Origin of the sequence: Nocardia sp. NPDC050378, assembly GCF_040655675.1 — a bacterium.
In the GTDB taxonomy this organism is placed as follows: Bacteria; Actinomycetota; Actinomycetes; order Mycobacteriales; family Mycobacteriaceae; genus Nocardia; species Nocardia coubleae.
Genome location: NZ_JBFAKI010000003.1, coordinates 516,902 through 572,833 on the forward strand (window position 1 = coordinate 516,902; position 55,932 = coordinate 572,833).

At 68.6% G+C, this 55,932-nt stretch carries 54 protein-coding genes and 2 tRNA genes (2 of these 56 only partly in view); 31 read left to right on the plus strand and 25 right to left on the minus strand.

The window, feature by feature from the left end:
* The 4 genes in view from AB0I35_RS09915 to AB0I35_RS09930 are tightly spaced (at most 8 nt apart) and all read right to left on the minus strand, a layout consistent with a single transcriptional unit that may run on beyond the window.
* Positions 1 to 760, minus strand: the 5' portion of a protein-coding gene (locus tag AB0I35_RS09915; RefSeq protein ID WP_357395405.1) for an ABC transporter substrate-binding protein. Its footprint begins 254 nt before the window's first position; the window shows 760 of its 1,014 coding nt (coding positions 1-760); its start codon is at positions 758 to 760; the stop codon falls past the left edge of the window.
* A gap of 4 nt (positions 761 to 764) precedes the next feature.
* Positions 765 to 1,577 (minus strand): ABC transporter ATP-binding protein, encoded by an 813-nt coding sequence (locus AB0I35_RS09920; protein ID WP_357395406.1) that lies wholly within the window; start codon positions 1,575 to 1,577, stop codon positions 765 to 767.
* Between the two features lie 8 nt (positions 1,578 to 1,585).
* The gene (locus tag AB0I35_RS09925) at positions 1,586 to 2,641 is read right to left on the minus strand and encodes an iron chelate uptake ABC transporter family permease subunit (RefSeq protein ID WP_357395407.1); all 1,056 of its coding nucleotides are present in this window, start codon (positions 2,639 to 2,641) and stop codon (positions 1,586 to 1,588) included.
* Complete coding sequence (locus AB0I35_RS09930; RefSeq protein WP_357395408.1) at positions 2,638 to 3,636, minus strand: iron chelate uptake ABC transporter family permease subunit; 999 nt, start codon at positions 3,634 to 3,636, stop codon at positions 2,638 to 2,640. Before AB0I35_RS09930 ends, AB0I35_RS09925 begins: the two co-directional genes overlap by 4 nt.
* A gap of 186 nt (positions 3,637 to 3,822) precedes the next feature.
* On the opposite strand from AB0I35_RS09930, the gene AB0I35_RS09935 reads away from it, so the two are divergent.
* Positions 3,823 to 4,452, plus strand: a complete 630-nt coding sequence (locus AB0I35_RS09935) for an MspA family porin (protein ID WP_225282088.1) — start codon at positions 3,823 to 3,825, stop codon at positions 4,450 to 4,452.
* A gap of 34 nt (positions 4,453 to 4,486) precedes the next feature.
* Positions 4,487 to 5,152: an MspA family porin gene (locus AB0I35_RS09940; RefSeq protein WP_357395409.1), complete on the plus strand. Its 666-nt coding sequence runs from the start codon at positions 4,487 to 4,489 to the stop codon at positions 5,150 to 5,152.
* A gap of 47 nt (positions 5,153 to 5,199) precedes the next feature.
* Here AB0I35_RS09940 and AB0I35_RS09945 read toward each other — a convergent pair whose 3' ends face one another.
* Positions 5,200 to 6,765, minus strand: a complete 1,566-nt coding sequence (locus AB0I35_RS09945) for an MFS transporter (protein ID WP_357395410.1) — start codon at positions 6,763 to 6,765, stop codon at positions 5,200 to 5,202.
* Between the two features lie 119 nt (positions 6,766 to 6,884).
* Between AB0I35_RS09945 and AB0I35_RS09950 the strand changes: the two genes are divergently transcribed.
* Positions 6,885 to 8,012, plus strand: coding sequence for a DUF5925 domain-containing protein (locus tag AB0I35_RS09950; RefSeq protein WP_357395411.1), 1,128 nt, complete (start codon positions 6,885 to 6,887; stop codon positions 8,010 to 8,012).
* A gap of 9 nt (positions 8,013 to 8,021) precedes the next feature.
* Here AB0I35_RS09950 and AB0I35_RS09955 read toward each other — a convergent pair whose 3' ends face one another.
* Positions 8,022 to 9,221, minus strand: coding sequence for an MFS transporter (locus AB0I35_RS09955; RefSeq protein WP_357395412.1), 1,200 nt, complete (start codon positions 9,219 to 9,221; stop codon positions 8,022 to 8,024).
* A gap of 119 nt (positions 9,222 to 9,340) precedes the next feature.
* Positions 9,341 to 10,183, minus strand: coding sequence for an NAD(P)H-binding protein (locus tag AB0I35_RS09960; protein ID WP_357395413.1), 843 nt, complete (start codon positions 10,181 to 10,183; stop codon positions 9,341 to 9,343).
* A gap of 81 nt (positions 10,184 to 10,264) precedes the next feature.
* On the opposite strand from AB0I35_RS09960, the gene AB0I35_RS09965 reads away from it, so the two are divergent.
* Positions 10,265 to 11,215: an AraC family transcriptional regulator gene (locus AB0I35_RS09965; RefSeq protein WP_357395414.1), complete on the plus strand. Its 951-nt coding sequence runs from the start codon at positions 10,265 to 10,267 to the stop codon at positions 11,213 to 11,215.
* A gap of 22 nt (positions 11,216 to 11,237) precedes the next feature.
* Positions 11,238 to 11,654 carry a thioesterase family protein gene (locus AB0I35_RS09970; RefSeq protein WP_357395415.1) on the plus strand — a complete coding sequence of 139 codons (417 nt, stop codon included), beginning with the start codon at positions 11,238 to 11,240 and terminating at the stop codon, positions 11,652 to 11,654.
* A 5-nt stretch (positions 11,655 to 11,659) separates the two neighbouring features.
* Here AB0I35_RS09970 and AB0I35_RS09975 read toward each other — a convergent pair whose 3' ends face one another.
* The 4 genes from AB0I35_RS09975 to pdhA all read right to left on the minus strand — a co-directional run bounded on the left by AB0I35_RS09975 (position 11,660) and on the right by pdhA (position 16,190).
* Positions 11,660 to 12,463: an SDR family oxidoreductase gene (locus tag AB0I35_RS09975; protein ID WP_357395416.1), complete on the minus strand. Its 804-nt coding sequence runs from the start codon at positions 12,461 to 12,463 to the stop codon at positions 11,660 to 11,662.
* A gap of 348 nt (positions 12,464 to 12,811) precedes the next feature.
* Entirely contained in the window at positions 12,812 to 14,119 is a 1,308-nt protein-coding gene (locus AB0I35_RS09980) for a dihydrolipoamide acetyltransferase family protein (RefSeq protein WP_357395418.1), read from the minus strand.
* 17 nt (positions 14,120 to 14,136) lie between these two features.
* Complete coding sequence (locus tag AB0I35_RS09985; RefSeq protein WP_357395419.1) at positions 14,137 to 15,111, minus strand: alpha-ketoacid dehydrogenase subunit beta; 975 nt, start codon at positions 15,109 to 15,111, stop codon at positions 14,137 to 14,139.
* Complete coding sequence (gene pdhA, locus AB0I35_RS09990; protein ID WP_357395420.1) at positions 15,108 to 16,190, minus strand: pyruvate dehydrogenase (acetyl-transferring) E1 component subunit alpha; 1,083 nt, start codon at positions 16,188 to 16,190, stop codon at positions 15,108 to 15,110. Before pdhA ends, AB0I35_RS09985 begins: the two co-directional genes overlap by 4 nt.
* Before the next feature lie 171 nt (positions 16,191 to 16,361).
* Here pdhA and AB0I35_RS09995 point away from each other — a divergent pair, with 171 nt between their 5' ends.
* The gene (locus AB0I35_RS09995; RefSeq protein WP_067641500.1) at positions 16,362 to 16,853 is read left to right on the plus strand and encodes an Lrp/AsnC family transcriptional regulator; all 492 of its coding nucleotides are present in this window, start codon (positions 16,362 to 16,364) and stop codon (positions 16,851 to 16,853) included.
* A gap of 25 nt (positions 16,854 to 16,878) precedes the next feature.
* On the opposite strand, the gene AB0I35_RS10000 is transcribed toward AB0I35_RS09995, so the two are convergent.
* Positions 16,879 to 18,084, minus strand: coding sequence for a benzoate/H(+) symporter BenE family transporter (locus AB0I35_RS10000; protein WP_357395422.1), 1,206 nt, complete (start codon positions 18,082 to 18,084; stop codon positions 16,879 to 16,881).
* 263 nt (positions 18,085 to 18,347) lie between these two features.
* On the opposite strand from AB0I35_RS10000, the gene AB0I35_RS10005 reads away from it, so the two are divergent.
* Positions 18,348 to 19,154: a sulfurtransferase gene (locus tag AB0I35_RS10005; RefSeq protein ID WP_357395475.1), complete on the plus strand. Its 807-nt coding sequence runs from the start codon at positions 18,348 to 18,350 to the stop codon at positions 19,152 to 19,154.
* 15 nt (positions 19,155 to 19,169) lie between these two features.
* Here AB0I35_RS10005 and AB0I35_RS10010 read toward each other — a convergent pair whose 3' ends face one another.
* Both AB0I35_RS10010 and AB0I35_RS10015 read right to left on the minus strand, forming a co-directional pair.
* Positions 19,170 to 19,853: an HNH endonuclease family protein gene (locus tag AB0I35_RS10010; RefSeq protein WP_357395423.1), complete on the minus strand. Its 684-nt coding sequence runs from the start codon at positions 19,851 to 19,853 to the stop codon at positions 19,170 to 19,172.
* 51 nt (positions 19,854 to 19,904) lie between these two features.
* Positions 19,905 to 20,267, minus strand: coding sequence for a hypothetical protein (locus tag AB0I35_RS10015; RefSeq protein ID WP_067490527.1), 363 nt, complete (start codon positions 20,265 to 20,267; stop codon positions 19,905 to 19,907).
* A gap of 186 nt (positions 20,268 to 20,453) precedes the next feature.
* Here AB0I35_RS10015 and AB0I35_RS10020 point away from each other — a divergent pair, with 186 nt between their 5' ends.
* Both AB0I35_RS10020 and AB0I35_RS10025 read left to right on the plus strand, forming a co-directional pair.
* Positions 20,454 to 23,258: a DEAD/DEAH box helicase gene (locus AB0I35_RS10020; RefSeq protein WP_357395425.1), complete on the plus strand. Its 2,805-nt coding sequence runs from the start codon at positions 20,454 to 20,456 to the stop codon at positions 23,256 to 23,258.
* Entirely contained in the window at positions 23,258 to 24,007 is a 750-nt protein-coding gene (locus tag AB0I35_RS10025) for an SWIM zinc finger family protein (protein WP_357395426.1), read from the plus strand. Before AB0I35_RS10020 ends, AB0I35_RS10025 begins: the two co-directional genes overlap by 1 nt.
* Positions 24,008 to 24,160: 153 nt before the next feature.
* On the opposite strand, the gene AB0I35_RS10030 is transcribed toward AB0I35_RS10025, so the two are convergent.
* Together AB0I35_RS10030 and icmF are read right to left on the minus strand one after the other, a co-directional pair.
* Positions 24,161 to 25,225 carry an amidohydrolase family protein gene (locus tag AB0I35_RS10030; RefSeq protein ID WP_357395427.1) on the minus strand — a complete coding sequence of 355 codons (1,065 nt, stop codon included), beginning with the start codon at positions 25,223 to 25,225 and terminating at the stop codon, positions 24,161 to 24,163.
* A 77-nt stretch (positions 25,226 to 25,302) separates the two neighbouring features.
* Positions 25,303 to 28,533: a fused isobutyryl-CoA mutase/GTPase IcmF gene (gene icmF / locus AB0I35_RS10035; protein WP_357395428.1), complete on the minus strand. Its 3,231-nt coding sequence runs from the start codon at positions 28,531 to 28,533 to the stop codon at positions 25,303 to 25,305.
* 100 nt (positions 28,534 to 28,633) lie between these two features.
* Here icmF and AB0I35_RS10040 point away from each other — a divergent pair, with 100 nt between their 5' ends.
* On the plus strand, positions 28,634 to 29,593 hold the full coding sequence (locus tag AB0I35_RS10040; protein ID WP_357395429.1) for a DUF2157 domain-containing protein: 960 nt from the start codon (positions 28,634 to 28,636) through the stop codon (positions 29,591 to 29,593).
* Between the two features lie 24 nt (positions 29,594 to 29,617).
* Here AB0I35_RS10040 and AB0I35_RS10045 read toward each other — a convergent pair whose 3' ends face one another.
* Entirely contained in the window at positions 29,618 to 30,406 is a 789-nt protein-coding gene (locus tag AB0I35_RS10045) for an NAD(P)H-dependent oxidoreductase (protein WP_357395430.1), read from the minus strand.
* Between the two features lie 101 nt (positions 30,407 to 30,507).
* Between AB0I35_RS10045 and AB0I35_RS10050 the strand changes: the two genes are divergently transcribed.
* Complete coding sequence (locus tag AB0I35_RS10050; protein ID WP_357395431.1) at positions 30,508 to 31,473, plus strand: helix-turn-helix domain-containing protein; 966 nt, start codon at positions 30,508 to 30,510, stop codon at positions 31,471 to 31,473.
* Here the strand turns inward: AB0I35_RS10050 and AB0I35_RS10055 are convergent, their stop codons facing one another.
* On the minus strand, positions 31,474 to 32,019 hold the full coding sequence (locus AB0I35_RS10055; protein WP_357395432.1) for a hypothetical protein: 546 nt from the start codon (positions 32,017 to 32,019) through the stop codon (positions 31,474 to 31,476).
* A 94-nt stretch (positions 32,020 to 32,113) separates the two neighbouring features.
* Between AB0I35_RS10055 and AB0I35_RS10060 the strand changes: the two genes are divergently transcribed.
* Together AB0I35_RS10060 and AB0I35_RS10065 are read left to right on the plus strand one after the other, a co-directional pair.
* Entirely contained in the window at positions 32,114 to 33,184 is a 1,071-nt protein-coding gene (locus AB0I35_RS10060) for an enoyl-CoA hydratase/isomerase family protein (protein ID WP_357395433.1), read from the plus strand.
* A 36-nt stretch (positions 33,185 to 33,220) separates the two neighbouring features.
* On the plus strand, positions 33,221 to 34,015 hold the full coding sequence (locus AB0I35_RS10065) for an enoyl-CoA hydratase (RefSeq protein WP_357395434.1): 795 nt from the start codon (positions 33,221 to 33,223) through the stop codon (positions 34,013 to 34,015).
* On the opposite strand, the gene AB0I35_RS10070 is transcribed toward AB0I35_RS10065, so the two are convergent.
* The 4 genes from AB0I35_RS10070 to AB0I35_RS10085 all read right to left on the minus strand — a co-directional run bounded on the left by AB0I35_RS10070 (position 34,016) and on the right by AB0I35_RS10085 (position 36,468).
* Positions 34,016 to 35,053, minus strand: coding sequence for a hypothetical protein (locus AB0I35_RS10070; protein WP_357395436.1), 1,038 nt, complete (start codon positions 35,051 to 35,053; stop codon positions 34,016 to 34,018).
* A gap of 68 nt (positions 35,054 to 35,121) precedes the next feature.
* Complete coding sequence (locus tag AB0I35_RS10075) at positions 35,122 to 35,661, minus strand: MarR family transcriptional regulator (RefSeq protein WP_357395437.1); 540 nt, start codon at positions 35,659 to 35,661, stop codon at positions 35,122 to 35,124.
* Between the two features lie 40 nt (positions 35,662 to 35,701).
* Positions 35,702 to 35,773, minus strand: a tRNA-Cys gene (locus tag AB0I35_RS10080).
* Positions 35,774 to 35,838: 65 nt separating this feature from the next.
* Entirely contained in the window at positions 35,839 to 36,468 is a 630-nt protein-coding gene (locus tag AB0I35_RS10085) for a hypothetical protein (protein ID WP_357395438.1), read from the minus strand.
* A 429-nt stretch (positions 36,469 to 36,897) separates the two neighbouring features.
* Between AB0I35_RS10085 and AB0I35_RS10090 the strand changes: the two genes are divergently transcribed.
* Positions 36,898 to 37,068: a dihydrofolate reductase family protein gene (locus tag AB0I35_RS10090; protein WP_357395476.1), complete on the plus strand. Its 171-nt coding sequence runs from the start codon at positions 36,898 to 36,900 to the stop codon at positions 37,066 to 37,068.
* Positions 37,069 to 37,112: 44 nt separating this feature from the next.
* Here AB0I35_RS10090 and AB0I35_RS10095 read toward each other — a convergent pair.
* From AB0I35_RS10095 to AB0I35_RS10105, 3 genes are all read right to left on the minus strand, one after another.
* Positions 37,113 to 37,185, minus strand: a tRNA-Arg gene (locus AB0I35_RS10095).
* A gap of 113 nt (positions 37,186 to 37,298) precedes the next feature.
* Positions 37,299 to 37,985 carry a DUF305 domain-containing protein gene (locus tag AB0I35_RS10100; protein WP_357395439.1) on the minus strand — a complete coding sequence of 229 codons (687 nt, stop codon included), beginning with the start codon at positions 37,983 to 37,985 and terminating at the stop codon, positions 37,299 to 37,301.
* On the minus strand, positions 37,985 to 38,863 hold the full coding sequence (locus tag AB0I35_RS10105) for a DUF3105 domain-containing protein (protein WP_357395440.1): 879 nt from the start codon (positions 38,861 to 38,863) through the stop codon (positions 37,985 to 37,987). Before AB0I35_RS10105 ends, AB0I35_RS10100 begins: the two co-directional genes overlap by 1 nt.
* A gap of 89 nt (positions 38,864 to 38,952) precedes the next feature.
* Here AB0I35_RS10105 and argS point away from each other — a divergent pair, with 89 nt between their 5' ends.
* The 17 genes from argS to atpA all read left to right on the plus strand — a co-directional run.
* A complete protein-coding gene (argS, locus tag AB0I35_RS10110; protein WP_357395441.1) occupies positions 38,953 to 40,614 on the plus strand; it encodes an arginine--tRNA ligase in 1,662 nt (553 codons plus the stop codon).
* 31 nt (positions 40,615 to 40,645) lie between these two features.
* A complete protein-coding gene (gene lysA / locus AB0I35_RS10115; RefSeq protein ID WP_357395442.1) occupies positions 40,646 to 42,067 on the plus strand; it encodes a diaminopimelate decarboxylase in 1,422 nt (473 codons plus the stop codon).
* A complete protein-coding gene (locus tag AB0I35_RS10120) occupies positions 42,064 to 43,398 on the plus strand; it encodes a homoserine dehydrogenase (RefSeq protein WP_067641542.1) in 1,335 nt (444 codons plus the stop codon). Before lysA ends, AB0I35_RS10120 begins: the two co-directional genes overlap by 4 nt.
* A complete protein-coding gene (thrC, locus tag AB0I35_RS10125; protein WP_357395443.1) occupies positions 43,395 to 44,489 on the plus strand; it encodes a threonine synthase in 1,095 nt (364 codons plus the stop codon). The genes AB0I35_RS10120 and thrC overlap by 4 nt, the downstream gene beginning before the upstream one ends.
* 25 nt (positions 44,490 to 44,514) lie before the next feature.
* Positions 44,515 to 45,438 carry a homoserine kinase gene (gene thrB / locus AB0I35_RS10130; protein ID WP_357395477.1) on the plus strand — a complete coding sequence of 308 codons (924 nt, stop codon included), beginning with the start codon at positions 44,515 to 44,517 and terminating at the stop codon, positions 45,436 to 45,438.
* Positions 45,439 to 45,702: 264 nt separating this feature from the next.
* Positions 45,703 to 47,796: a transcription termination factor Rho gene (gene rho, locus AB0I35_RS10135; protein ID WP_357395444.1), complete on the plus strand. Its 2,094-nt coding sequence runs from the start codon at positions 45,703 to 45,705 to the stop codon at positions 47,794 to 47,796.
* Positions 47,797 to 48,005: 209 nt separating this feature from the next.
* Positions 48,006 to 48,239: a 50S ribosomal protein L31 gene (gene rpmE / locus AB0I35_RS10140; RefSeq protein ID WP_067490466.1), complete on the plus strand. Its 234-nt coding sequence runs from the start codon at positions 48,006 to 48,008 to the stop codon at positions 48,237 to 48,239.
* A 95-nt stretch (positions 48,240 to 48,334) separates the two neighbouring features.
* Positions 48,335 to 49,405, plus strand: a complete 1,071-nt coding sequence (gene prfA / locus AB0I35_RS10145; protein WP_067490463.1) for a peptide chain release factor 1 — start codon at positions 48,335 to 48,337, stop codon at positions 49,403 to 49,405.
* A gap of 59 nt (positions 49,406 to 49,464) precedes the next feature.
* Positions 49,465 to 50,367 carry a peptide chain release factor N(5)-glutamine methyltransferase gene (gene prmC / locus AB0I35_RS10150; RefSeq protein ID WP_357395445.1) on the plus strand — a complete coding sequence of 301 codons (903 nt, stop codon included), beginning with the start codon at positions 49,465 to 49,467 and terminating at the stop codon, positions 50,365 to 50,367.
* A gap of 169 nt (positions 50,368 to 50,536) precedes the next feature.
* The gene (locus AB0I35_RS10155) at positions 50,537 to 51,202 is read left to right on the plus strand and encodes an L-threonylcarbamoyladenylate synthase (RefSeq protein ID WP_357146763.1); all 666 of its coding nucleotides are present in this window, start codon (positions 50,537 to 50,539) and stop codon (positions 51,200 to 51,202) included.
* Positions 51,203 to 51,215: 13 nt separating this feature from the next.
* Positions 51,216 to 52,346 (plus strand): MraY family glycosyltransferase, encoded by a 1,131-nt coding sequence (locus AB0I35_RS10160; protein ID WP_067981444.1) that lies wholly within the window; start codon positions 51,216 to 51,218, stop codon positions 52,344 to 52,346.
* Positions 52,347 to 52,365: 19 nt separating this feature from the next.
* Positions 52,366 to 52,833: a hypothetical protein gene (locus AB0I35_RS10165; protein WP_357395446.1), complete on the plus strand. Its 468-nt coding sequence runs from the start codon at positions 52,366 to 52,368 to the stop codon at positions 52,831 to 52,833.
* A gap of 285 nt (positions 52,834 to 53,118) precedes the next feature.
* Positions 53,119 to 53,973, plus strand: coding sequence for a F0F1 ATP synthase subunit A (atpB, locus tag AB0I35_RS10170; protein ID WP_067490454.1), 855 nt, complete (start codon positions 53,119 to 53,121; stop codon positions 53,971 to 53,973).
* An 82-nt stretch (positions 53,974 to 54,055) separates the two neighbouring features.
* Entirely contained in the window at positions 54,056 to 54,304 is a 249-nt protein-coding gene (locus AB0I35_RS10175) for an ATP synthase F0 subunit C (protein ID WP_067490449.1), read from the plus strand.
* 5 nt (positions 54,305 to 54,309) lie between these two features.
* Positions 54,310 to 54,867 (plus strand): F0F1 ATP synthase subunit B, encoded by a 558-nt coding sequence (locus tag AB0I35_RS10180; protein WP_067490448.1) that lies wholly within the window; start codon positions 54,310 to 54,312, stop codon positions 54,865 to 54,867.
* 97 nt (positions 54,868 to 54,964) lie between these two features.
* The gene (locus AB0I35_RS10185) at positions 54,965 to 55,777 is read left to right on the plus strand and encodes a F0F1 ATP synthase subunit delta (protein ID WP_067490446.1); all 813 of its coding nucleotides are present in this window, start codon (positions 54,965 to 54,967) and stop codon (positions 55,775 to 55,777) included.
* 67 nt (positions 55,778 to 55,844) lie between these two features.
* On the plus strand, positions 55,845 to 55,932 hold the beginning of the coding sequence (gene atpA / locus AB0I35_RS10190; protein ID WP_067490443.1) for a F0F1 ATP synthase subunit alpha. 1,553 nt of this gene lie beyond the right edge of the window; 88 of the gene's 1,641 nt are visible here — the first part of the coding sequence; it begins with the start codon at positions 55,845 to 55,847; its stop codon lies beyond the right edge, outside the window.

Here is a 55,932-nt window from a genome sequence, read left to right on the forward strand (position 1 = left end):
GGTTTCCGGCCTTGGCCTCCACCTGGGTGTCCAGCGTGAAACCGACCTCAGCGAGCAGTGCGGGCAGCGCGGCGGTCGGCACGAAGACGGTCGGCTTCTGGCTCTTGATCGACTGGAACACCGTCGTCGCGCCGACGGGCGGCTTGATCTTGCTCTTGGCCTCGGACAGCTTGGCCTGGTAGTTCGCGATCAAGGTGTCGACATTGGCGGGCTTGTTCACGGTCTCGGCGATGAACCGCAGCTGGTCCTGCCAGTTGGTCGTCTCGGTCGGCATCAGCACGGTCGGGGCGATGGCGCTGAGCTGGTCGTAGGCGTTCACCGACTGCTGGCCGGGGTAGCCCTGGCCACCGCCGATGATCAGATCGGGACGCTGGGCGGCGATGAACTCGAGGTTGATGTTGTCACCGGAGGGAACAGCTTGTGTCCCTTGCGCTGCGGCGTCCTCGGCCCAGCCGGTGGGGAACTCGCCCGGCTTGGTCGGCACACCGAGCAGACGCGGGTCGGCCGCGACGACGGGCGCCTCGAGGTCGTAGAGGTAACCGGCCAGGTTGCCGTTGAGCACGACGATGCGCTGCGGATCGGCGGGCACCTTGATGGGGCCCTTCGCGGACGGCACCTCGCGGGGGCCGGAATCGGCGGAGTTCGACGACGAGTCACCGCACCCGGCGAGCACCGCGACCAGCGCGAGAACCGGGACGACGAGGGCGGCACGGAGCCGGCCCGAGGAACGGTTGGTGAACATGGACGGGGTTTTCCTCATTTCTTCAGTGCACCGGTGCGGCGTTCTCGGCCAGCGGAATCACCAGCGGCGTCCCGGTTTCCGGGTCGTCGACGATGCGGCAGCGCAGCGAGAACACTTCGTGGACCAGGTCCGCGGTGACGATGTCGGCGGGGGTGCCGGTGGCGACGATCCGCCCGTCGCGCATGGCGATCAGGTGATCGGCGTAACGGAAGGCGTGGTTGAGGTCGTGCAGTACGGCGACGACCGTGCGCTCCGATTCGCGGTTGAGTGCCCGGCACAGGTCGAGCAGCTGGATCTGGTAGGCGATGTCGAGAAAGGTGGTCGGCTCGTCGAGCAGGACGATGGGCGTCTGCTGGGCGAGCACCATCGAGATCCAGACCCGCTGCCGTTGACCGCCCGACAGTTCGTCGACCGGGCGGGCCGACAGCTCGGTGACACCGGTAGCCGCCATCGCCGCCGCCACCGCCTCCTCGTCGGCCTTCGACCACTGCCGCAGCAGCGTCTGGTGCGGGTAGCGCCCGCGTGCGACGAGGTCGGCCACCCGGATGCCGTCGGGTGCGGTCGAGGTCTGGGGGAGCAGGCCGATCTGGCGAGCCAGTTCCTTGGCCGGATAGTCGGTCACGGGCTTGCCGTCGAGCAGCACCTTGCCGGATTCCGGGGCGAGCAGGCGGGCGAGCGCGCGCAGCAGGGTGGACTTGCCGCAGGCGTTCGGGCCGATGATCACGGTGAACTTGCCGTCCGGGATGTCCACGGACAGTTGGTCGCTGATCGTTCGGCCCTTGTACCCGAGGCGGACCTGGTCGGCGCGCAACCGCGCGGCGTGAGTGTCGTTCATGTCGCTTCCTATTTCCGTCGCGCTTCGGCGACGAGCAGATACGCCAGGTACAGGCCGCCGATCGAACCGGTGACGATGCCGACCGGAATGGTGGTCGGGGCGAAGGCGTGCTGGGCGATCCAGTCGCAGGTGACCAGCAGGGTCGCGCCCATCACCGCTGCCGGGAGCAGGGCGATCGACGGGGTGCGGGTGAGTTTGCGCGCCAGATGCGGTGCCGCCAGGGCGACGAAGGCGATCGGTCCGGCGACAGCCGTTGCCAGCGAGGTGAATCCGACGCTGAGTGCGATCAGCCAGCCGGTGGCCTTGCCCGCGTCGAGCCCGAGGGCGCGGGCGGTGTCGTCGCCGAGTTCGAGGATCCGCAGCCGCGGCGCGGCCGGGATCAGGGCCACCGCCAGCACGGCGAGCACGATCATGGTCGGCGCGACCTGCGGCCACGACAACCCGTTGAGCGAACCCGCACCCCAGGCCGCCGCCGACATCGCCGCGTCGAGATCCGCTCGCATGATCAACCAGGTGTTGACCGAGGCGAGCATCGCACTCACACCGATACCGACGATGATCAGGCGAAACCCGGTCACGTTGTGCCGGAAGGCGAGCAGGTGGATGACCAGCGCCGCACCGAGGCCTCCGACCATCGCGCCCGCCGCTGTCCGGAAGCTGCCGCCCCCGAGCGTCAGGATCACCAGGAGCGCGCCGGTGTAGGCGCCGGTGCTGAATCCGATGATGTCGGGGCTGCCGAGGGGATTGCGGGTGACCGACTGCAGGATCGCGCCACTCACACCGAGCGCCGCACCGAGGGCGAGCGCCAGCAGGATGCGCGGCAGCCGCCAATCGAAAACCACCAGCCGATCGAAGCGTTCGTCACCGATGAACAGGGCGCGCAGCACCCGCGGCGCCGGGATCTCGAAATCGCCGCTACCCAGGGCGAAGACCGCGGTCGCCAGGGCAATGGCCAGCAGGATCGCGCACACCACCACCGTGCGCACACCGATCCTCGCCGTGAGACCCGTGCGCCCGGGACGCACCACCAGCATGGTGCGACCGAAATCGATCTTCGTGCTCATGCGGTTGCCCCCACTCGTGAACGGCGCGCCAGCCAGATCAGCATTGGCGCGCCGAGGAACGCCGTGACCAGCCCGGCAGGCACTTCGTCGGGGCGAATGATGATGCGACCCAGCACATCCGCGGTGAGAACGAGCAGCGGCGCCAGCACCAGTGAGTACGCGAAGATCCAGCGCTGATCGGGTCCGACCAGCCAGCGGGCGATGTGCGGAACCGCGAGACCGACGAAGGCGATCGGACCGACCGCGGCCGTCGCGGTACCGCACAACAGCACCAACGCCAGCGCGGTGAGCAGCCGCGTGCGGTTGACGTGCACGCCGAGCGAGCGGGCCAGATCATCACCGAGGGCAACGGCGTTGAGCGAGCGCGCGCAGACGGCGGCGATCAGCAGCCCGAGCACGATGAACGGCGCGGCGCCGGCGATGATGTCGAATCCGCGTCCTGTGAGCGAACCGGCGTCCCAGCGCCGCATCTCGTCGAAAGCCTTGGGATCGAGCAGGATCAGGCCGCGCGTGAGCCCGCCGAGGACGGCGGTGGCGGCCACTCCGGCCAGCGTGAGCCGAATCGGATCGGTACCGGTGTGCCCCGCGGTGCCGAGCCGGTACACGACCACCGACACCAGCGCCGCTCCGGCGAAGCCGAACCAGACGTAGGATGTGATCTCCTCCACACCGAGCAACCCGACCGCGACCGTGATCGCGAACGCGGCACCGGCATTCACTCCGAGCAGTCCCGGGTCGGCGAGCGGGTTACGGGTGAGTCCCTGCATCAGGCAGCCCGCGACGCCGAGCGCCAGCCCGGCGAGCAGCCCCAGAACCGTTCGCGGCAGCCGGTATTCGGTGACGGTGACGTGGTCGGGCGTGGTCGCGGTACTGGTCAGCGCTTGCCAGACCTCGCCGACCGGAATCGATTTCGTGCCGACCAGCAGGCTCAGGAGACAAGCCGCGGTCAGCAGCGCCACCGTCAGCAACCAGCCGAACCAGCGCGGACTTCTCATCAGGGATCTCTCTCATATGGAACCGTGTCACGAGGAGGGTAACTCATGTTTAGGTGAGCCTAGGCTTATTCAAAGTTAGCTAGGGCAAGGTCTTGATAGGTGAGCCTAACCTGTCTACAGTCCGAGCTGTTCAAGATCGGTGCGAATCGGTCACAACAGTTGATGAGGACATCCACGATGCGAAAAATGCTTGCGGCCACTGCGCTGGCCACGGCCGCGCTGGCCGTTGTCGGCGGAACGGCGAGTGCGGACACCTTCGTTCCGCTGCCCGACGGCGAGAAGGCCGGCCCCGGTGTGTTGATCAAGCGGGTGGCGGAAAGCGCCCTGATCTCGCCGTCCATGGCGGCCAACGGCGCAGGCCGCGTGGCGTGGGTGAGCGGAACCGTGCTGGCCGAGGTGGCCGAGACCCCGAAGGGTGAGCCCCGCCCGTTCGTCGGCGGCAACGGCGCGCCCGGCACCAACAACTCCTCCACGCACGGTTCTTCGCGCGTGAGCACCGGCTACATCGTCGGCTGCCAGGTGAGCATCGCCGACGACGCGATCTCGGCGGGTGTCTCGGGCGGCATCAACACCAGCGGCGTGAACGCGGGCGCCTCCATCGGCGTCAAGCTCGGCCCCGGCGAGGTGAAGTTCATCGGCATCGAGGGCTTCGACATCGTCGAGAAGGGCAACTACCACATCAGCTACAAGGACGTGGAGCTGCAGATCCAGGGCTGCGCCGGCTACGCGCAGGCCCGCGCCTACACCGTCGTGGAGATCATCGGCGACAACTACTCCAAGACCTCCCTCTACGGTGCCCCGTTCAGCATCGGCTGACCTGTCGCCCTTCTCGACGAATAGGAACAACTCCATGACCATCTTCACGAAAGCCGGTGCCCGTCTGGCCGGCGCCGCCGCGGCCGCGACTGTCGCGCTCGGCCTCTTCTCCACCGGCGCCGCCAACGCCGACACCTTCATCCCGCTGCCGGGCGGGGAGATCACCCAGACCCTGCCCGACGGCACCGCGGTGACCATCCGCCTGGTCGGCGAGTCGGTGAACATCAGCCCCTCCATGGGTGCGACTCCCCTGCATCGCAATGTCTGGGCCTCCGGCCGGGCCGAGGTGCAGGTCCACGCCGAGCACAAGGGCGTCAAGATCGCGCCCGGGTACGTCGTCGGCTGCCAGGTCGACATCTCCGGCGGCAACGCCAACGCCGGTGCCAACGGTGCCGTGACTCACGAGGGCAAGGGCAGCGGCGGTGTCACCTCCGGCGGCAACCTGACCCTCGGCCCCGGCCAGGCGTCGACCTTCTGGCTGCTCCAGGTCGAGGGCCCGGATGCCTACGGCGCGGAGAGCTACGTGCCCGCGATCAAGTTCTTCGGCCAGGAAGGTTCGGTCACCTGGGCCGACTCGACCCTCGGCCTCTCGGGCTGCGCCGGTTACGCCCAGGCGCGTGCCTTCGTTTCCGTCGAGGTGACCACCCAGTTCGGTCGCTCGGAGCTGCGCCTGTGGGGCCAGCCGTTCAGCCTCGGCTGATGCCCCGGGCCCCGCGGGGAGCTGCGTGCTCCCGGCGGGGCCCCGGCTCATTTCTGCTCGTCGGCCCGCTCGTTCGGTGCCGGCACGTGGCGAAGCAGGACGACGACCAGTCCGGCCGCGATCGCGGTGAGTCCGATACCGACGATCGAGTTCACTTGCAGCGCATGGGTATACGCCTGTCGTGCGGTCGTGGTGAGCTCGGCGCCGAGGGCTTCGGGCAGCATCGAGGCGACGTGCAGCGCTCCGGCGAGGGTGTCCTCGGCGGTGTGCGCGAGCTCGGTGGGCAGGCCATTCGGTAGCTCACCGGCCATCCGACCGCGATAGACCGCGGTGCCGATGCTGCCGATCACCGCGACCCCGAGCGCGGTCGACAGTTCCTGCCCCGTCTCCGAAATCGCGGAGGCGGCACCGGCTCGTGCCGGATCGACCGCACCGACGATCAGGTCGAGGCCGAGCACGAACATCGGGCTCAGGCCTAGCGCGAACACCACCATGCCGGTGACGATCAAGCCGAGATCGTCACCACCCGCGAGCTGGGTGAAGATCGCGTAGCCGAACATCGCGATCACCAGGCCGCCCGTCATCAGATACGCGGGACGCACCCGAGGCGCGAGTGCGCTCACCGCACCGGCCGCGAACACCATGGCCAGCGCCTGCGGCACCGTCCACAGCCCGGCCTCGAACGCCGAAAGACCCAGCACCAGTTGCAGATACTGGGCGAGCAGCAGGAACAGGCCGCCCATGGCGAGCATGGCTACCATCAGCGCCGCGAGCGAACCGCTGAACCGGACATTGCCGAACAGTCGCAGGTCGATCAGCGGGTCGGTGAGTCGTTGCTGTCGCAGCACGAACACGGTGCCGAGCACCAGCGCACCGACCAGGACGGCCACCGGCTGCACGGCCAGTCCGTCCTTGGCCAGTTCCTTGATGCCGTAGATGACACCCATCACCGACACCAGCGACAGCACGGCGCTGAGAATGTCGGGCTTGCCCGGGTTCGGATCCTTGTACTCGGGCAGCAGGAACGGTCCGCCGGCGAGCAGCAGCACCATCGCGGGAACGGCGACCAGGAACACCGAACCCCACCAGAAGTTCTCCAGCATGGCCCCGCCGACCAGCGGTCCGACCACCATGCCGACCATGAAACTGGTCATCCACACGCTGATCGCGGCGGTCCGCTGGCGGTCGTCGTGGAACATATTGCGGATCAAGGCCAGGGTCGAGGGCATCAGCGTTGCACCCGCGATGCCGAGCAGCGCGCGCGTGCCGATGAGCATGTTCGCGCTGGTCGAGTAGGCCGCGATCACCGAGGCGGCGCCGAAGGCCAGCGCACCGATCATCAACAGTCTGCGCCTGCCGATCCGGTCGCCGAGGGTGCCCATCGTGATGAGGAAGCCCGCGACGAGGAACCCGTAGATGTCCAGGATCCACAACAGCTGTGAACTGCTCGGCCGCAACGCCTCGCTGATCTGGGGGATCGCCAGGTAGAGCACGCTCATGTCCATCGAGATGAGCAGGGTGGGCAGGGCGAGGACCGCCAACCCGATCCACTCCTTGGCCCCTGCGGTCGGAGTGGGTTCGTCGACCGGCCGGAGGCTCTGGGTGGAAGTCACATCGCCGACGTTAGCGACGGATCGAGAACATGTGCCAGCGATTTTCCGGGCTCGGTGACCCAGCGCACAGCCGGGAAGTCGTTGGACATTCCGGGCCCGCGACCACGATCATTGGCGCGGTGTCCACACCTATCGACCAGCTCCGGGAACCGTCGCGGGAGACGGGCGAGCCGTTTCCGTGGTCGGCGGCCATCGATTCGACCTATTCCACCCGCGACGCCATCGACGCGCTCGCGCTGGCTCCGTTCCTGCGCGGCGAGCAGCCCTTCGCCCGTCAGGCCCATCTCGACCGGGTGCATCCCGACGCGCCGCTGCGGCCCGACGGGTCGACGATCCTGCGCTCGGTCTTCGATGACGACAGCAGTGCGATGCTGGCCGCCGGGGCCGGCTGGTCGCTGCGGGCGGTGCGCTGGGCGGGCGGCTCGGCGACGATCGAGGTGACCGCCGCCAGCGATGAGCTGGCCGTCGAGGTGCTCGCGCGCGCCACCGAGGGCGCGGCCCAGGCTCGCGACACCGCGTCGACGGTGGAAATGGGCTTCTGGCACATGGATGTACGGCGGCCCGCGCGCCGGCGCAGGCAGATCGTCGCGCCCGCGTGGCCGGAGATCCGCGGCAACTACACCGCGCCGGTATCGGCCGCGTTCGACCGGCTGATGAGCCTGGGCACCGACGACATCCGCGGCAGGCTCGTGCTGCTGCACGGCGAGCCGGGCACCGGGAAGACCACCGCCCTGCGGGCGCTCGCGCGGGCGTGGGCGCCGTGGTGCCAGGTCGACTGTGTGGTCGACCCGGAGGAACTGTTCAGCAATCCCGGCTATCTGATGGAGGTGGCCGCGGGTGCCGACGGTGACGACGAGGACGGCCGCTGGCGGCTGCTGGTGCTAGAGGACTGCGACGAGCTGATTCGCGGCGAAGCCAAAGAAGCGGCGGGACAGAAGCTTTCGCGGCTGCTCAACCTCACCGACGGCATGCTCGGTTCGGGCCGCAAGGTGCTCTTCGCGATCACGACCAACGAGGACCTGTCCCGCTTGCACCCGGCGGTCGTGCGGCCCGGGCGGTGTCTCGCGCAGCTCGAGGTGGGCAGGCTCTCGCCCGAGGAGGCGACGCGGTGGCTCGTCCGCCAGGACCATGCCTCCGCCGCATTCCCCGACGGCGCCACGCTCGCGGAACTGGTGGCCCACCGTGACGGTGGAATTCAGATCCGCTCGACCGTCGAGCGAACGACCGAGGTCGGTATGTACCTGTAGGACTCGCCCTCAGCGATGGACGACGGAGGCGGCCGCCGCGCAGGCGAGGGTGAGGACGAGGGGGACGATCAGCGCCGCGGTGAGCGGGATGATCGCGGTGAGCCAGCCGATCACCGCCGGGCCCGCGAGCAAGCCGAGGTAGCCGATGGTGAAGACGCGCGACATCTCGGTGGCCGCCTTCGGTCCGCCCAGATTGCCTGCCGCCGTGAAGATCTGGGGCACACCGCCCGCGAGCCCGAGACCGCACATCGCCCAGCCGACCAGCGACAACGGCAGCCAGGGTGAGACGATCACGACCGCGAAACCGGCTGCACACAACAGGCTTCCGTAGCGCAGCAGCGCCACCGGACCGACCGCCCCGCTCACCCGGTCGGCCAGGAAACGGCCGATCGTCATGGTCGCGGAGAACGCGCCGAACGCGAGCGCCGCGTCACCCTCGGACACGTCGAGGTGTTCGCGGACCTGTAGTGCGCTCCAATCGGCGGCAACACCTTCGGCCAGCAGCAACACGAACGCGATCAACCCGAGCCACAACACCTTTCGGCCCGCACTCGATGCACTGTCCTGAGCCTTTCGGCTGAGGGTGGCGTCCTCGTCACGTGGTGTGCCGTAGTCCTCCGGATGGGACGCGGGTTCGCGGTGATGGGCGACGAGGTGGGGAACCAGGGCTGCGGTGGTGGCCAGGCCGAGAAGGCTCGCCGCGGTGAGCGTCACCTCGGGTGGGATGCCTGCGCGCTGGGTGGCGGCGCCGATGAGGGAGCCGACGAAGCCGCCCGCCGAGAACATGGCGTGAAAGGCCGACATGATCGGGCGTCCGTACGCACGTTCGACCAGCACCGCCTGCGCGTTCATCGACACATCGAGCGCACCGTTGCCGAAACCGAAGCAGGCCAACGCGATTGCCAGGGTCACCGGCCCGGTCGCCAGGCCCGGCCCGACGATCGTCACCGAGATCGCCGATGCGGCCAGCGCCACCAGCGTCCGGCTACCGAGCCGGTCGGCGGCGGGCCCGGCCAGCCGCATCCCGATCAGCGCCGTCCCGGCGAGCAACAACACGAACATCCCGAGCGTCGACGCCGACACCTCGGTCCGGTCGGTGATCGCCGGAATATGCACCACCCACATCGCGAGCAGCACCCCGTTCAGCGTGAAAGCGCCGAACACAGCCCCCCTGGCCGACCGCAGCCGACGATCAATCGCTGGCGTCACCCCCTCGACGCTACCGGTCACCCGCCGACCCCTCCCCGAATTCAAGATCACCACGCTCTGGTGGCGGCATTTCGCGAGCAGGTCGCGCCACCAGAGCGTGGTGATCAATCGTGCAGGATTTACTGCGGGGTCCAGACTCCGGTGGCGGCGGCCTCCTTGGCGTATTCGGTGAAGTCGCGGGGTGCGCGGCCGAGGGCGCGCTGGACACCGTCGGTGGTGGCGGAGTTGCGGCCGTCGAGGATGGTGCCGAACAGGTAGTCGAGCAGCGCGACCTCGGGCTCGGGCAGGCCGAGTTCACCGAGGGCGGTGACGAATTCGGGCCGGGTGAGTGGGACGAAGGCGATCTCACGGCCGGTCGCCTCGGCCACCTCGGCGACCCCTTCGGCGAAGGTGAGCGCCCGGGGCCCGGTGAGTTCGTAGACCTCGCCCGCGTGGCGAGCGTCGGTGAGGGCGGCGACGGCGACCTCGGCGATGTCGTCGGCGTGCACGAACGGCTCGGGCACATCGCCGTTGGGCAGTGCGACCACACCGGCGAGGACATCGCCGACGAAGGCGCTCTCACTGAAGTTCTGGGCGAAGAAGCTGCAGCGCACCACGGTCCAGGCCAGCCCGGACTCGCGAACGGCCGCTTCGCATTCCAGGGCTTCGGGCTCGCCGCGGCCGGACAGCAACACCACCGAGCCGACGCCGGCCGCGCGGGCGGCGGCGGTGAACGCGCGGATCGTGTGCGGTGCGCCGGGGACGGCGAGGTCGGGCTGGAAGGCGAGGTAGATCGCGGTGACCCCGGCCAGGGCGGGGCCCCAGGTGTCGCGGTCGGTCCAGTCGAAGGGGATCTCGGCGGTGCGCGAACCCCGTCGCACCGGGTGACCCGCCGCGTCCAGGAGGGCGGCGACGCGGCCGCCGGTCTTGCCGTTGGCGCCGGTGACGAGGAAAAGAGGCTGGTGAGCAGCGGTTTCTGTCATGAGATAAGTACACCGTCAACCGCTGTGCGTCACCATCGTCGGAACGCTCGCCGACATGCGCCGTCGTCTACTGTGAAAGCTGTGGATGCGTTAGCCGGTCTGCTCGAGGGCCCACGTGCACGCGGTGCGTTTCTGATGTGCTCGCTGCTCGACCCGCCGTGGTCGCTGCGGGTCCAGGATCAGGCGCCGTTGACGGTGCTCGCCATGATTCGCGGAAAAGGCTGGGTGAGTACCGAATCCGGTTCGCCGCAGCAGGTCGGCGCCGGTGATGTGGTGATCTTCCGTGGGCCGCAACCGTATACGGTGTCCGACGATCCGGCGACCGAGCCGCAGATCATCGTCCAGCCCGGGCAGGTGACGACTACGCCCGACGGTGAGATTCTGTGCGAGACATTGACTCTCGGGGTCCGGCAGTGGGGTACCGACCCCGGCGGGGAGACACTCATGGTCACCGGGACCTACGAGTCCGCCGGTGCCGTGAGCACCCGGCTGCTGCGCGCCCTGCCGCAGGTCGCTGTCCTGCCGCGTGGCGACCTGGACTCCCGGCTGCTCGACCTGCTCGTCGACGAGGCGACCAGGGACCGCCCCGCCCAGGGCGCCGTCCTCGACCGCCTCCTCGACCTGCTGCTCATCGCCGCCCTGCGTGCCTGGTTCGCCCGCGACGACGCACCCGCCTGGTACCACGCCTACAGCGACCCGCTGGTCGGCAAGGCGCTGCGGCTGCTGCAACACAACCCGGCGCACTCGTGGACCGTGGTCGCGCTGGCCGACGCGGTCGGCATGTCGCGGGCCGCGCTGGCCCGCCGGTTCACCGAACTGGTCGGCGAACCTCCCATGACATTCCTGACCGAATGGCGGTTGTCGCTGGCCGCCGACCTGCTCGCCGAGACCGATTCGACCGTGGAATCCATCGCCCGCCAGGTCGGCTACGGCAGCGCGTTCGCCCTGAGTACCGCCTTCAAACGGCACTTCGGGATGAGTCCGCGTGACCACCGGCAGGGTGGGGGAGCGGCTTTGTCGTCGTCGGCCTGAACCGGGCTGGCATCATGACGGCATGGATTACCCCGTGCTGTGGCCGATGCCGACCCGCTGGGCCGACAACGACCAGTACGGTCACGTCAACAACGTGACCTACTACTCCTACTTCGACACCGCGGTCAATGCCTGGCTCATGCGAGCCACCGGCACCGACATCACGGCGCTGCCTGCGCTCGGTGTGGTCGCCCAGACCTCGTGCCGGTTCCACGGCTCGGTCAGCTTCCCCGACCAGCTGCAGGTGGGGTTGCGCATCTCTCGGCTCGGCAAGTCGAGCATCACCTACGACCTGGCGATCTTCCGGGAAACCGACGGTGGGCTCGAGCTGGCGGCCACCGGCGATTTCGTGCACGTCTACGTCGACACCGAAACACGCAAGCCGGTGCCGATCCCCGAAGTGGTGCGGGCGGCCGCCGCGGAACTCGTGACCGGGTAACAGCCCTACCCGCGCAACGCTTCCTGGAAGCGGCGCATGCCCGCGATCCATCGGTCGTAGTCGGCGCCCTTGTTGCGATACATCTGCAGCACCTCGGGATGCGGCAGGATCAGGAAGTGTTCGGCGGCCATCGCCTCGATGACGGTGTCGGCGACCTCCTCGGCCGACAGCACCGCGCCCGCGGTCTTCACCGCCTTGATCGCGAAGGCCGCCGCGTCGGGATTCTCCGGGATGAGGTCGCCGCTGAGCAGCCGGGTGTCCACGCCCATCGGGCACAGGCAGCTCACGCGAACGCCCTTGTCGCCGTAGGTGATCGACAGCCACTCGGCGAATGCGACCGCCGCGTGCTTGGTCACCGAGTACGGCGCCGAACCCAGCTGGGTGAGCAGACCCGCCGCCGATGCCGTCGAGACGAAGTACCCTTCGCCCCGTTCGACCCAGCCCGGCACGAGCAGCTTCGCGGCCCGCACATGCGCCATCACATTCACATCGATCGCAGCGGCCCACTGGTCCTCGGTGCTGTCGAGGCCGGGGCCACCGCCGATTCCGGCATTAGCGAAATACAAATCCACCGGGCCGAATTCGCGTTCGGCGGTGGCGATGAGCTGCCCGACCACCTGTTCGTCGGCCACGTCACCACCGACTGCTGTCGCCTTGTCGCCGAGTTCGGCGGCCACCTTCGCCGCGCTGTCACCGTCGAGATCGGCGACGACGACCCGTGCGTCACCGGCGACCAGACGGGCGGCGAGTGCGGCGCCGATGCCCGCTCCCGCGCCGGTGACGATCGCGACCTTGCCTGCTGTCTCCATGCTGGCACCCTAACGGCGGTGCCGCCGGTCCCGCATCGGATCGCGGACGGTTCAGGTGGCGGCCACCGGCTCGCGCACCGGTTCGACAGCATGCTCGCGGTCGACTCGGCGAACACCACCGCCATCACGATGCTCATCGCCACCACGGCGGTCACCGGGAACTGCGGTGATCGTTGCCGATGCCGAAAGCCAGTTGCCGACCCAACGGCAACCGGGTGTCGACAGGATGTGCCTCGCTCATACACAGGTTGTAGTCCCCGATTTCTACAGCGGGAGCGCACCGTGTTTCGCCTGCGTTGTGAGAGTCGTATATTCCCCGATCCGGTCAGGAGGGGCGGTCCGGCCAGGTCAGACGCGGCTGAGGAGGGTCAGGGGGTCCTCGAGAAAGGTTGCGGTGGTGGCGAGGAAGCGGGCGCCCAGTTCGCCGTCGATCATGCGGTGGTCGAAGCTGAGGCCGAGGGTGGTTACCCAGCGGACGGCCAGTTCGTCGCGGAATACCCAGGGGCGCTTGCGGATCGAGCCGAGGCAGAGGATGGCGGCTTCGCCGGGGTTGACCAGGGGGACGCCGGTGTCGACGCCGAAGACGCCGACGTTGGTGATGGTGAAGGTGCCGCCGAGGAGGTCGGCGGGGGTGGCGTTGCCCGAGCGGGCGGTGTCGGCGGCCCAGCTGATCTCGCGGCACAGTTCGCGCAGGCTCAGGGTTTGCGCGTCTTTGAGGTTCGGAACCAGCAGCCCACGGTCGGAGGCGACCGCGATGCCCAGGTTCACGTAGTGTTTGGTGACGATCTGCTGGTTCTGCTCGTCCCAGGCGGCATTGATGCCGGGGTGTTCGGCGATGGCGGCCAGTGCGGCGCGCGCGACCAGGGCGAGCGGGGTGAGGGTGAGTCCTTCGAACGACTTCGTGGTGCGCAGGTGGTCGAGCAGCTCCATCGAGGCCGTGCAGTCGACGGTGACGAACGTGCTCGCCTGCGGGATGGTGCGGGCGCTGGCCAGCATCGCGGCGGCGGTGCGCTTGCGGATTCCGGTCACGGGCGTGCGTTCCTCGCGGGCCCTGGACTCGATGAGACCCGCGTCGTGCCCGTTCTGCTGGGTGACAGCGGCGAGCTCGGCCCCGGGCTCGGCGCGCGGCCCGGTGACCGGCACGGCCGAGCGCACGTCCTCCACGGTGACCGCCCCCTCCGGCCCCGAACCCGCGACGTACCACAGGTCTATCCCGAGCTCCTTGGCCAGCTTCCGGGCCGCGGGTGTGGCAGCGGCCCGGTGCGTGCTCGGCGTAGTGGACGCCATCGACGGTGTCGGCTTGCGTCGTCGTGAGGTGGCCTCGGCCTCGGGCCCGTACCCGACCAGCACGTCCCTGCGGTCCTCGGCGGTGGGCGGGTCGGTGACCTCGAGATCGTTGCGCACCCGGATCAGCGGGGCGCCCACCGGCACCGTATCGCCGGGCGAGGCAAGCAATTCGACGACCGTTCCGGAGAACGGCGACGGCAGCGCGACCACCGCCTTGGCGGTCTCCACCTCGGCGATGGTCTGGTTCAGTTCCACCGTGTCGCCCACGTCGACGGCCCATGACACCAGGTCGCCGTCGGCCAGGCCCTCACCCAGGTCGGGGAGACGGAATTCGAGCACGTGTCCGTCGTCGCCAGCTGGTCGCGGCACGGGCGCACCTTTCGTCGTCATGCGGCTAGGCATCGGTCGACCGCGGCGAGGATGCGGTCGGGATCAGGCAGATGGTGCTTTTCGAGCTTAGCCGGGGGATAGGGGATGTCGTAGCCGCCGACGCGCAGCACGGGCGCCTCGAGGTGATAGAAGCAGCGCTCGGTGATCCGCGCCGCGATCTCGGCGCCGAGCCCGGCGAATACCGGCGCCTCGTGCACGATCACCAGTCGTCCGGTCTTGTCGACGGATTCGGCGATGGTGTCGACATCCAGCGGGGACAGGCTGCGCAGATCGATCACCTCGATCGAGTTGCCCTCCTCACCAGCGATTTTCGCGGCCGTGAGCGCGGTGGCGACGGTGCCGCCGTAGGCGAGGACGGTGGCATCGGTGCCCTCGGTGAGCACACGCGCCTTGTGCAGTGGCAGGTCGGGTTCGCTGTGGAAGTCCACGTCAGCCTTGTCCCAGTACCGCCGCTTCGGCTCGAAGAAGACCACCGGGTCGTCGAGCGAAATAGCTTGCCGGATCATGTGATACGCGTCGGCAGGCGTACTGGGCGACACCACACGCAGACCGGCGGTATGCGCGAAGTACACCTCCGGCGACTCCGAATGGTGTTCGACGGCACCGATTCCGCCGCCGAACGGAATACGGATCGTCAACGGCGCCTGCACCTTCCCGCCCGTCCGGTAGTGGATCTTGGCGACCTGGGACACGATCTGGTCGAACGCCGGGTAGACGAATCCGTCGAACTGGATCTCCACCACCGGCCGGTAGCCGCGCAACGCCATTCCGAAAGCCGTTCCCACGATGCCGGATTCGGCCAGGGGCGTATCGATGACGCGATTGTCGCCGAAATCCTTCTGGAGCGTGTCGGTCACCCGGAACACACCACCCAGCTTGCCGATGTCCTCGCCGAGCAACACCACCTTCGGCTCGTCTTCCATGGCGCGGCGCAGACCGGTGTTGAGCGCGGCGGCGAAGGTGGTGATCATGACTGCGCTCCTTCGGCGAGGTAGGCCGAGAACTGGTGTGCCTCTTCGGTGATCAGTGGGTGCTCGGTCGCGTAGACGTGGTCGAACATGCGGAGTGGGTCGGGGTCGGGCATCCGCAGTGTCGCGGTGCGTACCCGGTCGGCGACCTCGTCGGCCGCGCGTGCGACCGAGCGGGCGAACTCGTCGTCGAGCAGGCCCTCGCGTTCGAGCAGCAGCCGCATCCGCTCGATCGGGTCGCGCCGCTCCCAGTACTCGAGGTCGGCGGCGGTGCGGTACCTGCTCGGATCGTCGGCGGTGGTGTGCGGACCCATCCGGTAGGTGATCGCCTCGATGAAGGTGGGGCCACCGCCGCCGCGGGCGCGTTCGACGGCCTGGCGGGTGACGGCGAGCACGGCCAGCACATCGTTGCCGTCCACCTGCACACCGGGAATGCCGTACCCGTCGGCCCGGCGCACCAGCGGCACGTGACTCTGCACGGTGACCGGTTCGCTGATCGCCCACTGGTTGTTCTGGCAGAAGAACACCACCGGTGCGCTCCAGGTGGCGGCGAAGCCGAGCGCCTCGGCGATATCGCCCTGACTGGTCGCGCCGTCGCCGAAGTAGGTGATGGTGGCGATATCGGCGCCGTCGAGGTGGGCGGCGTAGGCGTAACCGGTGGCGTGCAGGCCCTGTGACCCGACGACGATATTGGCGTTGGTCATGTTCACCGCGTCGGGATCCCAGCAGTGATGGGCCACTCCGCGCCACAGCCCCGTCAGCTGCTCGGGCGGCACGCCACGGCAGTACGCCACCGCGGTCTCGCGGTACGAGCAGAAGATGTAGTCGTCGGGATGCAGTGCGTGCACCGAACCGACCTGCGCCGCCTCCTGGCCGAGCATGGGTGGCCACAGGCCGAGCTGACCCTGGCGTTGCAGCGCCGTCGCCTCGAGATCGATCCGGCGGGTCACGACGAGGTCCCGGTAGAGGCCCCGCAATCGTTCGGCATCGATATCGGCGACCAGCGCGCCGTGCTCACGATCGAATACGCGACGTCCGTCCGGCTGGATCAACTGGACCGGGTAGGTCTGTTTCTCCGGCATCGAGATCGCCTCCTCTCCACCGCGCCTTGTGGGCCGATGCGGGTACGACTGATCGCTGAGTGCGATGTGTATCACACAGCATCCACGATACCGCCGCCTGCGCAAGCGAACGACACGTGACTGAACAGAATGCACGTTGTACTCGGGTGACGCGCTGTCATACTGCGTTGTATGACCAGTCGCGAACCCGCCGTGACCCTCGACGCGACCGACGCGCGATTGCTGCGCGAACTGATCGCCAGCCCCCGGGCCACCGGGGTGGAACTGGCCGCCCGTCTCGGGCTGTCACGCAATACGGTGCAGGCGCGACTCGCGCGCTGGGACAGCGGTGGGGTGCTCGGCAGTTTCGAGCGCCGCGTGGAACCGCGTGCTCTCGGCTATCCGCTGGCAGCCTTCGTCGCGGTGGTCGTCGATCAGCACCAGCTGGACGCGGTGGTCGACGAGCTCGCCGACGTTCCCGAGGTCACCGAGGTCTGCGGCATGACCGGCGAAACCGACCTCACCGTCCGCATCGTGGCCCGCGACGCCGACGACCTCTACCGCATCGCGGGCGCCATCCTGAAGATCCCCGGCGTCGAGCGCACCAACATGGCACTCGTCATGCGCGAACTCGTCGGACCACGCACCGCACCGCTGCTCGACCGCCTCGCCGACCCGGACTGAGAACACGGTCCTGGGATCTCGCCTCCTACTTCTGGCCTGGGAGTATGCGGCGGACGAGGAGGCCGGCGAGGAGTGCCCAGAAGGCGCCGCCGATGCCGAGGAGAGTGGTGCCGGAGGCGGCCACCAGGAAGGTGACCAGGGCGGCGAGGCGGTCGCCCGGCTCGGTGAGCGCGGCGGAGAGGGAAGCGGCGAGCGTGGCGAGCAGGGCCAGGCCCGCGACGGTTTCGAGGGTGCCCGCGGGGGCGGCGGCGATGAGGGTGACCAGGGCGGCGGAGGCCAGGCCGAGGACCAGGTAGGAGGCGCCCGCGGTGGCCGCGGCGATCCAGCGGCGCTTCGGGTCCGGGCTCGCGCTCGGTGCGGCGGCGAGCGCTGCGCTGATGGCGGCGAGGTTGATGGCGTGACCGCCGGCGGGCGCGCCGAGGACGGTGCCGATGCCGGTGACGAGCATGGCAGGCCGCCACGGCACCTGGTAGTCGAAGGAGCGCATCACCGCAACACCGGGGATGTTCTGCGAGGCCATCGTCACGATGTAGAGCGGGACGGCGATACCGACGATCGCCTGCCAATGCCAGTGTGGCGCGGTCCATTCCAGTGCCGGAACCATGGCGGACAGGTCGAGGTGCCGGTCGGCGACCACGATGTCGATGCCGGTGCCCACCGCCGCCGTCGCGAAGGCCACGAGCACCGCCCACTTCGGTGCGTACCGTTGCAGGACCAACCACACCACGATCACCGGAACCACCACGGCGGGCGAGGTACGCAATGCCTGCACCGGAGCCAGGCACAGCGGAACGAGGACGCCGGCGAGCATGGCCTGTGCGATCGGCACCGGAATCGCCGCGACCAGCGAACCGAGACGCTGCCACAGGCCGGTGACGACGATCAGCACGCCCGTCACGGCGAACGCCGCGACCGCGCCCGGCCATCCACCGGCCACCAGACCGGTGCTCGCCAGCAGCGCCGCGCCGGGTGTCGACCAGGCCAGGGTGATCGGAATCCGGTACCGGAAACTCAGCAGCAGAATGCCGATCCCCTGCGTGAAACACAGCACGAGCAGCCCCGACGCGGCCTGCGCCGGGCTCGCCCCCACCGCCCGCAACCCGCTCAGCACCACCGCGAAGGAACTGGTGAACCCGACCAGCGCGGTCACCGCGCCCGCACCGAGCGGCTGACCTATCCCGGTCGGGCTCTCGGTGACATCGGGCGACGAACTGGTGGAGACCTGCGACATTCGGCAAATCCTGCCCGACGGGTCTGCGAGCGTCACCTGCCAGTGGCGCGAAACTGGCCTGATCCGGCCCGCGGTGTCGGCCGCTCGATCACCACGCTCTGGTGGCGTGCGGCTCGCGGCCGTTGCCGCCACCGGAGCGTGGTGATCGTCTGTCCAGCCTCCGCCTGGTGTGTGGGGTGCCGTTTCGGGTGTGGGTGGTCGGGGAGTGCGTAGGGTGGCGGCGGGGGACGGACCGGGAGTGAGGAGTTGGCGTGGGTGCGGTGCTGATTTCGGCGGCCGAGCTTCGGGAGGAGCTGGCGGCGAACAAGATTCATCTGCTGGACGTGCGGTGGGCGCTCGGCGATCCGGACGGTCCACAGCACTATCTCGACGGGCACATTCCGGGCGCGGTGTTCGTCGATCTGGAGACCGAACTGGCCGCCGCACCGTCACCGGCCCGTGGCAGACACCCTTTGCCCGACCCCGGAACTTTCGAGAAGTGCGCCCGCAGCTGGGGGCTCGGCGCCGATGAGCCCGTGGTCGTCTACGACGCGACCGGCGGCATGGCGGCGGCCCGCGCGTGGTGGTTGTTGCGCTGGGCCGGTGTCGGGAACGTGCGCATCCTCGACGGTGGGCTGCCCGCCTGGACCGCGTCCGGCGGGGAACTCGCGACCGGCGCCGAACCCGACCCGACCCCCGGTGACCTGGTTGTCCGCCCCGGCGCACTGCCCGTGATCGATGCGGACGCCGCCGCGAAATGGTCGGGTATCTTGCTCGATGCTCGCGCGGGCGAACGTTTCCGAGGCGAGGTGGAACCGGTCGATCCGCAGGCCGGTCATATTCCCGGCGCCGTCAGCGCACCGACTGCTGAAAACCTCTACCCCACAGGACATTTTCGCACCGCCGAGGAATTGCGCGAGCGTTTCGCCGAGTTCGGTGACGGACCGGTCGCGGTCTACTGCGGCTCCGGCGTCACCGCTGCGCACGAAATCGCGGCCCTGGCCATCGCCGGGATCGACGCAGCCCTCTACCCGGGGTCCTGGTCGCAGTGGTCCAACGACCCGAAGCGTCCGGTGGCGACGGGCGCCTGACAGCGGCGGCGCCCGTCAAGGACACGTGCGGGCGATGTCGTGGAGGGCGGCGTTGTCGGCGGCGGTGATCGGTAAGTCGTAGGCGACGGCGACGGTGAGGTACTTGGCGGCGTAGAAGCAGTGGTTGGGCCGGGCGGGTGGCAACCATTCGCCGGGCGTGTCGTCGCCCTTGGACTGATTGGTCGCCTTGCCGGTGGCCAGCAGGTTGACGGAGAGGTCGTTGGCGAAGCGCAGACGGCGTTCCGGCGGCCACGCGTGTGCGCCCATATCCCAGGCGGCGGCGAGCGGATAGACGTGGTCGATCTGGATATCGCCGCCGTCGGATTTGCGGAAAGCGATATCGGTGCCGGTATAGGGGTCGGTGAGTACGCCCTCCACCACCACACAGCGACCCCGGCGAACCGCATCGCGCAGCTGGGCCGCCAGCACGTTGTTGCGGGTGTCGCAACCGTCGTGACCGCCGGGCGCATCGGTGTCGTCGGACCAGGCCGGGCCGAACACGCAACCCTGCCCCGCCTTGCAGCCGCGTTCGTACCCGCCGGGGTGTGGTCGCGCATCGATCACGCGCACCTGATCGAGCAGCGCGCTCACCTCTGCCCGCGTCGGACTACCCGGCGCGGGCGCGACCGGTTCGGGCGCGAGCACCCCGCAACCCGCGCACGCGAGCATCAGCACGACCAGCCACGCGAGTCTCCCCATGCACAGGTTGTAGCCGACCCCACCGACAACTTCGCCGACTCACCCGTGCCGCTACAACCAGGCGCGCGCCAGGATGTCGTCGGCCGCGAGCTCAGCGGCATGTGGTGGGAACCGGGTGGCCGCGATCGAGGAGATGTGGGTGCCGTCGTGGCCGATCAACCACGAACCGCCCCGGTCCTCGCACTCGGCGATCTTGGCGAACACGGTGAGCAGGAAGGTGATGGAATCGCGCGGGTCGGCCGTGTGGGCCAGCCGCTGGGATTCACCGGGCCGGGACAGATCGATCCACACGCCGGACTGACCGTCCAGGCGCATGCCGACGATCTTCCCGGCATCGACGAACGTGAACTTGCGCCGCTCCCACGGGGTGGTTGGGGTGTAGCTCTGCTCGAGAACCTGGAGCAGAATCGTCATCGCTGCCCTCCGCACGCATTCAGGGGTTCATCGGCCGAGCCGGTTCGTGGCCGGTTCGCCTGGGTGAGTATGCAGTTGTCGCCGGTGATCTTCCGGCCGTGACCAGGGAATATCCAAGTATGTTCCGTGGGAGCCGAGAAATCCAGAGCGATGGCCGAGCGCGGGGTGTCGGTGGCTCCTGCTTGGATGGCAACCATGCTGCACGGTCTGTGGTCCCCCGGTTCGGGCCTGCTGCTGTGGCACGACGGGCAACCCGTCGCGGTGGGTTCGGTGCTCGGCGACATTCTCGAGCGCGCGCGGTTCCGGCACCGCGCCGAGGTGCTCGTCGTCGACGAGGCGGGCGCACCGGGTCGAGCCGGGGTCCGCGCGCACGCGCTCGCGCCGCCGACGGCCGCCGTCGTGTTGCGCAGCAGGCTGCCCCGTGAGCACATCTCCGGCGACCTGCGTTTCCTCGCGCACGTCGCGCGTGGCATCGAGCGCTGGGTGCGGGCCGGTCGGGTGGTGCCGCAGGTGGATCGCGCCGACGGGCAGTGGTGGGTGCGGTGGCGGCTGGTCGGCGGGCAACGGCAGCGGGCGTGGCTCGCCGAGCTGGCCACGGCCATGCCCGCCGCGCTGCGGGTGGCCGGATCGCCCGCCGGGGTGCTCGAGGACCTGGTCACCGAACTCACCGACCCGATCGCCCGCGAATACCTGAGCCACCGTTCGATGACGCACCCGCTGCTGGCGGCGCTGATGAGCGACACCCCGCTCGGTGAGGGCTCCTACCGGCTGGCCGAAACACTGTCGCAGTGGCGCGAGGGCTACGCCGCCGACGAACCCGAGCTGGTCCTTCGCCTGTGTGAACCCGACGGCGAATTCACCACCGACGACGACTCGGTGGCGCTGTGGCGGCTGCAGGTGTGTCTGCGTCCCGTCGACGACGCACCGAAACCCGTTGTGCTCGACGATGATCCGGTCCTGGTGCGCACCGCCGCCGAGAAGCTCGGCCAGGCCCGCAAGGCCTACCCGCGCCTGCGTGACCTGCCGACCGACCCGCGCGGCCTCGACCTCCTGCTCCCGACCCAGGTGGTCGCCGACCTGGTCGCTCACGGCGCGCACGCGTTGCGTGAGGCCGGGATCCGCCTGCTGTTGCCGCGCGCCTGGAACATCGCCGAGCCGAGCATGCGCCTGCGGGTGAGCAGCCCGGCCGCCGCCGAATCCACCGTCGGCTTGAGCGGATTGCTCTCCTACCGTTGGGAATTGGCGCTCGGGGACATGGTGCTCACTCCGGCCGAGATGGAACGGCTGGTGCGCAGCAAATCCGATCTCGTCCAGCTGCGCGGTGAATGGGTGCAGGCCGACCATCGCGCGCTGGCGGCCGCCGCCAGGTACGTGGCGCTGCACGCCGACGACACGCCTGTCACCCTGGCCGACATGATCGGCGAACTCGCCGCCGAACGGGTCGACAATGTGCCGGTCACCGAGGTCACCGCCGACGGCTGGGCGGCCGAACTGTTCACCGGACACGGCGATCCCGAGCCGGTTCCGGTGCCGGTCGGCCTGAAAGCCCAGCTCCGCCCCTATCAGGAGCGCGGCCTGAGCTGGCTGGCCACCATGAGCCGGCTCGATTGCGGCGCGATCCTGGCCGACGACATGGGTCTGGGCAAGACCGTGCAGGTACTCGCGCTGCTCGTGCACGAACGCGAGGCCGTCGGTCCGGTAGGGCCGACGCTACTGGTGTGCCCCATGTCGGTGGTCGGCAACTGGCAGCGCGAGACCGAACGGTTCGCACCCGACCTGCGCGTCCTCGTGCACCACGGCACCGATCGGCGCAAGGGCGCGGATTTCGCCGCCGCGGTCGCGGACGCGGATCTGGTCGTCACCACCTATGCGCTGCTCGCGCGGGATGCGACGGTGCTGAGCGAACAGCACTGGGAACGGGTGGTGCTCGACGAGGCCCAGCACATCAAGAACGCGACCACCAGGCAGTCACGGGCCGCCCGCGCCTTGCGGGCCCGGCATCGGCTGGCGCTCACCGGGACGCCGGTGGAGAACCGGCTGGAAGAACTGCGTGCCCTGTTCGATTTCGCCATGCCCAAGCTGCTCGGTAGCCCGCAGTCCTTCCGTGCCCGCTTCGCGGTCCCCATCGAACGCGAACGCGACCAGCAGGCCATCGACCGGTTGCGGCTCATCACCGAACCGTTCGTGCTGCGCAGGCTCAAAACCGATCCGGCGGTCATCAGCGATCTGCCCGAGAAGCTCGAGATGACGGTGCGCGCCAACCTCACCGTCGAGCAGGCCGCGCTGTATCAGGCCGTGGTCGACGACATGCTGGAGAAGCTCAAAGACGCCAAGGGTATGGCGCGCAAGGGTGCGGTGCTGGGCGCGCTGACCAGGCTCAAGCAGGTCTGCAACCATCCCGCGCATTTCCTCGGTGACGCCTCGCCCATCATGCGCCGCGGCGGGCATCGCTCGGGCAAGCTCGCCCTGGTGGAGGACATCCTCGACGCCGTCCTCGCCGACGGGGAGAAGGCCCTGCTGTTCACCCAATTCCGTGAGTTCGGCGACCTGATCCTGCCGTTCCTCACCGAACGGTTCGGCACCCCCATCCCGTTCCTGCACGGCGGGGTGACCAAGCAGCGTCGCGACGACATGGTCACCGGATTCCAAGCCGAGGGCGGCCCGCCGTTGATGCTGCTCTCGCTCAAAGCGGGCGGGACAGGGCTGAACCTGACCGCCGCCAACCATGTGATCCACCTGGACCGCTGGTGGAACCCCGCCGTGGAGAACCAGGCCACCGACCGCGCGTTCCGCATCGGCCAGCAGCGCGCGGTGCAGGTGCGCAAACTCGTCTGCGTCGACACCATCGAGGAGCGCATCGACGAAATGATCAGCGGCAAAAAGGCATTGGCCGACCTGGCCGTCGGGGCGGGGGAGAACTGGATCACCGAACTCGGCACCGACGAGTTGCGTGAACTGTTCACCCTCGGGGCCGAGGCGGTGGGTGACTGATGGCCGATTTCAGTCAGTTCGGTCCGCGCAAACCGGTGCGTGGCGGTGCGCGGGCGCGCGGCGGTTTCGGTCGAACCTGGTGGGGAAAATCGCTGCTCGAGGCGGTGGAGAAGGTGGCCGACGCGGGCAGGCTCTCACGCGGGCGCACCTACGCGCGGGTCGGGCAGGTGGTGAACTACCGCGTGGAGCGCGGTGCGGTCACGGCCGAGGTGCAGGGTAGCCAGCCGAGCCCGTTCACCTCCGTGTTGTCGGTGCGGCCGCTGCGCGAGGAGGAGGTCGAATTGCTGCTGGCCGAGATCCGCGAAGCGCCCGGGATGCTCGCCGAAATCGCTTCGGGCGCACTACCGCCCGCGCTCGGACCACACCTGCTGCCGACCACCGCCGCCGAGCTGGACTTCTCCTGCACCTGCCCGGATATGGGCTGGCCGTGTAAGCACGTGGCCGCCGTCTGCTACCTGCTCGCCGAACGCCTCGACGAGCAGCCGGGCGAAATCCTCACCCTGCGCGGACTCGACCTCGACACCCTCATCGGTGGTGTCGAAAGATCGACCCGCACCACCGATTCCGATGATCCGTACGGTGACCACCTCACCCTCCCCGACCTGCCACGCATCGAATTCCACCCCGTCATCGAGGACCTCGACGCCATGGCCTTGCGCCGGGCCCTTCGCATGTCGGCCGAAGACGAGCAGACCGCCGCCACCGGCCTACGCGAACTACGTTCCCTCTACGCCGAATTCGACAGCTGAGGTCAGCAGGTGCGCTGCGGGGGCTCGCCTCGCAGCGTGCGGAACGTGGTATCGCCGGTCGGGCTCATGCACCGGTCCGGTGTCGAGAGCACGGGAACGAGTGCGGCGTCGACGGTTCGTCAGGGCAGGTCATACGCGAACCCGACAAACCCGTCACCCCAGGTCGATGCGGTAAACGCGAACAGCGTTATCGCCGAAGACCTTCCGCAGGTCATCGGTCGACGCACCGGCCTTGGTGAGCGCGGTCGCGACGGCGTCGACGGCCACGGGGAGGCTGGTGATCGGCTTGTCGACGGGGAAGTTCGAGCCCCAGATCAGCCGGTCGGGACCGAAGACCGACAGGGCGTGGGCGAGCATCGGGCCCAGCCGGTCGACGAGTACCGACACCTGGGTCGACAAACCGCGCGGCGGGACCGGGTGGCCGAGCACCGGCATCATCAGCCCGCTCACCTTGGCGACCACATTGGGCTGGGCGGCCAGATCGGTGATGTCGTCGCGCCAGCGGTCGAAGATGTCGCGACGCTCGCCCGCCGTCCTGCCGGTGTGTTTGCCGACCGGCCCGAAGACGCCTGCGGGGGTGGCGAGGTGGTCGAGGACGATCGTCACCTCGGGAAAGCGTTCGGCCAGCGCCGTCACCTCGGGCAACTGACCCGAGTACAGCCACGCGTCGAAACTGAGCCCGCGTTCGGCGAGCCGACCGAAACCGTCGAGGAAGGCGGGCGCGGTGAGCAGCCCGTCGTGCGCGGCGAACGATTTCACCCCCGCATCGGGATGGTGGGCCACGGTCGCCCGGATCCCGCACAGCAGCGGCGAGGCCGACTGATGCGCGTCGAGCGTGGGGCCGAGATCCGCGGCGGCGGGATCGGCCGCGCCGACGATCGCGGCGAGCGCGGGCGTATCGACCCCGAACGGCAGGCTGGCCACCCACCGCGTCTCGTCGGGCGCCGAACCGGTCCACTCGGCCTCCACGTGCACGAGCCCGCGCACCGTGACCCCGCCCTGGTCGGTGCGATAGTCGGCGGGCAGATAGGGGCCGAGGTAGGCCGTGGGATCGCCGACGAACTGGAGGTCGCGACGCGGGGTGAGTTTCGCGGCGAGGTCGACCGGCAGCGGCACATACCGCAGCAGCTTGGCGTGCTTGCTGAACAGCCGAGGTGTCGTATGCGGATCCCACTGGTGGATATGCGCATCGATGATGTCGAGCCCGGTCAGATCCATGTACGTCCCATCGCCGCGCCGGCATTGCTCCGGGAATTGTCACACGTCGGCAGCGGCGATAGTCGCATTCGGTCGCCTCAGACGGTTCGCCGATACTGTCCGCCGACGGCGAAAAAGGTATCGGTGACCTGCTGCAGAGTGCATACCCGTGCCGCGTCCATCAGCACCTCGAAAATATTGCCGTCGGTGTGGGCGACCTCGGCCAGGCGGGCGAGCGCGCGATGGGATTCCTCGGCGTGCTCGGCGCGGAACTGTTGCACCCGCTCGAGCTGGGACCGTTTCTCGTCCTCGGTGGCGCGGGCCAATTCCACTGTCGGCGCCGCGGCCTCGCTTTCGGGGCCGCGGAAGGTGTTCACCCCGATGATCGGCAGCGTTCCGTCGTGTTTGCGCTGCTCATAGCGCATCGACTCGTCCTGGATGCGGCCGCGCTGGTAACCGGTCTCCATGGCGCCCAGCACGCCGCCGCGTTCACTGATCCGCTCGAATTCCAGCAGCACCGCCTCTTCGACCAGGTCGGTGAGCTCGTCGATGATGAAACTGCCCTGCAGCGGATTCTCGTTCACCGCCAGCCCCCATTCCTTGGCGATGATGAGCTGAATCGCCAGCGCCCGGCGCACCGATTCCTCGGTGGGTGTGGTGACGGCTTCGTCGAAAGCGTTGGTGTGCAGGCTGTTGCAATTGTCGTAGACCGCGATCAGCGCCTGCAGGGTGGTGCGGATGTCGTTGAACTGCATTTCCTGGGCGTGCAGCGAACGGCCGGAGGTCTGGATGTGGTACTTCAGTTTCTGCGCGCGTTCCCCCGCGCCGTACCGGTCGCGCATGGCGACGGCCCAGATGCGCCGTGCCACCCGTCCGATGACCGAATACTCCGGGTCCATCCCGTTGGAGAAGAAGAACGACAGGTTCGGCGCGAATTCGTCGATCGCCAGTCCGCGCGCCAAATACGTTTCCACGTAGGTGAATCCGTTGGCCAGGGTGAAAGCGAGCTGGCTGATCGGGTTGGCCCCGGCCTCGGCGATGTGATAGCCGGAGATGGATACCGAATAGAAATTGCGCACATTGTTGCGGACGAACCATTCCTGCACATCGGCCATCATCCGCAGACTGAACTCGGTGGAGAACAGGCAGGTGTTCTGGCCCTGGTCCTCCTTGAGGATGTCGGCCTGCACGGTGCCGCGCACGGTGGACAACGTGCGCGCCTTGATCTCGGCGGCCTCCTGCTCCGTCGGTTCCCGGCCCTGCGACTCGGTGAAGCGGTGCATCGCTTGGTCGATCGCCGCGTTGAGGAAGAACGCCAGAATCGTCGGGGCCGGGCCGTTGATGGTCATCGACACCGATGTCGTGGGTTCGCACAGGTCGAAACCGTCGAAAAGGGTGCGCATGTCGTCGATCGTCGCCACCGAGACACCCGAGGTGCCGACCTTGCCGTAGATATCGGGCCGTTGCGCCGGTTCGTGGCCGTAGAGGGTCACCGAGTCGAAGGCCGTCGAGAGGCGAGTGGCCTCGGTGTGGGCGCTGAGTGCCTTGAAGCGCCGGTTCGTGCGCGCCGGATCGCCCTCGCCCGCGAACATGCGAGTGGGGTCCTCGTTGTCGCGCTTGAACGGGAAGACGCCTGCGGTGAAGGGGAATCGGCCCGGCAGGTTCTCCTCGCGCAGGAAGCGCAACAGTTCCCCCGCGTCGGTGTAGCGGGGCAGCGCGACCCGGGGAACGCTTGTGCCGGAGAGCGATTCGCGCCGCAACGGGGTGCGGATCTCACGGTCGCGTACGCGCACCACCTGCTCCTCGCCCCGGTAGCTCTCGGCAAGTGCGGGCCATTCGTCCAGCAGGGCCGCCGAGGCGGGCGACAGCTCACCGGTCGCCGCCTCCAGCAGGTCGCCCACGGCGGTGTCGTCGGGCAGTTCCTCGTGCACCGCACGCAATCGCTGAACACGTCGCGCCGCCGTCACTTCCCGTGCCGTGTCCTGGTGGTAGGCGCGCACGGTCTCGGCGATCTCGGCCAGGTAGCGCACCCGTGACGGCGGGATGAGCTGGGCGAACCTGGTCGACACCTTCGTCTGCACCCGGGGCAGCGCGCCGGGCTCCACCGTGAGGCCGTGCTCGGTCAGCCGGGTGAGCAGGTGCTGGTAGAGCGCGGTGACACCGTCGTCGTCGAAAGTCGCCGCGCTGGTGCCGAACACCGGCATGTCGGCGGGATCGGAACCGAATTCCGCACGGTTGCGGATCAATTGGCGTGCCACATCGCGCACCGCGTCGGCCGCGCCGCGGCGCTCGTACTTGTTCACCGCGACCACATCGGCGTAGTCGAGCATGTCGATCTTCTCGAGCTGGGAGGCGGCACCGAACTCCGGCGTCATCACATACAGCGCCACATCCACATGGTCGACGATGCCCGCGTCGCCCTGGCCGATACCCGGCGTCTCGAGGATCACCAGGTCGAAGCCCGCTGCCCGGCACGCGGCGATCATCGTGTCGATGTCGTCGGGCAGTTCGTGATTGCCGCGCGTGGCCAGCGAACGGAAGTACACGTGTTCGCCGTCGAGGGCGTTCATGCGGATGCGGTCACCGAGCAGGGCGCCACCGGCGCGGCGCCGGGTCGGGTCGACGGCGAGCACCGCGACACGCAGCTTGTCCTGCTGGTCGGTGCGCAACCGGCGCACCAATTCGTCGGTGAGCGAGGACTTTCCGGAGCCACCGGTGCCGGTGATGCCGAGGACCGGTACCTCGCGCGCGTCCGCCGCGGCGAGGATCGCGGCGCGGTCGGTTTCGGGCAGTGCGCCCTGCTGAAGACAGGTGATGGTGCGCGCCAAGGCGATTCGGTCGCCGGTGTAGAGGGCGTTCAGATCGGGGGCGACGGTGGCTCGGTCCACATCGCACAGCCGGATGAGCTCGTTGATCATGCCGGGCAGGCCGAGGCGCTGGCCGTCCTCGGGGGAGAAGATGCGCACGCCGCTGCGGGCGAGGCGTTCGATCTCCTCGGGGACGATCACACCGCCACCGCCACCGAAGATGCGTACGTCGCCCGCTCCGGCCTCGCGCAGCGCCTCGGCCAGGTACTCGAAGAACTCGATGTGCCCGCCCTGATACGAGCTCACCGCCACACCCTGCACGTCCTCCTCGACCACCGCGTCGACGATCTCGCGCACCGACCGGTTGTGTCCGAGATGGATCACTTCCGCGCCTTGGGCCTGCAGGATGCGCCGCATGATGTTGATCGCCGCGTCGTGCCCGTCGAACAGGGCGGCCGAAGTCACGAACCGCACCGGATGGACAGGAACGTGCAATGAGGTGCTCATGACTTCCTCCGCCATTTTGTAGAACGCCCGATACTAGGACATCAAACTAATCCTACTGTGAACGGCGTCACGGCGAAAGGGGCCGGTTCGGACACTCGGGCGACATACTCGACGGATGGTTCGCGAACACGGGGTGGGCGTGGCGTTGGAGCGGCTGGTCGCAGGTGGGGTCATCAGTGGTGACCAGCGTGCCGCGGTGCTGCGAGCTGTCGATGAGCAGGAGCGGGTGGGTCGCGCGCCGACCGCGCGGGTGGTCGCCGAGATCGTCGCCTACCTCGGTGCCGGGCTCGTCGCGGCGGGCCTCGGGCTGTTCCTCGACCGTGCGTGGGCCGATGTCGCCGACACCGGGCGAGTGGTGTTGCTCGCCGTCGTCAGCGGATGTTCGCTCGGTGGCGCCGTGGTGCTGGCAGGTGGACGGCCCGGCCTGTTCCGCCGTGTGCCCATCGCCACGGCCGTGCGAACCAGGCTCGCATCGGCGCTGCTGGTGCTGGCGGCCATGGCGACCAGCGGCACCGTGGCGATCACGTTCGGTGAGCGTGGTGGCGATGCCGAGATCGCGGCGCTGTGCGCGGGGCTGCTGGTGGCCACGCTCGGCTACCTGATGGTGCCGAGCCTGCTCGGGATGGTCGCGATCGCCGGTTTCGGCGTGGCCACGATCGTCGAGCTCACCGACGGGACGCACCGCTGGCTGTGGCAGGGCGTCGCGCTCATGGTCTTCGGGGCCGTCTGGTTCGGGCTCGCGTGGGCGCGGCTGCTCGTCCTCGACTGGGCCGGATTCGTGCTCGGTGGACTGATCGCGACAACAGGCGCGCAATCGGTGACTCTCGGCGAATCGCTGTGGCGTCCCATGCTCACCGGCTTCGTCGGCGTGATCTTTCTCGGCGCCTACCTGCTCCGGCGCGAACCGGTCCTCGTCCTCGGCGGTTCCGCGTGCATCGCGATCGGCGTCGGTCAGGTCGTCGCCGACAACACGTCAGGCGGTCCCGCCGTCGCCAGCGTCGTGCTGGCCGTCGGCGCGATCGTCCTGACCGGCGGACTGGTCGCCACCGTCGTCGGGCCGAAACGTCCCGGCTGATTTACCCATCGATCAAGGGTTCGGTCAGCAAGCCTGGCGGGATTCGCCGTCGAGGCGGTGGATCCCGAGGCCGGATGCGCCCGGGTGGTGGGCCTGGTGCAGGTTCCAGTCGGCGTCGTAGTCGCCGCTGTCCTGGTGGCGGTAGGGGATGGGCGCTGTCGTCGGCAGGGCGAGCAACCGGGTGCGCAGGTCGGCGGCGATGGTGGCGAAGCGTTCGTGGCTCACCCGGTTGGTGCCGGGGACGATCACCGGCTCGATCACCTCCATGCCGGTGTAGAAGAAAGTGCCGTGGAGCAGGGGGAAGAGGACCTCCGTGAGGTCGCCGTGGAGGCCGCGCGGTCCCAGCCCGGCATGGGCGCCGACCGACACCACCGCCGTGGCGCGCTTGCCCGCCAAACCGCCGTCACCGTAGCGGCGGGTGCGACCGGACTCGGGATCACGCACCCCGTACGCGTAGCCCTGCACCAGCACCCGGTCCAGCCAGCCCTTCATGATCGCGGGCATCCCGTACCACCACAGCGGGAAGTGCAGCACCACGGTGTCGGCCCAGGCCAGCTTCTCGTGCTCGGCGCGGATGTCGGCGGCCAGCCGTCCGGTTCGCAGGGCCGCCTCGGATTCGTCGGCCACGTCCAGCCGCTCGACGCCGTCGTGCGCGAAGTCCTCGGCCGTCACCACGGGGTTCCAATTCATGGCGTAGAGATCGGATTCGATCACCTCGTGCCCGGCCTCGCGCAGTGCGGCGATCCCGGCGGTGCGCAGCTGCGCGGTCAGCGATCGCGGTTCCGGATGGGCGAACACCCACAGCACTCGCATCGGTCGCGGTCCTTTCGGTAGCTGGTTCGTCCTTCTCAGGCTGCCGAGTCCGGCACACGCACACCAGTGGCCGTAAAGCCGACATGTGAAAGGATCGGGCCATGGCTGTCCATCGGGTCGCGGTCCTGGCTCGCACCGGGGTGATGCCGATGGAGCTGGGCATCGTGCACCAGATCTTCGGCTCGGCCCGCTCCGCCGACGGCGAGCGCCTCTACGAGGTGCTGACCTGTGCGATCGAACCGGGCCTCGTGCGCACGGACGCCGATTTCGCCATCACCGTCGACCACGGCAGTGCGACGCTCGCCACCGCCGACACCATCGTCGTCCCGGCCTCGCACGAACTCGACGAGGCCAGCGACCCCGCGCAGGACCAGATCGCCGAGCAGCTGCGACTGGCCCGCGCGGCGGGGCGCCGGATCGCGTCGATCTGCACGGGTGCCTTCGTGCTCGCCCGCGCCGGCCTGCTCGACGGGCGCCGCGCGACGACGCACTGGCTGTCCGCCGACCGGCTCCGCGCGGCCTTCCCCGCAGTGCGTATCGACGCCGCGGTGCTGTTCACCGAGGACGACGGCATCTTCACCGCGGCGGGCGAAGCGGCGGGCATCGACCTGTGCCTGCATCTGATCCGCACCGACCACGGCGCGGCCGTCGCCGGTGACGTCGCGAGACGCACTGTCGTGCCGCCCTATCGCGAAGGCGGGCAGGCCCAGTTCATCGACCTACCGCTCCCGGCCGAAGACGAGTCGACGACCAGCCGCACCCGGGCATGGGCACTGAACCACCTGGATCGGCCGCTCACCCTGCGCGTCCTCGCCGAGCGCGCCGCCATGAGCCCGCGGACTTTCACCCGCAGATTCCGGCGCGAGACCGGGATGTCGCCGGGAGCCTGGCTCACCGCACAGCGGCTGATCAGGGCGCGGCAGTTGCTCGAGCAGACCACACTCACCGTCGACCAGATCGCCGAGCGGGCCGGGTTCGGCACCGGTGCCTCCCTGCGTCAGCACTTCGCGCGAGCACTGGGCACCAGCCCCTCGGCGTACCGGGCCACCTTCCACGGCGGCGGGTAGTCAGCGGATGAGGGTGGTCTGCTGGGCGCGGATGGTGCGGAAGAAGCGGGGGCCCACGTCGGGGCCGTAGTGGTTGTAGGCATCGATGATCTCGGCCAGTTCGTCGGCGAGGGCGCGCAGGTCGCGGGTGGCGACGATGCGGTCGAACTCGTCGGATTCCCAGCCCCACTGCGGCGGGATGTCGTCGATGGTGACGACGATCTGGTCGGCGAAGGGTGTGGTCACCGCGACCGTGAGTTCGGCCGGCGCCGCGGCCAGTGGGCTGTGCACGATCACCTCACCGGGCGCACCGGGGGCGAAGGTGCGCGCGAAGGAGATGTCCTCGCGCACCGACTCCACGATGGCGGCCGTGGTCGCGTGCCTGCCCGGCCGGTGGTGCCGCTCACCGTAGACGCGGTCCGAAGACCGAGAAGCATTGCCGCCACCGGTTTTTCGCATCAGCCGGTCGAGCATGCGCTGGGCGGTCGCGCGTTCGCCCGCACCGGTGTTCGCATGGTCGATCAGCGCGCGCAGCCGGGATATCCGTGCGAAGTTGTCGGTGCCCATGCGCCGATTCTGCCCCACGCACCGCCGTGGAATGGGTCACAACTCGCACCTCGCGGCTGCGGGTGCTCGGACATCCGACTTTATGGTGACGGACATGGGTGAAGCCGAAGTGTTGTTCGAGGTCCGCGACCGGCTCGGTCTGATCACGCTGAACCGGCCGAGGGCGATCAACGCGCTCAACCACGCGATGAGCCGGGCCATCACCGAGGCCCTGCGTGCCTGGGCGGTCGACCCGGCCGTCGCCACCGTCGCCATCGTCGGCGCGGGTGAACGCGGCCTGTGCGCGGGCGGCGATATCGTCGCCATCCACCGCGATGCCAAGGCGATCAACGACGGCGGCCCCGGCGCGCCCGCCCCGCTCGACACCGCGGCGGCCGCGTTCTGGCGTGACGAATACCTGCTCAACGAGCTGATCGACAGCTACCCCAAGCCGTATGTGGCGATCATGGACGGCATCGTGATGGGCGGTGGCGTCGGCGTCTCGGCGCACGGCAGCCACCGCATCGTCACCGAACGCTCGCAGATCGGTATGCCGGAAGCGGGCATCGGTTTCGTGCCCGACGTCGGCGGCACCTACCTGCTCTCGCACACGCCCGGCGAACTGGGCACCCACGTCGCCCTCACCACCGCGCGCATGGGCGCGGGCGACGCGATCGTCACCGGTTTCGCCGACACCTTCGTGCCCTCGGCCGACCTGCCCGCGCTCCTGGACGCCCTGCGCACCACTCCCGCCGATGAGGCCATCGCCCGATTCGCCACGCCCGCACCGGAATCCGAGCTGGCCGCCCACGCCGACTGGATCGACCGCTGCTACCGCGCCGACACGGTCGAGGAGATCATCGCGGCCCTGCGCGCGGCCGACCTGCCCGAGGCGACCAAGGCCGCCGAGGACATCCTGGCCAAGTCGCCGGTCGCGGTGAAGGCGACCCTGCGCGCCCTGCGCAACGCCCGCCCGCTCAGCCTGGCCGCCGCCCTCAATGTCGAATTCCGGATCACCGTGGCCGCGCTGAGCACCCACGATCTCGCCGAGGGCATCCGCGCCCAGGTGATCGACAAGGACCGCACGCCACGCTGGTCGCCCGCGACCCTCGCCGAGGTCACCGACGCGCAGGTCGACGCGTACTTCGCCCCGCTCGGCGAGCGCGAACTCGGTTTGCCCGTGTAGTCCGGTGGCGGCGCCGCTCGGTATCGTCTGCAGACCATGAGCGAGTTCGAGACGATTCTGTTGGAACGCAAGGGCGGCAGCGACGGCAAGGGCGGGGTCGGCTGGATCACGCTGAACCGTCCCAAGGCCCTCAACGCCCTCAACGCGCAGGTGCTCGCGGACATCACCGCCGCGCTCGACGAACTCGAGCGTGACGATTCGATCGGCGCCGTCGTCCTCACCGGTTCGGAGAAGGCGTTCGCCGCCGGTGCCGACATCAAGGAGATGGCGACCAAGTCCTACATGGACATGTTCCTGGCCGATACCTTCGCCGGCTGGGACCGCCTGGCCAACTTCCGCAAGCCGACCATCGCCGCCGTCGCGGGCTACGCGCTCGGCGGTGGCTGTGAGGTGGCGATGATGTGCGACATCCTGATCGCGGCCGACACCGCCAAGTTCGGTCAGCCCGAGATCAAGCTCGGTGTCATCCCGGGTATGGGCGGTTCGCAGCGGCTCACCCGCGCGGTCGGCAAGGCCAAGGCGATGGACCTCATCCTCACCGGCCGCAACATGGGCGTCGAGGAGGCCGAGCGCGCTGGTGTGGTGTCGCGCATCGTGCCCGCCGATCAGCTGCTCGCTACCGCGCTCGAGGCGGCCCAGACCATCGCGAGCATGTCGCTGCCCGCGGCGATGCTCGCCAAGGCCGCGGTGAACCGGTCCTTCGAGACCAGCCTGGCCGAAGGCCTGCTGTTCGAGCGCCGGGCGTTCCACTCGCTGTTCGCGACCGACGACCAGAAGGAAGGCATGGCCGCCTTCACCGAGAAGCGGCCGCCGAACTTCACCAACAGCTAGTTATTTGGCGGGTAGCGAGCCATCGATGAACTGGGCGGGCGTGGGCGGGTTCTTCTCGTCCGCCCGGTCGTCGGTGCCGAGCAGCCCGGCGACCGCGCCGCCAAGGGTCGCGGTCACCGCGACGGCGGCGAGGAATTTGCGCCGACCGGGGCCCGACGGTGCCACCTGGTCGGCCGTCGCGCCCGCCCGCAACCGTGGCATGCGCAGGCGCGAGGGTTTCCGGGCGGCGAGCAGCACCGCGCCGCGTGCCGAAACATATTCCGGCTCAGGGTCGTACACGATCGGCAGGTCGACCAGCTGACCCACGGCGTGCCGCAGTGCCGGGTTGCGGACGCATCCACCGAGCAGGACGAGCGCACCGGGACGTACGCCGGTGTCCTCGATCATCTTCCGCACGAACGACGCCGAATGATGCAGTCCCGCTTCGCACAAGGCGGCCAGATCGCTGCGAGTCACCACGGCACGTTCGCCGGTGTCGGCGTCGGTGGCGGTGACAACCCTTGCGCGGCTGAGCATTTCGCGGTGGGTGCGGGTGGTGCGACGGTCGGCGGCGACGCCGCCTCTGGCCAGCTGCCAGCGCAGCAGCGCGTCGTAGCCGTCGCCGCTGAGCACGGTGCTGCGCTGACTGGCGAGGACGGTGTCGGTGCGGCAATCGGCGTGGGTGATGGTGAGGCCGGAACTGCCGAGGTCGTAGAGCATCACCGAATCGGTGTCGGGCAGCAGGCCGGTGAAACGCAGGTAGCGCAGCTGGGCGAGCGGTTCGTCGACGATGGTCACCGAGGGGCCCGCCGCCACGCGGATGGCGTCGCCGTGCAGGTCGCTGCGGCACGTGACGACGGTGGCGGTGACACACTCGTCGCGGGCGATGGCAGCGACCCGCATCCGGCGGATCGCCGCGAGTACCGATTCCTCCACCGAGGCGCCCGCGCGGCGCGGGATGTGCACCCGATCCAGCGGCGGTAGATGCGGTTGGTCGGTGTGGTTGAGCACGGCACGGGCACCACCCGCACCCGCCGACACCCCGAGGACCAGCACCATGCGCTACATGGTGGACCTTTTCGCGCTACCTGCCAAGCGAGTCGGCCCGCGATTCGCGGCTCTGTCCGTCAGGTCGCGTGGAATGCGAGGTTTGCCGTGTCGTCGAAATCCCCGGCGGCATGGCGGAACCGGGCGAGCAGCTCGAGCAGCTGTTTGCTCTCGCCCGGCGCCAGGCCCGGTTCGGCGAAGACTTGCGCGTTCAACGCCTCGGTCGCCTCGGCGACGGATTTCCTTCCGGCGGAGGTGATTTCGATGAGGGTGGCGCGGCGGTCGCTCGGATGTGGCACGCGCTCGACCAGTCCGGCCGCTTCCAGCCGGTCGACCGTATTGGTGACGCTGGTGGGGTGTACCTGCAGGCGCGCGCTGGCTTTGGCCATCGGCAGTGCGCCCGTGCGGCTGAAACTGAGCAGTCGCAGCAGTTCGTAGCGGGAGAAGGTGAGTCCCGAGGGTTTGAGGGCCTCGTCGACGCGGGCCATCACGATCTGCTGGGCCCGGACCAGGGAGGTGACAAGGGCCATGCCGTCGGCGACCGATCCCCAGCCGTGCTCGATCCATTGCCGGTGTGCCTCGGCGATCGGGTCTCGGGGTAGCGGTCCGGTTCGTGACATGTTTTCGATCATGTCACGAACCGGGCCGCGTTCCGCATAGAGCGAGCGGCGGGAATCGAACCCACGTGAACGGCTTTGCAGACCGTCGCCTAAACCTCTCAGCCACGCCCGCCTCGACCTAGATATTGCCGGGGCGGGGCAGGTGTGCCCAGGGTTGCGATCACGGTGATCGCAATGTCAGTGCCGGTTGGCGGGGGCCGAGCAGATCTTCCAGGTGCCGTCTTCTTTGGTGAGGTGTTCCTCGGTGCTGTCCTCGGTGTCGGGCTCCTCGCCTTCGACAGAGAGGGTCAGTTGCCCGACGACGGTGGCGTCCGCGTTGTCACCGTCGATGACGATGTCGCGCACGTCGTCGATGCGCACCGACACGGTCGCGGTGTCGAACTGTTTGCGCTGTTCCGGGGTGAGGTTTTCGATCTCGGCCCGATCGGCCGCACAGGCCAGTTCGGACGCCGCGATGAACCCGTCGGAATCCAGGGTGTCGTAGAAGTCACGAATCGCCACTTCGATCTTCTTGTCGTCCGACGACAACGGCGTGCGCCCCTGCACGGTGAGCACCACCCCCGCCGCGACCGCCCCGATCACCACCAGCGCCAACACCCCCAACCCGATGAACAACCCCGTCCGCTTCTTCTTCGGCGGCGGCCCTCCGACCGCGCCCGAATACGGTTGACCCGGCGCCGAATGCGCCGACTCCGGCGGCGTCTGCCCTGGTTGTGGGTATCCCGGTTGCCCTTGTTGCGATTGCCCTTGGTTCGGCGGCTGCCCCGGATACGGCTGTTGCCCGAACCCCTCGGATGGATCACTCATGCGCGCTCCTGCTGTCACCGGGGGCAAAGGCCCCGAAACCTGTGGAACCGTGCGTACCGAGCCCCACCAGCAACAAGCCCCGACCGGCCGGCCGGGGCCTCGAACCCAGTGTGATGCTCACCACGAACCGTATCGTGGTGTCCTACCTGCACGAACCCCGGGGCCACCGTTGGTGAACGCCGCGACGTCGCCGCCGCTCGACGAGTGTCGAGAAGCAGCCGTGCACCCACCACTCGAACTCGTCGCGACTGCGCCGACCCGCAGATGCCGGCCGACTTCTGTCACCGCGCAGCAGATTTCGCGGTCCATTCCGGCCGTTCAACCCGGGCAGGATTCTCGGATGCACCGATGACTTTCGGGCGGCTCGGCCGTCGATAGCTCTAAACGTATCGACACACTTCGTCGACCGGCTGTGGGAGGCGGGCGCTGATCGAGCTCGGGGTGGTCGATGAGTATCGGCTGTGGGTGCTGCCCGCCGTCACGGGCAAGGGCGCGCCGCTGTTCCCAGAGCTGGATCACGCCGTGAAGTTGCGCTTGGTGACCAGCAAGGCGTTCCCGTCCGGAATTCTCGAACCGGTGTACACGCCGGTCGACGAGTAGTGCACGAAGAAGGCCCCCGACCGGTGGTCGGAGGCCTTCGTGGGTGCCCCCGGCAGGATTCGAACCTGCGGCCTTCTGCTCCGGAGGCAGACGCTCTATCCCCTGAGCTACGGGGGCGGGATAGATGCCGGTCGCTGTGGGGCGATCGGGCAGCGACAGCGTATCGCATCGGGTGCGGTGCGCCAAAAACGGTGCCGGACCGGGGCGTTGATCCGGGCCGGCACCGAAGTTCAGCCGAAGGGGAGGGGAGTGGCGCCTCGGGTGGTGAGCATCGTGGTCATCAGGGTCGATTCGCCGGATTGGGTTTTCGACATGGTGGCCGCGAGGGAGCGGACCGCGGTGGTCGAGGCCTGTTCGGCGGCGTAGTCGAGCATGGGCACGCCGCCCTGGTGGTGACGCAGCATCAGTTGCAGGAACATGGTGTCCAGGGCGGGGCCGGTGGCCTTGCGCAGGGCGGCCATCTCCTCCTGGCTCGCCATCCCTGGCATCGCTGACACGGGGCCGTGGTGTGCGGTCGTCGGGCTCGCGCCGTGACCGTGACCGCCGGTGTCGCTCATCCAGCCCATGAAACCCTCGACGCTCTGGCTCGGGGCGTCCCACAGCTGCAACCAGCCCTGCATGCGGCCGATCTGGTTCGACTGGGTGGTCATGATGTCGTAGGCCAGGCGGCGCACGTCGTTGTCGGTGGAACCGATCAGCGCGATGCCCGCCATGTCGACGGCTTGGGCGTGGTGCACCGACATATCCTGGTTGAAACCGATGTCGACGGGCCCGGGCGCGGCCGATTCGGCCTTCTCCAGTGGCATCCGCAGCAGCACACCCGCTACGGCACCGAGCAGAAGCAGGCCGATCGCACCGAGCACGAGCACCGCACCGGCAGGGCGCCTGCCGGTTGGTTCGTCGGTGGTCGCACTCATCACTGACCGGCCGGCGCGCCCGGCATCGGGATGCCCGGCAGGCCGGGGACACCCGAACCGAGTCCGCCGAGTTCGCTCGCGTCCTGGTTGGCGCCGGTGCCGTCCATCGGGATGGCGTCGGGGCCGTAGGGCGAGGAGTCGAACGGCGGCGGGTTGTCGGCGTCGAAGATCGGATTCGAGCAGCTGGCGCCGACCTCGGGGTGCGCGTACGGGTTGGTGCGCAGCGCGGAGATGAACTGCTTGATGCGCGCGTCCTCGGCCGAGTCCAGCTTCAGCTGGTGGCCCCACGACTGCAGCGCGATGGGGGTGTCCAGGGTCGGGTACGGCGACATCATCGTGTACGGCCGGTCCTTGACGAAGTTCGACAGCTTCTCCACCCCGGCCGCGTCGACCTTGTCGGGGTTGTAGGTGATCCACACCGCGCCGTGCTCGAGCGAGTGCACCGCGTTCTCCATGCGGATCGGCTTGGCGTACACCGTGCCGGTGCAGTTGGCCCAGGCCACATCGTGCGGGCCACCGTAGGCGGGCGACTTGTCGTAGGCGACGCGCTGCGTTTCGGTGACGTGCAGTGCCGCCGGGTACTCCTGCTTCACCACGCCCTCGATCTTGGCCGCCGGGTCCTGGTTCTGCTCGCTGGGCGCCCACTCGGACAGGTCGGTCTGCGCTTCGCGGATGGCGGCCTGGTCCATGTACTTGGGCACCAGGCTGTAGGCCAGCAGGCCGATCAACGCGACGATGACCACGCCGCCGCCGAGCAGGCCCCAGGGCACCTCACGCTTCTTGTGCGGGAGTTTGCCCTTGCCCGGCTTGCGGGACGGAGACGACTTCCCCGCGGCCCGGACGGCCTTGGCTGATGTTGCGCTTGTCCTGCTCGGCATCGCTCGGTTAGCTCTTTCGACGTATGGATCGGTGCGTTCGTGGCGGGCGGTCGTGGTTGCGAGCCGCCCAGCCAATAGGATAGAGACTCGTGACTCCAGCTGACCTTGCAGATCTCCTTCGCACCACCGCGGCGAAGGTGCTTGTCGAACGTGGACTGGACTCGTCGGTCCTGCCCGAGCAGGTCACAGTGGAGCGTCCGCGCAACCCCGAACACGGCGACTATGCCACGAATGTGGCGATGCAGGTGGCCAAGCGGGTGGGAACGAATCCGCGTGAGCTGGCAGGCTGGCTGGCCGAGGCGTTGTCGGCCACCGAGGGCGTCGAGGTCGCCGAAGTGGCGGGACCGGGCTTCCTGAACATCCGCCTGGCCGCGTCGGCGCAGGGCGCGATCGTCACCCAGATCCTGACCGCGGCCGACAAGTACGGCACCGGCTCGGCGCTGACCGGCACCAAGATCAACCTCGAATTCGTCTCCGCCAACCCCACCGGCCCCGTCCACCTCGGTGGCACCCGCTGGGCCGCGGTCGGTGACGCGCTCGGCCGAATCCTGGCCGCCGAGGGCGCCGACGTGACCCGTGAGTACTACTTCAACGACAACGGCGCCCAGATCGACCGCTTCGCGAAGTCGCTGGTCGCGGCCGCGCTCGGCGAGCCGACCCCCGAGGACGGCTACGCGGGCGAGTACATCCAGGAGATCGCCGCGAGCATCGTCGCCGCGCATCCCGATGCGCTCACCCTGCCCGCCGATCAGCGTCACGAGCTGTTCCGGCGTGAGGGCGTGCAGCAGATGTTCGCCCAGATCAAGCAGGACCTGCACGATTTCGGCACCGACTTCGACGTGTACTTCAACGAGAGCGAACTGTTCGCCTCCGGCGCCGTCGAGCGTGCGGTAGAGCAGCTCAAGAACTCGGGCAACCTCTACGAGAAGGACGGCGCGTGGTGGATCGCGTCCACCGAGTTCGGTGACGACAAGGACCGGGTGGTCCTCAAGAGTGACGGCACCGCCGCCTACATCGCAGGCGACATCGCCTACTTCCAGAACAAGCGCTCGCGCGGCTTCGACCTGGCCATCTACATGCTCGGCGCCGACCACCACGGCTACATCGGCCGGTTGAAGGCCGCCGCGGCCGCCTTCGGTGACGACCCCGACACCGTCGAGGTGCTGATCGGGCAGATGGTGAACCTGGTCCGCGACGGCCAGGCCGTGAAGATGAGCAAGCGCGCGGGCACCGTGGTGACGCTCAACGACCTGGTCGAGCAGATCGGTGTCGACGCCGCCCGCTACTCGCTGGTGCGGTCCTCGGTGAACTCGAGCATCGACATCGACCTCGATCTGTGGACCAAGGCCAGCAGCGAGAACCCGGTGTACTACGTGCAGTACGCGCACTCGCGTACCAACAGCATCGTCGGCAACGCCGCCAAGTACCCCGAATTCGCCACTGTGACACCAGATTTCGCGCTGATGACGTCCGGTCGCGAAGGTGACCTGATCCGGACCCTCGGCGATTTCCCGCGCGTGGTCGCCACCGCCGCCGAGACCCGCGAACCGCACCGGATCGCCCGCTACCTCGAAGAACTGGCCGGGGTGTACCACCCGTTCCAGTCCGACGACGACATGCGCGTGCTGCCCAAGGGCGACGACGCGGTCAGCCCGCTCAACGCCGCCCGCCTCGAACTGGTGAAGGCGACCCGTCAGGTGCTGGCCAACGGCCTGGCCCTGCTAGGCGTGAGCGCACCGGAGCGCATGTGAGCTCCGCAAGACTTTCCAGGAAGGACGCACCATGAGCGCACACCCCGCCGGGCCTCGGCACGCCGAGATCCCGCACGCCCCGACGCTCGGCGAGCGGCCGACCGATCCGCGCGAGATGATCGACCTGCCCGAACACGTGTGGCCGCGCAACGCCGCGCGCGGTGACGACGGCGTGGTGCGATTGGCAGGCATCCCCGTCACCGAGCTGGCCGAGCAGTACGGCACTCCGCTGTTCGTGATCGACGAGGACGACTTCCGCTCGCGCTGCCGCGACATGGTCGCCGCGTTCGGCACGGCCGCGCGCGTGCACTACGCGTCGAAGGCGTTCCTGTGCGGTGAGATCGCCCGCTGGATCCGCGACGAGGGCCTTTCTCTCGACGTGTGCTCCGGTGGCGAGCTGGCCATCGCGCTCAACGCGGGCTTCCCCGCGCAGCGAATCGCCCTGCACGGCAACAACAAGTCCGTCCCCGAGCTGGAAGCCGCCGTCGCGGCGGGCGTCGGACACGTGGTCGTGGACTCGCTCTACGAAATCGAACGCCTGGAAGCCGTCGCCGGTGCCGCGGGTGTGGTGCAGGACGTGCTGGTCCGCGTGACCGTCGGCGTCGAAGCGCACACCCACGAGTACATCTCCACCGCCCACGAAGACCAGAAGTTCGGCTTCTCGATCGCAGGCGGCGACGCGATGGAAGCCCTGGCGCGCGTCTTCGAGGCCGACAACCTGCGCCTGGTCGGCCTGCACAGCCACATCGGTTCGCAGATCTTCGAGCTCGACGGCTTCGAGATCGCCGCCCGCCGCATGCTCGGCCTGCTGCGCGAGGCGATCGACAAGTTCGGTGTGGAACGCACCGCCCAGATCTCCACCCTCGACCTGGGCGGTGGCCTCGGCATCGCCTACCTGCCCAGCGACAACCCGCCCGAGCTCGACGAGTTCGCCGCCAAGCTGCGCGACCTGGTCGCCGCCGAGGCCACCCGCGCGGGGCTACCCGAGCCGATCATCGCGGTCGAGCCGGGCCGCGCGATCGCCGGACCGGGCACCGTCACCCTCTACGAGGTCGGCACCATCAAGGACGTCGAGCTCGACGGTGGCGCGCGGCGCCGGTATGTCAGCGTCGACGGCGGGATGAGCGACAATATCCGCCCCGCGCTCTACCAGGCCGATTACGATTGCCGTCTGGTCTCGCGGAGCTCCGACGCGCACGCCGTGGTCGCGCGCGTGGTCGGAAAGCATTGCGAGAGCGGCGATATCGTCATCCGCGACACGTGGATGCCCGCCGACGCCGGACCGGGCGACCTGGTCGCGGTCGCGGCGACGGGGGCGTACTGCTATTCGATGTCGAGTCGCTACAACCTGCTCACCCGGCCCGCCGTGGTCGCGGTGCGCGACGGGGAGTCGCGACTGATTCTGCGCCGGGAAACGGTGGCGGACCTGCTCAGCCTGGAGGTAGAAGGATGAACGGCACCAACGACGCGGGGCGCCCGCTCGGCGTAGCCGTGCTCGGCATGGGCACCGTCGGCACCGAGGTGGTGCGCGTGCTGCGCGATCACGCCGACGACCTGCGCTCGCGCGTCGGCGCGCCGCTGGTGCTGCGCGGTGTCGCCGTGCGCGACCTGTCCAAGGACCGCGGGCTGCCCGCCGAGCTGCTCACCACCGACGCCGAGGCGCTGCTGGCCCGCGACGATGTGGACCTGGTGGTCGAGGTCATGGGCGGTATCGACCCGGCTCGCAAGCTCATCGGCGACGCCCTCGCCGCGGGCAAGTCCGTGGTCACCGCCAACAAGGCGCTGCTGGCCGACTACACCGGCGAGCTGGCCGCCGCCGCCGAGAGCAGCCGCGCCGACCTGTACTTCGAGGCCGCGGTCGCCGGTGCGATCCCGGTGGTGCGTCCGCTGATCCAGTCGCTCTCGGGCGACCGGGTGAACAAGGTCGTCGGCATCGTGAACGGTACGACCAACTTCATCCTCTCCGCGATGGACGAGACCGGCGCCGCCTACGACGACGTGCTCGCCGAGGCCACCGACCTGGGTTACGCCGAGGCCGACCCCACCGCCGACGTGGAGGGCTACGACGCCGCCGCCAAGGCCGCGATCCTGGCTTCGCTGGCGTTCCACACCCGTGTCACCGCCGCCGATGTGTACCGCGAGGGCATCTCCAAGATCACCGCCGAAGACCTCGAGACCGCCTCGGCCGTCGGCTGCACGGTGAAGCTGCTCGCCATCTGCGAGCGCGTTCCCGGCGAGCCGAGCGCGGCCGAAGGCGGCAAGGATCGTGTCTCCGTGCGCGTGTACCCGGCGCTCATCCCGCGCAAGCACCCCCTCGCATCGGTCAACGGCGCGTTCAACGCCGTGGTCGTGGAGGCCGACAACGCCGGTCGCCTGATGTTCTACGGGCAGGGCGCGGGCGGCGCGCCGACCGCCTCGGCCGTGCTCGGCGACCTGGTGATGGCCGCGCGCAACAAGTTCTACGGTGGTCGCGCACCCGGCGAATCGGTTTATGCTGAGCTGCCGATCGCGCCGATCGGTGACACCCCCACCCGCTACCACGTGAACCTGCAGGTGGAGGACCGTCCCGGCGTGCTCGCCGCGGTCGCCGACACCTTCGCCCAGCACGGAGTGAGCATCTCCACCGTGCGTCAGCAGGGTCACGGCGATGGCGCCCGGCTCGTGGTCGTCACCCACCATGCGGTGGAGTCGTCGCTGGCCGATACTGTCGCGGTATTGGCGGAGATGGATTCCGTCACCGCTGTGACCAGCGTTCTCAGACTGGAAGGCACAGAAGAATCATGAGCTCCACTGGCATCGCCCCGCAGAGCGGCGTGCACTCGCGCTGGCCCGGCCTGATCGCGGCTTACCGTGACCGCTTGGCCGGTGCGGCCGATTGGGAGCCGGTGACCCTGTTCGAGGGCGGTACTCCGCTGGTCCCCGCCACGCACCTGTCCGAACTCACCGGGTGCGAGGTGTACCTGAAGGTCGAGGGTGCCAACCCCACGGGTTCGTTCAAGGACCGTGGCATGACCATGGCCATGACCGACGCCAAGTACCGAGGTCAGAAGGCCGTGCTGTGCGCGTCGACCGGCAACACCTCGGCCTCGGCCGCCGCCTACGCCACCCGCGCGGGCATGGAATGCGCCGTGCTGATCCCGCAGGGCAAGATCGCGATGGGCAAGCTGGCCCAGGCCGTGATGCTGGGCGCCAAGATCATCCAGGTCGAGGGCAACTTCGACGATTGCCTCGAGCTGGCCCGCAAGGTGACCGCCGAATTCCCGCAGGTCGGACTGGTGAACTCGGTGAACCCGGCCCGCATCGAAGGGCAGAAGACCGCTTCCTTCGAAATCTGCGATGTGCTCGGCAAGGCGCCCGACGTGCATGTGCTGCCCGTCGGTAACGCGGGCAACATCACCGCCTACTGGCGCGGATACCGCGAATACCACGCCGACGGCATCACCTCGGTGCTGCCGCGCATGCTCGGTGTGCAGGCCGCGGGTGCCGCGCCGCTGGTCAACGGTGCGCCGGTGAAGGACCCCGAAACCGTCGCCACCGCGATCCGCATCGGCGCACCGGCCTCGTGGAACGGTGCGATGGAGGCCAAGGAGCAGTCCGGTGGTGCCTTCCGGGCCGCCACCGACGAGGAGATCCTCGCCGCCTACCGTCTCGTCGCCGCGACCGAGGGCGTGTTCGTCGAGCCCGCGTCGGCCGCGAGCGTGGCCGGTCTGCTCGCCGCGCGCAAGGAGGGCTGGCTGGATTCGGGCCTGACCGTCGTGTGCACCGTCACCGGCAACGGCCTCAAGGACCCCGACAACGCGCTGGCCGGAATGCCCGAGGTCAAGCCGATCGCGGTGGATCCGGTCGCCATCGCCCGCGAACTCGAGCTGGCCTGAGTTGACCGCACGTGAGCCGACGCTGATGACAGCGACCCTGCCCGCCGGTCTCGAAGTGACCGTGCGCGTTCCGGCCTCCACCGCCAATCTCGGACCCGGATTCGATTGTCTCGGAATGGCATTGGGCATCTACGACGAAATCGTCGTGCGCACCACCGAATCCGGTCTCGCGATCCGGGTCGAGGGTGAGGGCGCCGACGACGTGCCGTGGGGCCCAACCCATCTGGTCGTCCGCGCCATCGAGCGCGGCCTGGAATCCCTCGGCGTCTGGGCCGACGGCCTCGATGTCGTGTGCCGCAACGTCATTCCGCATTCACGCGGTCTCGGTTCCAGTGCGTCGGCCGTGGTCGGTGGCCTGGCCGCCGGTGCCGGGCTGGCCGCGAAGTTCGACCAGGCACTTCGCCTCGACGGTGACCGGCTGGTGCAGCTGGCCTCGGAGTTCGAGGGCCATCCCGACAACGCCGCCGCCAGCGTGCTCGGCGGTGTCGTCGTCTCGTGGACCGAGACCGACGCCGAGGCCCGCGCCTACCGGGCTGTGCGCCTGGATCCCGCGCGGGCGCTGCGTCCGGTGGTGCTGATTCCGCAGGAGCGTTCGTCCACGGCGCACACGCGCGGGCTGCTGCCCGAGCAGGTGCCCCACGGCGATGCCGCGTTCAACGTGAGCCGGGCGGCCCTGGCCGTCGTCGCGTTGACCGAGCGTCCCGACCTGCTGATGCCCGCGACCGCCGACCGATTGCACCAGACCCAGCGTGCCCCCGCGCTACCGCTCACCACCGCCTGGATCGAGCGGCTACGTGACGCCGGAATCGCCGCGACGGTCTCGGGTGCGGGCCCGACCATCCTCGCGCTCGCGACCACGGAATTCCCCGCTGACCTGCGTGAACTGGCCGAGAAGGACGGTTTGCGCGTGGTCGAGCCAGGTATCGCCGACGGGGTGTCGGTCGACTGACGGCGTGCCTGCCTTGCCGTTGTTCGTGATAGGCGGCTATTCTGGGGTGGTCCGTACATCGTGCGCATCAGACGCCGGTGCTTCATCAGGGCAATCGCTCCCCTTACCACTTTCTTCTGGTGGCGAAGCCTCCGGTCCGGCGGGGCGGGTAGTACGGCACACGCGTCCTGTGGGACGCATAATCCGAGCTCGGCATATGTTGCCGGGTCTGCGGAACGAACCCTCGACTCAGCACACGGCATTCGAGGGAAGGAAAGGATTTCCGTGACAGAAACGGACCTGCTCGCGACACCCGGGGTGGATACCGACCCGACGAATTCGGGCGGCCGCGAAAGTGAATCCGGACAGATTTCGAAAATGAGCGAACACACCGACGTCGCACGATCGGGGCTGACTGGAATGCTGTTGCCGCAGTTGCGTGCGCTCGCTGGGGAACTCGGTATCCGAGGCACCTCCGGTATGCGCAAGGGCGATCTCATCGCCGCAATCAAAGAAAACCAGGCCGGAGCGCCTGCCAAGGGTGCCAAGCCTGCCGAAGCCGCCGCCGTGACGGCCGACGCGCCTGCCGCCGCCGAGGCCCCCGCCAAGCGGGAGCGCCCGGCCAAGGCCGAGAAGCCCGCCGCCGAATCCAAGGCGGCAGAGGCGAAGACGGCCGAGGTGAAGCCGGTCGAGACCAAGGCCGCCGAGACCAAGCAGGCCGAGACCGAGACCGCTGCGACCAAGCCGGTCGAAGCCAAGACCGAAGCCCCCGCCGAGGCGGGCGAGGAGTCCGGTCGCGAGAGCGGTCAGCGTGGCCGTGGCAGGCAGCGTCGCGGTCGTGATCAGGCCCGTTCCGGTGGCGGCGAGAACGCCCCCGCCGAGAATCGCACCGAAACTCGCGCCGAGGAGCCCAAGCAGGCCGAGGGCGGCGAGCAGGGCGAGCGGCGTCGCGAGCGCAATGACCGCAATGCCGGTGGCGAGCGCAATGCCGGTGGCGAGCGTAATCAGAACGACCGCAACCAGAACGAGCGCGGCGAGCGCAACCAGAACCAGAACGGCAACGCGGGCGGCAATCGTGGCCCGCGCGACGACCGTGATCGTGGTGGCGACGACGAGGAAGGCGGCCGCGGTCGCCGGGGCCGTCGCTTCCGTGAGCGTCGTCGCGGACGTGACCGCGACGGTGGCACGAGCTCCGGTGGCGGCGAGGCCCGCGACTTCGAGATCCGCGAGGACGACGTCCTGCAGCCCGTCGCGGGCATCCTCGACGTGCTCGACAACTACGCCTTCGTGCGGACCTCCGGCTACCTGGCCGGGCCCAACGACGTGTACGTGTCGATGAACCTGGTCCGCAAGAACGGTCTGCGCCGCGGTGACGCCATCACCGGTGCGGTCCGCGCGCCGCGCGATGGCGAGCAGAGCAACCAGCGGCAGAAGTTCGACCCGCTGGTGCGCCTGGACACCGTCAACGGTGGCGAGGTGGAGGCGGCCAGGCGTCGTCCCGACTTCCAGAAGCTCACCCCGCTGTACCCGAACCAGCGACTGCGCCTCGAGACCACGCCCAACAAGCTGAGCACCCGCGTGATCGACCTGATCATGCCGATCGGCAAGGGCCAGCGCGCGCTGATCGTCTCCCCGCCCAAGGCCGGTAAGACGACCGTGGTGCAGGACATCGCGAACGCGATCGCGACCAACAACCCCGAGTGCTACCTCATGGTCGTGCTGGTCGACGAGCGACCCGAAGAGGTCACCGATATGCAGCGTTCGGTGAAGGGTGAGGTCATCGCCTCCACCTTCGACCGTCCGCCGGCCGACCACACCTCCGTCGCCGAGCTCGCCATCGAGCGGGCCAAGCGACTGGTGGAGATGGGCAAAGACGTTGTGGTGCTGCTCGACTCGATCACCCGATTGGGCCGTGCGTACAACAACTCCTCGCCTGCCTCGGGTCGCATCCTCTCCGGTGGTGTCGACTCGACCGCGCTGTACCCGCCCAAGCGGTTCCTCGGCGCGGCGCGCAACATCGAGAACGGCGGCTCGCTCACGATCATCGCCACGGCGCTGGTCGAGACCGGTTCCACCGGCGACACGGTGATCTTCGAGGAGTTCAAGGGCACGGGCAACGCCGAGCTCAAGCTCGACCGCAAGATCGCCGAGCGCCGGGTGTTCCCCGCCGTCGACGTGAACCTGTCGAGCACCCGCAAGGACGAACTGCTGATGTCCCCGGACGAGGCCGCGGTGCTGCACAAGCTGCGCCGGGTGCTCTCGGGCCTGGATTCACATCAGGCGATCGACCTGCTCATCGACCGGTTGAAGAAGTCGAAGAACAACCTCGAGTTCCTGATGTCGGTCTCCAAGACCGCACCGGGCGCACTCGACGAGTGACCCAGGCGAAAGGGCTCCGCTTCGGCGGGGCCCTTTCGGTTTGCCGGGAACATCCGAAGGGTAGGGGGTGTTCTCATGAGGGCGGCCGGGTCTGGCATACTGGACCGCTGTGTGTCTGCGAGTTCGCAGACATCCCGCCTAGTCGGTTCCGGTTCACGTACTCCACCCCATGGGGCTACGACCCGGCGACCATTATCGAGAGGACGCCCATGAAGGCAGGAATCCACCCCACGTATGTCGACACCACCGTCGTGTGTGGTTGCGGCAACACCTTCCAGACTCGCTCCACCAAGGAGTCCGGCCAGATCACGGTCGAGGTCTGCTCGCAGTGCCACCCGTTCTACACGGGCAAGCAGAAGATCCTCGACACCGGCGGCCGCGTGGCTCGCTTCGAGGCTCGCTACGGCAAGCGCGCAGGCAAGAAGGCCGACGCCGAAAGCTAGTTGCCTCCCCCGACGCCCGGTTCTGCTTCTGCAGGCCGGGCGTCGGTGGTTTCTCTACCCGAGCCGTCGCCCCGCACATCACAAAGGAATCCTCCGTGACGCAACCGTCCGCCATCGACGACATTCTGGCCGAGTACCAGGGCCTGGAGACGCAGCTGGCCGATCCGTCGCTGCACAACGACGCGGGCGCGGCACGCCGGGTGGGCAAGCGGTTCGCGGAGCTGGCGCCGGTGATGAGCACCTACCGCAAGCTCGAAGCGGTGCGCGACGACCTCGAGGCCGCCCGTGAACTGGCCGCCGACGACGCCACCTTCGCCGCCGAGGTGCCCGGGCTGGAAGCCCAACTGGCCGAACTCGAGCAAGCCCTCGCCGATCTGCTCGCCCCGCGCGACCCGCACGACGGCGACGACGTGGTGCTCGAGGTGAAGTCCGGCGAGGGTGGCGAGGAGTCGGCACTGTTCGCCGCCGACTTGGCGCGCATGTACATCCGCTACGCCGAACGGCACGGCTGGAAGGTGGAGACGCTCGACGTCACCTATTCCGACCTGGGCGGATACAAGGACGCGACGCTGTCGATCAAGAGCAAGGACGCCGCGCGCGACGGTGTGTGGTCGCGCTTCAAGTTCGAGGGCGGCGTGCACCGCGTGCAGCGCGTGCCGGTGACCGAGTCGCAGGGCCGCATCCATACCTCGGCCGCGGGCGTGCTGATCTATCCGGAGCCCGACGAGGTCGAGCAGGTGCAGATCGACGAGACCGACCTGCGCATCGACGTGTACCGGTCCTCCGGCAAGGGCGGTCAGGGCGTGAACACCACCGACTCCGCCGTCCGCATCACCCATCTGCCCTCGGGCATCGTGGTGACCTGCCAGAACGAGCGCTCGCAGCTGCAGAACAAGGCCCGTGCCATGCAGGTCCTCGCCGCGCGATTGCAGGCGCTGGCCGAAGAGCAGGCCGAGCAGGAGGCGGCGGCCGGTCGCGCCAGCCAGATCCGCACCGTCGACCGCTCCGAGCGCATCCGCACCTACAACTTCCCCGAGAACCGGATCGCCGATCACCGCATCGGGTTCAAGGCGCACAACCTCGACGCCGTCCTCGACGGTGATATGGACGCCCTGCTCGACGCGCTCGGCAAAGCCGACCGCGAGGCCCGGATGGCTGCCGAGTAAGGGCGTGAACGACCCACGCCGCACGGCCTACGCGGTCTCGCCCACCTTCGGAGGTCGTGGTGACAGTGCCGGATGAGACCGTGACCGCGCGGATCCCGTTGCGGCCTTTGATCGTCACGGCCGCCGCGCGCCTCCAAGCGGCCGGCGTCGGCTCGCCGATGTTCGATGCCGAGAACCTCGCCGCGCACGCGCTGGGCGTGGAGCGGATGCGCCTTGCGTTGATCCCGATGGTCGACACCGACACCGCCGCGCGCATCGAGGCGCTGATCGAGCAGCGCGCGGCGCGGATCCCGTTGCAGCACTTGACCGGAACCGCGCCCCTCGGTGCCGTCGACCTCGCCGTCGGACCCGGCGTGTTCGTGCCGCGCCCGGAAACCGAGCTGCTGCTCGCCTGGGCGCTCGGCTTCCTCGAGACACAGCCGCTCGCGCACGCACCGATCGTCGTCGATTTGTGCACCGGCTCCGGCGCGCTGGCCCTGGCCATCGCGCACGCCCGCCCGGACGCCGACGTGCACGCCGTCGAGCTCGATCCCGACGCGTTGCGCTGGGCCCGCCGCAACGCCGACACGCGCATCGCCGCGGGCGACACCCCCATCACCCTGTACTCCGGTGACGTCACCGACCCGTTCGTGGTCGAACACCTCACCGCCCGCGCCGACCTGGTCGTCGCCAACCCGCCCTACATCCCCCAGGACGCGGTCCTCGACCCCGAGGTCGCCGACCACGACCCCCACCGCGCCCTCTTCGGCGGTCCCGACGGTCTGGACGTCATCCGGGGCATGGTGCCGACGATCGCCCGCCTCCTGCGCCCCGGCGGCGCCACCGCCGTCGAACACGACGACGCCAATGGCGGGGGAGTAGCGGCGCTGCTGTCGGCCGCCGACCTCACCGATGTCGCCGAACACACGGACCTGTCCGAAAAGCCCCGCTTCGTCACGGCCCACCGGCCCTTGCACGGCTGAACCGTCGGAGACGGGAGCGCGGCGATTCGGTCGCCGCTCTCCCGGGCAATCATGTGGCTAACCGCCTGATGTGCCCCCAAAAGTCCCTCGGGTCCGGCCCCTCACACCGGGGGCTACACTCTTGCCCGCAGCTAAAGACCGGGAAAGTACGCGGAGGAGGCGGACAGCTTTGAGTACTGTCTACGACTGTGCCGATGAGGCGTCTCGAGACGCCGGGATCACCGCGGCCACCAGTGCGCTGAAGTCGGGTCGCCTCGTCGTGATGCCCACCGACACCCTCTACGGCATCGCCGCCGACGCGTTCGATTCGTCCGCCGTCGCCGACCTGCTGGCCGCCAAGCGACGCGGTCGCGATATGCCGGTTCCGGTGCTCGTCGGCTCATGGCACACCATCGACGGACTCGTGTTCTCGGTGCGCCCGCAGGCACGTGACCTGATCCGTGCGTTCTGGCCCGGTGCGCTGAGTCTCGTTGTGCAGGCGGCACCTTCGCTGGCCTGGGATCTCGGTGACACACGCGGCACGGTGATGCTGCGGATGCCGCTGCACCCGGTGGCGCTGGAACTGCTGCGCGCGGTCGGGCCGCTCGCGGTGTCGAGTGCCAATGTGTCGGGTCAGCCGCCCGCCACCACCGTCGAACAGGCTCGGGAACAACTCGGTTCGCTGGCGAGCGTGTACCTCGACGGCGGCCCGGCCGAGCACGCCGTCGCCTCCACGATCGTCGACCTCACCGCGGACCAACCTCGGGTGTTGCGGGAGGGTGCGGTGCCGGTGGCCGATATCGCCGAGGTGCTCGGAATGGCACCCGAGGCCCTGACCAGCTCCACCAACCGGTGATCGTCCGCCTGCGATGAGCTCAGTCGTTCCCCTGCGTGAGCTCCTGCTCGTGCTGCTCGTCTCGGCAACGGTGACCTTCCTGGCCACCGGCGGTGTCCGGGTACTCGCCATCGGTTTCGGCGCCGTGGCGATTCCGCGTGAACGCGATGTGCACGTCAAACCGATTCCGCGGATGGGCGGCGTCGGTATGTATGTCGGGGTCGTGGCCGCGATCTTGTTCGCACATCAATTGCCCGCGCTGCGCCGTGGCTTCGATTACGCGCCCGATATTCCCGCCGTGCTGGTCGCCGCGACGATCATCGTGCTGGTCGGCATCGTCGACGACCGCTGGGGTCTTGACGCACTCACCAAATTCGCCGGGCAGGTCACCGCCGCAGGCGTGATGGCCGTGATGGGCCTGAGCTGGTACGTGATCTACGACCCGTTCAACGATTCGACGGTCGTGCTCGACGCCCTGCAGGGTGGCCTGGTGACCGTCGGTATCACGGTCACCCTCGTCAACGCGATGAACTTCGTCGACGGATTGGACGGCCTGGCCGCCGGTCTCGGTTTGATCTGCGCGGTGGCTGTTTTCGCGTTCTCCGTGGGTTTGCTCTACGACCAGGGCGGCTCGGTCGACACCTATCCGCCCGCTTTGCTGGCCGCCGCGCTGGCCGGCGCGTGCCTCGGATTTCTGCCGCACAATTTCTCCCCGGCCCGAATCTTCATGGGCGATACCGGGTCGATGATGATCGGTTTGATGCTGGCAGCAGTTTCCACCGGTGCCTCGGGCCGAATTCCGCTGCAGGGCTATGGCCCGCGCGACATTGTGGGTTTGCTCTCGCCGCTGCTGCTGGTCGGCGCGGTGATGTTCATTCCGGTGCTCGATCTGTTGCTGGCCATCGTGCGCCGTGTGCGCGCGGGCGTGAGTTTTTCCACACCGGACAAAATGCATCTGCATCACCGATTGCTGCAGATCGGGCATTCCCAGCGCCGCGTGGTGTTGCTCATCTATTTATGGGTCGGCGTGCTCGCCTTCGGCGCGGTGGGAACTTCGCTGATGGACCGGCGGCTCGTGGTGCTGCTGGTGGCGGGCGGATTGGTGTTCGCGCTGGTGGTGACGGTGATCCCCTCGATGCGCCGCACGGAGTCGGCCCAGCATTGACTTCGGCCCGCAAGGTAAAGTGCGGGCCGTGAGCTTTACACCCGAAACCGTGCCAGGCCCCGACGCCCCGCTGCGCGCCGCGCTGCGCTACGGCCTGATCGGCCTCGGCGTGCTCGTGGTCGCGTCGGTGGTGATCGCCTCCCTCCTCGCCGGGGTGCCCGGTCTGTGGGGCGCGCTGCTCGGCGCCGCGATCGGTGGCGGATTCATCCTCACCACCGTGGTGTCGGTGCTGCTGGGCGCCAAGCTGCCGCCCACGATGGCGGGCATGGTCATGCTGGTCAGCTGGGTCGCCAAGTTGCTGGTGGTACTGATCGTCGTCGGTGTGCTCAACCAGTTCGACTTCTACAGCAGGCCCGCGCTGTTCTTCACCGTGGTAGGAGCCCTGCTGATCGTGCTCGGCGCCGAAACCTATGGCGTTGTGCGACACAAGGTCCCGTACGTCACGACACGCGCGGGAGACAGCGAAACGGCTTCCGAGCAGGAATAATCCCACCCAGCTACGCACTGTCGTAGATAGCTTGGTAAAGTGTTGGTAAGCAAGCACCCAAGCTAGGGGCGCGGTCCGGGGATTCGGGCTATGCCTCGGGTTACCAAGGGGGGATCACCGAGATCCCACCCGGGGCCGCTATGCTTACTGCCGATCCGGGTGGAATGTGCCCGGTTGAAGCATGTCGACGATGTCGCCGACGCCCGTACAGAAGCTAATACGGTTTCGCCGTAACAGCGACTGTCGAATTTCGAGCCGACCATAGTCGACCCCCATTGATCGTCAATGTCCGATCGAACCGCGGGAATGACAGTCGTACCCGCGGCCCGAACACGGGAGAGAACGCTGAGCGTCATCACTTTGGCGGCGGGCGAGTTCCACGCGCCATCGCTGTCCGACTTCTTCCCTCCAGCGGTGCTGTTCGAGGGTACGCCGTTCGAACTCGATCGCCTGATGCTGGTCCGGCTGTTGATGACCGCCGTTCTGGTGGCCGTCTTCGTGCTGGCTTTCCGCTCGCCGAAGATCGTGCCGCGCGGCCTGCAGAATGTGATGGAAGCCGGTGTGGTTTTCGTCAAGGAGCAGATCGCCGACGAGGTACTCGGCAAAGAATCCGGCAAGAAGTTCCTCCCGCTGCTCGCGACGATCTTCTTCACGGTTCTCTTTCTGAACTTCTCCGGTGTGATTCCCGGGTTGAACATCTCGTCGAACGCGCGCATCGGCATGCCGCTGGTCCTCGCCGCGATCGTCTACATCGTCTACAACTACGTGGGCATCAGGAAGTACGGGTTCTTCTCCTACATCCGCCACAGCATCGTCGTCCCCGACGTGCCGATCGCGCTGCACGTGCTGCTGATTCCGATCGAGTTCATCTCGACCTTCATCCTGCGCCCGTTCACGCTGACCGTCCGTCTCATGGCCAACATGCTGGCCGGCCACATCATGCTGGTGCTGTTCTTCAGCGCCACCTGGTTCTTCCTGTTCGACGCGACCGCGTGGATGAAGGTCTTCTCGCCCTTCTCGCTGCTGGCTGCCATCGGCTTCACTCTGTTCGAGCTGCTGGTCATCTTCCTGCAGGCCTACGTCTTCGCGCTGCTGGCCGCCGTGTACATCGGGCAGTCGCAGCACGCCGCCGACCACTGACCCGACCCGAACCACCTACATACCGCCAAACCTGCTGCACACGCCGACCGGCGGGTGAGCAACAGAAAGGGAAAGAAGACTCATGAGCCTCGCTTACCTGGCCCAGGAAGCCGCGAACACCGAAAGCTCCTTCAAGGGCTTCGGAGCCATCGGCTACGGCCTCGCTGCGATCGGCCCCGGCATCGGCGTCGGCATCGTCGTCGGTAAGGCCATCGAGGGCATCGCGCGTCAGCCCGAGCTGTCCGGCCAGATCCGCACCACCATGTTCCTCGGTATCGCGTTCACCGAAGCCCTGGCGCTGATCGGCCTCGTCGCCGGCTTCATCTTCTGATTCCGATGCGCGAAATCATGATGCTCGCCGCCGAAGGGGGAGAGGATGTGAATCCTCTCGTCCCCGCAACGTACGACATCGTCTGGTCGATCGTCTGTGTCATCGTCATCGGTCTGTTGTTCTGGAAGTACGTGATCCCACGTGTGACCAAGACCCTCGAAGAGCGCACGGACAAGATCGAAGGCGGTATCGCCAGGGCCGAAGCAGCCCAGGCCGAGGCACAGCAGACGCTGCAGCAGTACCAGCAGCAGCTGGCCGACGCCCGGCTCGAGGCCGCACGTATCCGTGAGGATGCGCGCACCCAGGGGCAGCAGATCCTCGCGCAGATGCGCCAGGACGCCCAGGCCGAAAGCGACCGCATCGTCGCCGCCGGTCACTCCCAGCTGGAAGCCCAGCGCCAGCAGATCCTGACGGAGCTGCGTTCCGAGGTCGGCCGTACGGCCGTCGAGCTGGCCGAGAAGATCATCGGTCAGTCGGTTTCGGACGAAGCCAAGCAGGCGGCGTCGATCGACAAGTTCCTCAAGGAACTCGACGACACCGACGCCATCGGGGTCGGAAGGTAGCCATGCCTGAGCGGGTCAACGGCCGTAGGCGGGAGCGCAGCGTAACCACGCAGGCCGTCCCGTCCAGGCAGGAAGGGATACAGCGAAAGTGAGAAGCATGTACGCAGCGAGCCGCGAGGCCAGTGCCCGGTCTCGCGAGGCGCTTCGGGCCGCGTTGACCGGAAGCGAAACTGTTGCGGCCACAACGGGGTCGGAACTGTTCGCCGTTGTCGCCGTGCTGGACGACCAGCGTTCGCTGCGTGTGGCGCTCGCGGACGCCTCGGTGCCGGGTTCGGCGCGCGCTGAACTCAGCGAGCGGATCTTCGGCGGCAAGGTCAGCGCTGCCACGCAGGCAGTGCTGACCACCGCCGTGGCGCAGAACTGGTCCCGCACCCGCGACCTGGTCGACACCCTGGAGCTGCTCGGGCAGGAGGCTCTGCTCGAGTCCGCCGCCGACGGCGGCCGGCTCGACGCGGTGGAAGACGAGCTGTTCCGGCTCGGCCGGATCATCGCCGACAACCCGCAGCTGGAGCAGGCACTGTCCGATCACGGCAAACCCGCCTCGGCGCGGCGTGAGCTGATCGAGCGGCTGCTCAACGGTAAGGCCGAGCCGGTCACCGTCGCGCTGGCCGAGCAGGCCGTCGTCCGGCTGCGGACCAACAACATCGGCGTCGCCTTCGACGCCCTGTCCGATCTGGCGGCGGCCCGTCGTGACCAGATCGTCGCCCATGTGCACGCCGCGGTCACGCTGACCGATCAGCAGAAGGAGAAGCTGGCGGCTTCCCTGCAGCGGATCTACGGCAAGGCGGTCACCGTGCACGTGCAGGTCGACCCGACGCTGCTGAGCGGCGTCGTCGTGCGCGTCGGAGACGACGTCATCGACGGCAGCGCCACCGGCCGACTGGAGAAGCTGCGCCGCGCGATGTCCTGAAAAGGCAACGCGCAGAGCAAACTTCCCAACCCCCGACATTCGAGACCACAGCGAGAGCAGGAACAACATGGCGGAGCTGACGATCTCCTCCGACGAGATCCGTAGCGCGATCGAGAGCTACACCCAGAGCTACACCCCGGAAACCTCCATCGAAG

What these genes read in the sequence shown, in the direction of transcription:
- AB0I35_RS10160 (WP_067981444.1), top strand. Translation starts at nt 51,216, where the DNA reads ATGAGCTCAGTCGTTCCCCTGCGTGAGCTCCTGCTCGTGCTGCTCGTC.
- AB0I35_RS09925 (WP_357395407.1), bottom strand. Translation starts at nt 2,641, where the DNA reads ATGAGCACGAAGATCGATTTCGGTCGCACCATGCTGGTGGTGCGTCCC.
- AB0I35_RS10100 (WP_357395439.1), bottom strand. Translation starts at nt 37,985, where the DNA reads ATGAGTGCGACCACCGACGAACCAACCGGCAGGCGCCCTGCCGGTGCG.
- AB0I35_RS10070 (WP_357395436.1), bottom strand. Translation starts at nt 35,053, where the DNA reads ATGGTGCTGGTCCTCGGGGTGTCGGCGGGTGCGGGTGGTGCCCGTGCC.
- thrC (WP_357395443.1), top strand. Translation starts at nt 43,395, where the DNA reads ATGAGCTCCACTGGCATCGCCCCGCAGAGCGGCGTGCACTCGCGCTGG.
- icmF (WP_357395428.1), bottom strand. Translation starts at nt 28,533, where the DNA reads ATGGCGGAGGAAGTCATGAGCACCTCATTGCACGTTCCTGTCCATCCG.
- AB0I35_RS10060 (WP_357395433.1), top strand. Translation starts at nt 32,114, where the DNA reads ATGGGTGAAGCCGAAGTGTTGTTCGAGGTCCGCGACCGGCTCGGTCTG.
- AB0I35_RS10175 (WP_067490449.1), top strand. Translation starts at nt 54,056, where the DNA reads ATGAGCCTCGCTTACCTGGCCCAGGAAGCCGCGAACACCGAAAGCTCC.
- atpB (WP_067490454.1), top strand. Translation starts at nt 53,119, where the DNA reads ATGTCCGATCGAACCGCGGGAATGACAGTCGTACCCGCGGCCCGAACA.
- AB0I35_RS10185 (WP_067490446.1), top strand. Translation starts at nt 54,965, where the DNA reads ATGTACGCAGCGAGCCGCGAGGCCAGTGCCCGGTCTCGCGAGGCGCTT.
- AB0I35_RS10120 (WP_067641542.1), top strand. Translation starts at nt 42,064, where the DNA reads ATGAACGGCACCAACGACGCGGGGCGCCCGCTCGGCGTAGCCGTGCTC.
- pdhA (WP_357395420.1), bottom strand. Translation starts at nt 16,190, where the DNA reads ATGCCGGAGAAACAGACCTACCCGGTCCAGTTGATCCAGCCGGACGGA.
- AB0I35_RS10010 (WP_357395423.1), bottom strand. Translation starts at nt 19,853, where the DNA reads ATGGGGAGACTCGCGTGGCTGGTCGTGCTGATGCTCGCGTGCGCGGGT.
- AB0I35_RS09985 (WP_357395419.1), bottom strand. Translation starts at nt 15,111, where the DNA reads ATGATCACCACCTTCGCCGCCGCGCTCAACACCGGTCTGCGCCGCGCC.
- AB0I35_RS09995 (WP_067641500.1), top strand. Translation starts at nt 16,362, where the DNA reads ATGACCAGTCGCGAACCCGCCGTGACCCTCGACGCGACCGACGCGCGA.
- AB0I35_RS10030 (WP_357395427.1), bottom strand. Translation starts at nt 25,225, where the DNA reads ATGGATCTGACCGGGCTCGACATCATCGATGCGCATATCCACCAGTGG.
- AB0I35_RS10055 (WP_357395432.1), bottom strand. Translation starts at nt 32,019, where the DNA reads ATGGGCACCGACAACTTCGCACGGATATCCCGGCTGCGCGCGCTGATC.
- AB0I35_RS10045 (WP_357395430.1), bottom strand. Translation starts at nt 30,406, where the DNA reads ATGCGAGTGCTGTGGGTGTTCGCCCATCCGGAACCGCGATCGCTGACC.
- AB0I35_RS09940 (WP_357395409.1), top strand. Translation starts at nt 4,487, where the DNA reads ATGACCATCTTCACGAAAGCCGGTGCCCGTCTGGCCGGCGCCGCCGCG.
- AB0I35_RS10040 (WP_357395429.1), top strand. Translation starts at nt 28,634, where the DNA reads ATGGTTCGCGAACACGGGGTGGGCGTGGCGTTGGAGCGGCTGGTCGCA.
- AB0I35_RS10050 (WP_357395431.1), top strand. Translation starts at nt 30,508, where the DNA reads ATGGCTGTCCATCGGGTCGCGGTCCTGGCTCGCACCGGGGTGATGCCG.
- AB0I35_RS10075 (WP_357395437.1), bottom strand. Translation starts at nt 35,661, where the DNA reads ATGTCACGAACCGGACCGCTACCCCGAGACCCGATCGCCGAGGCACAC.
- AB0I35_RS09935 (WP_225282088.1), top strand. Translation starts at nt 3,823, where the DNA reads ATGCTTGCGGCCACTGCGCTGGCCACGGCCGCGCTGGCCGTTGTCGGC.
- AB0I35_RS09975 (WP_357395416.1), bottom strand. Translation starts at nt 12,463, where the DNA reads ATGGAGACAGCAGGCAAGGTCGCGATCGTCACCGGCGCGGGAGCGGGC.
- AB0I35_RS09920 (WP_357395406.1), bottom strand. Translation starts at nt 1,577, where the DNA reads ATGAACGACACTCACGCCGCGCGGTTGCGCGCCGACCAGGTCCGCCTC.
- AB0I35_RS10025 (WP_357395426.1), top strand. Translation starts at nt 23,258, where the DNA reads ATGGCCGATTTCAGTCAGTTCGGTCCGCGCAAACCGGTGCGTGGCGGT.
- AB0I35_RS10085 (WP_357395438.1), bottom strand. Translation starts at nt 36,468, where the DNA reads ATGAGTGATCCATCCGAGGGGTTCGGGCAACAGCCGTATCCGGGGCAG.
- AB0I35_RS09970 (WP_357395415.1), top strand. Translation starts at nt 11,238, where the DNA reads ATGGATTACCCCGTGCTGTGGCCGATGCCGACCCGCTGGGCCGACAAC.
- AB0I35_RS10000 (WP_357395422.1), bottom strand. Translation starts at nt 18,084, where the DNA reads ATGTCGCAGGTCTCCACCAGTTCGTCGCCCGATGTCACCGAGAGCCCG.
- AB0I35_RS10065 (WP_357395434.1), top strand. Translation starts at nt 33,221, where the DNA reads ATGAGCGAGTTCGAGACGATTCTGTTGGAACGCAAGGGCGGCAGCGAC.
- AB0I35_RS10180 (WP_067490448.1), top strand. Translation starts at nt 54,310, where the DNA reads ATGCGCGAAATCATGATGCTCGCCGCCGAAGGGGGAGAGGATGTGAAT.
- thrB (WP_357395477.1), top strand. Translation starts at nt 44,515, where the DNA reads ATGACAGCGACCCTGCCCGCCGGTCTCGAAGTGACCGTGCGCGTTCCG.
- AB0I35_RS10105 (WP_357395440.1), bottom strand. Translation starts at nt 38,863, where the DNA reads ATGCCGAGCAGGACAAGCGCAACATCAGCCAAGGCCGTCCGGGCCGCG.
- AB0I35_RS09960 (WP_357395413.1), bottom strand. Translation starts at nt 10,183, where the DNA reads ATGACAGAAACCGCTGCTCACCAGCCTCTTTTCCTCGTCACCGGCGCC.
- AB0I35_RS10020 (WP_357395425.1), top strand. Translation starts at nt 20,454, where the DNA reads ATGGCAACCATGCTGCACGGTCTGTGGTCCCCCGGTTCGGGCCTGCTG.
- lysA (WP_357395442.1), top strand. Translation starts at nt 40,646, where the DNA reads ATGAGCGCACACCCCGCCGGGCCTCGGCACGCCGAGATCCCGCACGCC.
- rpmE (WP_067490466.1), top strand. Translation starts at nt 48,006, where the DNA reads ATGAAGGCAGGAATCCACCCCACGTATGTCGACACCACCGTCGTGTGT.
- AB0I35_RS10015 (WP_067490527.1), bottom strand. Translation starts at nt 20,267, where the DNA reads ATGACGATTCTGCTCCAGGTTCTCGAGCAGAGCTACACCCCAACCACC.
- AB0I35_RS09930 (WP_357395408.1), bottom strand. Translation starts at nt 3,636, where the DNA reads ATGAGAAGTCCGCGCTGGTTCGGCTGGTTGCTGACGGTGGCGCTGCTG.